This window comes from Leifsonia sp. GW821-FHT13C09 (genome assembly GCF_058806435.1).
The window spans coordinates 165,980-221,852 of sequence record NZ_JBXAPS010000003.1 but is presented as its reverse complement, the minus strand read 5'-3'; the positions used below and the strand labels follow the sequence as shown (position 1 = coordinate 221,852).

49 protein-coding genes, 2 tRNA genes and 1 pseudogene (1 of these 52 only partly in view) are annotated in these 55,873 nt (G+C 71.9%); 37 read left to right on the top strand and 15 right to left on the bottom strand.

Going from position 1 to position 55,873, the window contains the following annotated elements:
- The 4 genes in view from metG to AC1ROW_RS12460 are tightly spaced (at most 45 nt apart) and all read left to right on the top strand, a layout consistent with a single transcriptional unit that may run on beyond the window.
- A protein-coding gene (gene metG / locus AC1ROW_RS12475) for a methionine--tRNA ligase (protein WP_493019225.1) crosses the window boundary here: on the top strand, positions 1-1,489 show its 3' portion. 101 nt of this gene lie to the left of the window's left edge; the window shows 1,489 of its 1,590 coding nt (coding positions 102-1,590); the start codon falls outside the window, past its left edge; its stop codon occupies positions 1,487-1,489.
- Positions 1,486-2,415: a TatD family hydrolase gene (locus AC1ROW_RS12470; RefSeq protein ID WP_493019224.1), complete on the top strand. Its 930-nt coding sequence runs from the start codon at positions 1,486-1,488 to the stop codon at positions 2,413-2,415. The genes metG and AC1ROW_RS12470 overlap by 4 nt, the downstream gene beginning before the upstream one ends.
- Positions 2,412-3,257 carry a 16S rRNA (adenine(1518)-N(6)/adenine(1519)-N(6))-dimethyltransferase RsmA gene (rsmA, locus tag AC1ROW_RS12465; RefSeq protein ID WP_493019223.1) on the top strand — a complete coding sequence of 282 codons (846 nt, stop codon included), beginning with the start codon at positions 2,412-2,414 and terminating at the stop codon, positions 3,255-3,257. The genes AC1ROW_RS12470 and rsmA overlap by 4 nt, the downstream gene beginning before the upstream one ends.
- 45 nt (positions 3,258-3,302) lie before the next feature.
- Entirely contained in the window at positions 3,303-4,247 is a 945-nt protein-coding gene (locus AC1ROW_RS12460; RefSeq protein WP_493019222.1) for a 4-(cytidine 5'-diphospho)-2-C-methyl-D-erythritol kinase, read from the top strand.
- A gap of 289 nt (positions 4,248-4,536) precedes the next feature.
- Here AC1ROW_RS12460 and AC1ROW_RS12455 read toward each other — a convergent pair whose 3' ends face one another.
- Complete coding sequence (locus AC1ROW_RS12455) at positions 4,537-7,401, bottom strand: helix-turn-helix transcriptional regulator (protein ID WP_493019221.1); 2,865 nt, start codon at positions 7,399-7,401, stop codon at positions 4,537-4,539.
- Positions 7,402-7,553: 152 nt separating this feature from the next.
- On the opposite strand from AC1ROW_RS12455, the gene AC1ROW_RS12450 reads away from it, so the two are divergent.
- A complete protein-coding gene (locus AC1ROW_RS12450) occupies positions 7,554-9,344 on the top strand; it encodes an ABC-F family ATP-binding cassette domain-containing protein (RefSeq protein ID WP_493019220.1) in 1,791 nt (596 codons plus the stop codon).
- A gap of 166 nt (positions 9,345-9,510) precedes the next feature.
- Here the strand turns inward: AC1ROW_RS12450 and AC1ROW_RS12445 are convergent, their stop codons facing one another.
- Positions 9,511-10,080, bottom strand: a complete 570-nt coding sequence (locus tag AC1ROW_RS12445) for a GNAT family N-acetyltransferase (protein ID WP_493019219.1) — start codon at positions 10,078-10,080, stop codon at positions 9,511-9,513.
- Positions 10,081-10,136: 56 nt separating this feature from the next.
- Here AC1ROW_RS12445 and AC1ROW_RS12440 point away from each other — a divergent pair, with 56 nt between their 5' ends.
- Positions 10,137-11,762: an acyl-CoA dehydrogenase family protein gene (locus AC1ROW_RS12440; RefSeq protein ID WP_493019218.1), complete on the top strand. Its 1,626-nt coding sequence runs from the start codon at positions 10,137-10,139 to the stop codon at positions 11,760-11,762.
- Positions 11,763-11,766: 4 nt separating this feature from the next.
- Here the strand turns inward: AC1ROW_RS12440 and AC1ROW_RS12435 are convergent, their stop codons facing one another.
- Positions 11,767-14,439 (bottom strand): CDP-glycerol glycerophosphotransferase family protein, encoded by a 2,673-nt coding sequence (locus AC1ROW_RS12435; protein WP_493019217.1) that lies wholly within the window; start codon positions 14,437-14,439, stop codon positions 11,767-11,769.
- A gap of 73 nt (positions 14,440-14,512) precedes the next feature.
- The gene (locus AC1ROW_RS12430; protein WP_493019216.1) at positions 14,513-15,043 is read right to left on the bottom strand and encodes a MarR family winged helix-turn-helix transcriptional regulator; all 531 of its coding nucleotides are present in this window, start codon (positions 15,041-15,043) and stop codon (positions 14,513-14,515) included.
- An 81-nt stretch (positions 15,044-15,124) separates the two neighbouring features.
- On the opposite strand from AC1ROW_RS12430, the gene AC1ROW_RS12425 reads away from it, so the two are divergent.
- The 3 genes from AC1ROW_RS12425 (at position 15,125) to AC1ROW_RS12415 (ending at position 17,685) form a co-directional block, all read left to right on the top strand.
- Positions 15,125-15,199: transfer RNA gene (locus tag AC1ROW_RS12425), tRNA-Gln, on the top strand.
- A gap of 65 nt (positions 15,200-15,264) precedes the next feature.
- A complete protein-coding gene (glmU, locus tag AC1ROW_RS12420; protein WP_493019215.1) occupies positions 15,265-16,707 on the top strand; it encodes a bifunctional UDP-N-acetylglucosamine diphosphorylase/glucosamine-1-phosphate N-acetyltransferase GlmU in 1,443 nt (480 codons plus the stop codon).
- Positions 16,708-17,685 carry a ribose-phosphate diphosphokinase gene (locus AC1ROW_RS12415; protein WP_493019214.1) on the top strand — a complete coding sequence of 326 codons (978 nt, stop codon included), beginning with the start codon at positions 16,708-16,710 and terminating at the stop codon, positions 17,683-17,685.
- Positions 17,686-17,713: 28 nt separating this feature from the next.
- On the opposite strand, the gene AC1ROW_RS12410 is transcribed toward AC1ROW_RS12415, so the two are convergent.
- The 4 genes from AC1ROW_RS12410 to AC1ROW_RS12395 all read right to left on the bottom strand — a co-directional run bounded on the left by AC1ROW_RS12410 (position 17,714) and on the right by AC1ROW_RS12395 (position 22,193).
- Positions 17,714-18,061, bottom strand: coding sequence for a hypothetical protein (locus AC1ROW_RS12410; protein WP_493019213.1), 348 nt, complete (start codon positions 18,059-18,061; stop codon positions 17,714-17,716).
- A 93-nt stretch (positions 18,062-18,154) separates the two neighbouring features.
- Positions 18,155-19,615 (bottom strand): NADP-dependent phosphogluconate dehydrogenase, encoded by a 1,461-nt coding sequence (gene gnd, locus AC1ROW_RS12405; RefSeq protein ID WP_493019212.1) that lies wholly within the window; start codon positions 19,613-19,615, stop codon positions 18,155-18,157.
- Between the two features lie 77 nt (positions 19,616-19,692).
- Positions 19,693-21,108, bottom strand: a complete 1,416-nt coding sequence (uxaC, locus tag AC1ROW_RS12400) for a glucuronate isomerase (protein ID WP_493019211.1) — start codon at positions 21,106-21,108, stop codon at positions 19,693-19,695.
- Positions 21,105-22,193: a LacI family DNA-binding transcriptional regulator gene (locus AC1ROW_RS12395; RefSeq protein ID WP_493019210.1), complete on the bottom strand. Its 1,089-nt coding sequence runs from the start codon at positions 22,191-22,193 to the stop codon at positions 21,105-21,107. Before AC1ROW_RS12395 ends, uxaC begins: the two co-directional genes overlap by 4 nt.
- A 146-nt stretch (positions 22,194-22,339) precedes the next feature.
- Between AC1ROW_RS12395 and AC1ROW_RS12390 the strand changes: the two genes are divergently transcribed.
- From AC1ROW_RS12390 to pth, 11 genes are all read left to right on the top strand, one after another.
- Positions 22,340-23,701 (top strand): ABC transporter substrate-binding protein, encoded by a 1,362-nt coding sequence (locus AC1ROW_RS12390; RefSeq protein ID WP_493019209.1) that lies wholly within the window; start codon positions 22,340-22,342, stop codon positions 23,699-23,701.
- A 13-nt stretch (positions 23,702-23,714) separates the two neighbouring features.
- A complete protein-coding gene (locus AC1ROW_RS12385; protein WP_493019208.1) occupies positions 23,715-24,704 on the top strand; it encodes a carbohydrate ABC transporter permease in 990 nt (329 codons plus the stop codon).
- Entirely contained in the window at positions 24,701-25,615 is a 915-nt protein-coding gene (locus tag AC1ROW_RS12380; RefSeq protein ID WP_493019207.1) for a carbohydrate ABC transporter permease, read from the top strand. The genes AC1ROW_RS12385 and AC1ROW_RS12380 overlap by 4 nt, the downstream gene beginning before the upstream one ends.
- 32 nt (positions 25,616-25,647) lie before the next feature.
- The gene (locus tag AC1ROW_RS12375; RefSeq protein WP_493019206.1) at positions 25,648-26,499 is read left to right on the top strand and encodes a sugar phosphate isomerase/epimerase family protein; all 852 of its coding nucleotides are present in this window, start codon (positions 25,648-25,650) and stop codon (positions 26,497-26,499) included.
- Positions 26,496-27,638 (top strand): Gfo/Idh/MocA family protein, encoded by a 1,143-nt coding sequence (locus AC1ROW_RS12370; protein WP_493019205.1) that lies wholly within the window; start codon positions 26,496-26,498, stop codon positions 27,636-27,638. Before AC1ROW_RS12375 ends, AC1ROW_RS12370 begins: the two co-directional genes overlap by 4 nt.
- Positions 27,635-28,498, top strand: coding sequence for a sugar phosphate isomerase/epimerase family protein (locus tag AC1ROW_RS12365; RefSeq protein ID WP_493019204.1), 864 nt, complete (start codon positions 27,635-27,637; stop codon positions 28,496-28,498). The genes AC1ROW_RS12370 and AC1ROW_RS12365 overlap by 4 nt, the downstream gene beginning before the upstream one ends.
- Complete coding sequence (locus AC1ROW_RS12360; protein WP_493019203.1) at positions 28,495-29,808, top strand: mannitol dehydrogenase family protein; 1,314 nt, start codon at positions 28,495-28,497, stop codon at positions 29,806-29,808. Before AC1ROW_RS12365 ends, AC1ROW_RS12360 begins: the two co-directional genes overlap by 4 nt.
- Positions 29,805-31,055 (top strand): D-mannonate dehydratase ManD, encoded by a 1,251-nt coding sequence (gene manD, locus AC1ROW_RS12355; RefSeq protein ID WP_493019202.1) that lies wholly within the window; start codon positions 29,805-29,807, stop codon positions 31,053-31,055. The genes AC1ROW_RS12360 and manD overlap by 4 nt, the downstream gene beginning before the upstream one ends.
- Before the next feature lie 40 nt (positions 31,056-31,095).
- Positions 31,096-31,596: a gluconokinase gene (locus AC1ROW_RS12350; protein WP_493019201.1), complete on the top strand. Its 501-nt coding sequence runs from the start codon at positions 31,096-31,098 to the stop codon at positions 31,594-31,596.
- A 169-nt stretch (positions 31,597-31,765) separates the two neighbouring features.
- Positions 31,766-32,398 (top strand): 50S ribosomal protein L25/general stress protein Ctc, encoded by a 633-nt coding sequence (locus AC1ROW_RS12345; RefSeq protein WP_493019200.1) that lies wholly within the window; start codon positions 31,766-31,768, stop codon positions 32,396-32,398.
- Between the two features lie 9 nt (positions 32,399-32,407).
- Complete coding sequence (gene pth / locus AC1ROW_RS12340; protein WP_493019199.1) at positions 32,408-33,007, top strand: aminoacyl-tRNA hydrolase; 600 nt, start codon at positions 32,408-32,410, stop codon at positions 33,005-33,007.
- A gap of 19 nt (positions 33,008-33,026) precedes the next feature.
- On the opposite strand, the gene AC1ROW_RS12335 is transcribed toward pth, so the two are convergent.
- Positions 33,027-33,464: a hypothetical protein gene (locus AC1ROW_RS12335; RefSeq protein ID WP_493019198.1), complete on the bottom strand. Its 438-nt coding sequence runs from the start codon at positions 33,462-33,464 to the stop codon at positions 33,027-33,029.
- Positions 33,465-33,558: 94 nt separating this feature from the next.
- Between AC1ROW_RS12335 and AC1ROW_RS12330 the strand changes: the two genes are divergently transcribed.
- From AC1ROW_RS12330 to AC1ROW_RS12310, 5 genes are all read left to right on the top strand, one after another.
- Complete coding sequence (locus AC1ROW_RS12330) at positions 33,559-34,263, top strand: alpha/beta fold hydrolase (RefSeq protein WP_493019197.1); 705 nt, start codon at positions 33,559-33,561, stop codon at positions 34,261-34,263.
- A gap of 63 nt (positions 34,264-34,326) precedes the next feature.
- Positions 34,327-35,001, top strand: coding sequence for a 4'-phosphopantetheinyl transferase family protein (locus tag AC1ROW_RS12325; protein WP_493019196.1), 675 nt, complete (start codon positions 34,327-34,329; stop codon positions 34,999-35,001).
- 10 nt (positions 35,002-35,011) lie between these two features.
- Positions 35,012-38,647 carry a transcription-repair coupling factor gene (mfd, locus tag AC1ROW_RS12320; RefSeq protein ID WP_493019195.1) on the top strand — a complete coding sequence of 1,212 codons (3,636 nt, stop codon included), beginning with the start codon at positions 35,012-35,014 and terminating at the stop codon, positions 38,645-38,647.
- 339 nt (positions 38,648-38,986) lie between these two features.
- Positions 38,987-39,460 (top strand): GntR family transcriptional regulator, encoded by a 474-nt coding sequence (locus AC1ROW_RS12315; protein ID WP_493019194.1) that lies wholly within the window; start codon positions 38,987-38,989, stop codon positions 39,458-39,460.
- The gene (locus AC1ROW_RS12310) at positions 39,457-40,602 is read left to right on the top strand and encodes a DUF1648 domain-containing protein (RefSeq protein WP_493019193.1); all 1,146 of its coding nucleotides are present in this window, start codon (positions 39,457-39,459) and stop codon (positions 40,600-40,602) included. Before AC1ROW_RS12315 ends, AC1ROW_RS12310 begins: the two co-directional genes overlap by 4 nt.
- Positions 40,603-40,773: 171 nt before the next feature.
- On the opposite strand, the gene AC1ROW_RS12305 is transcribed toward AC1ROW_RS12310, so the two are convergent.
- Positions 40,774-41,964: a Na+/H+ antiporter NhaA gene (locus tag AC1ROW_RS12305; RefSeq protein WP_493019192.1), complete on the bottom strand. Its 1,191-nt coding sequence runs from the start codon at positions 41,962-41,964 to the stop codon at positions 40,774-40,776.
- Between the two features lie 148 nt (positions 41,965-42,112).
- Between AC1ROW_RS12305 and AC1ROW_RS12300 the strand changes: the two genes are divergently transcribed.
- The 6 genes from AC1ROW_RS12300 (at position 42,113) to hisS (ending at position 48,574) form a co-directional block, all read left to right on the top strand.
- A complete protein-coding gene (locus tag AC1ROW_RS12300; protein WP_493019191.1) occupies positions 42,113-42,772 on the top strand; it encodes a nucleoside triphosphate pyrophosphohydrolase in 660 nt (219 codons plus the stop codon).
- A gap of 73 nt (positions 42,773-42,845) precedes the next feature.
- Positions 42,846-43,916, top strand: a complete 1,071-nt coding sequence (locus AC1ROW_RS12295; protein ID WP_493019190.1) for an iron-siderophore ABC transporter substrate-binding protein — start codon at positions 42,846-42,848, stop codon at positions 43,914-43,916.
- 6 nt (positions 43,917-43,922) lie between these two features.
- A complete protein-coding gene (locus tag AC1ROW_RS12290; protein ID WP_493019189.1) occupies positions 43,923-44,984 on the top strand; it encodes a FecCD family ABC transporter permease in 1,062 nt (353 codons plus the stop codon).
- A complete protein-coding gene (locus AC1ROW_RS12285; RefSeq protein ID WP_493019188.1) occupies positions 44,981-46,039 on the top strand; it encodes a FecCD family ABC transporter permease in 1,059 nt (352 codons plus the stop codon). Before AC1ROW_RS12290 ends, AC1ROW_RS12285 begins: the two co-directional genes overlap by 4 nt.
- 32 nt (positions 46,040-46,071) lie before the next feature.
- A complete protein-coding gene (locus tag AC1ROW_RS12280) occupies positions 46,072-46,869 on the top strand; it encodes an ABC transporter ATP-binding protein (protein ID WP_493019187.1) in 798 nt (265 codons plus the stop codon).
- A 412-nt stretch (positions 46,870-47,281) separates the two neighbouring features.
- The gene (gene hisS / locus AC1ROW_RS12275) at positions 47,282-48,574 is read left to right on the top strand and encodes a histidine--tRNA ligase (RefSeq protein ID WP_493019186.1); all 1,293 of its coding nucleotides are present in this window, start codon (positions 47,282-47,284) and stop codon (positions 48,572-48,574) included.
- A 16-nt stretch (positions 48,575-48,590) separates the two neighbouring features.
- Here the strand turns inward: hisS and AC1ROW_RS12270 are convergent, their stop codons facing one another.
- A complete protein-coding gene (locus tag AC1ROW_RS12270; protein WP_493019457.1) occupies positions 48,591-48,752 on the bottom strand; it encodes a tyrosine-protein phosphatase in 162 nt (53 codons plus the stop codon).
- A 4-nt stretch (positions 48,753-48,756) separates the two neighbouring features.
- Positions 48,757-48,876 (bottom strand): annotated as a pseudogene (locus AC1ROW_RS12265) (tyrosine-protein phosphatase); the annotation flags it as partial.
- A 68-nt stretch (positions 48,877-48,944) separates the two neighbouring features.
- Here AC1ROW_RS12265 and eno point away from each other — a divergent pair.
- The 6 genes from eno to AC1ROW_RS12235 all read left to right on the top strand — a co-directional run bounded on the left by eno (position 48,945) and on the right by AC1ROW_RS12235 (position 54,487).
- Positions 48,945-50,225 (top strand): phosphopyruvate hydratase, encoded by a 1,281-nt coding sequence (gene eno / locus AC1ROW_RS12260; protein ID WP_493019185.1) that lies wholly within the window; start codon positions 48,945-48,947, stop codon positions 50,223-50,225.
- A 123-nt stretch (positions 50,226-50,348) separates the two neighbouring features.
- On the top strand, positions 50,349-50,606 hold the full coding sequence (locus AC1ROW_RS12255) for a hypothetical protein (protein WP_493019184.1): 258 nt from the start codon (positions 50,349-50,351) through the stop codon (positions 50,604-50,606).
- Between the two features lie 127 nt (positions 50,607-50,733).
- Positions 50,734-51,249 (top strand): FtsB family cell division protein, encoded by a 516-nt coding sequence (locus AC1ROW_RS12250; RefSeq protein WP_493019183.1) that lies wholly within the window; start codon positions 50,734-50,736, stop codon positions 51,247-51,249.
- Positions 51,250-51,263: 14 nt separating this feature from the next.
- A complete protein-coding gene (locus AC1ROW_RS12245) occupies positions 51,264-51,776 on the top strand; it encodes a DUF501 domain-containing protein (protein ID WP_493019182.1) in 513 nt (170 codons plus the stop codon).
- Complete coding sequence (locus AC1ROW_RS12240; protein ID WP_493019181.1) at positions 51,755-53,062, top strand: S8 family serine peptidase; 1,308 nt, start codon at positions 51,755-51,757, stop codon at positions 53,060-53,062. Before AC1ROW_RS12245 ends, AC1ROW_RS12240 begins: the two co-directional genes overlap by 22 nt.
- A 39-nt stretch (positions 53,063-53,101) precedes the next feature.
- A complete protein-coding gene (locus AC1ROW_RS12235; protein WP_493019180.1) occupies positions 53,102-54,487 on the top strand; it encodes an NAD(P)/FAD-dependent oxidoreductase in 1,386 nt (461 codons plus the stop codon).
- 78 nt (positions 54,488-54,565) lie between these two features.
- On the opposite strand, the gene AC1ROW_RS12230 is transcribed toward AC1ROW_RS12235, so the two are convergent.
- The 3 genes from AC1ROW_RS12230 to AC1ROW_RS12220 all read right to left on the bottom strand — a co-directional run bounded on the left by AC1ROW_RS12230 (position 54,566) and on the right by AC1ROW_RS12220 (position 55,776).
- On the bottom strand, positions 54,566-54,958 hold the full coding sequence (locus tag AC1ROW_RS12230) for a hypothetical protein (RefSeq protein WP_493019179.1): 393 nt from the start codon (positions 54,956-54,958) through the stop codon (positions 54,566-54,568).
- A 133-nt stretch (positions 54,959-55,091) separates the two neighbouring features.
- On the bottom strand, positions 55,092-55,676 hold the full coding sequence (locus tag AC1ROW_RS12225; protein WP_493019178.1) for an IMPACT family protein: 585 nt from the start codon (positions 55,674-55,676) through the stop codon (positions 55,092-55,094).
- Between the two features lie 26 nt (positions 55,677-55,702).
- A tRNA-Leu gene (locus AC1ROW_RS12220) sits at positions 55,703-55,776 on the bottom strand.
- Positions 55,777-55,873 lie beyond the last annotated feature (97 nt).

The following is a 55,873-nucleotide window of genomic DNA, read 5'->3' as shown; positions in this document are numbered from 1 at the left end:
CGCGCGCTGGCACCGTCAGGCCGGCGACGACACCTGGCTGCTGACCGGGACCGACGAGCACGGTCAGAAGATCCTGCGCACCGCGACCGCCAACGGCACCACCCCGAAGGAGTGGGCCGACCGGCTGGTGACGAACGAGTGGCTGCCGCTGCTGAAGACCGTCGACATCGCCAACGACGACTTCATCCGCACCACCGACGCGCGGCACGAGGAGAACGTGCAGAAGTTCCTGCAGAAGCTGTACGACGACGGCTTCATCTACGCGGGCGAGTACGAGGCGCTGTACTGCGTCGGCTGCGAGGAGTTCAAGCCGCAGAGCGAGATCGTCGACGGCACCGGGGAGTACGAGGGGCAGAAGGTCTGCGCCATCCACTCCAAGCCGCTGGAGCTGCTGCAGGAGAAGAACTACTTCTTCCGGATGAGCGATTTCGCCGACCGGCTGCTCGCGCTCTACGAGGAGCGGCCGGAGTTCGTGCAGCCGGAGTCGGCGCGCAACGAGGTCGTCTCCTTCGTGCGCCAGGGGCTGAGCGACCTCTCCATCTCGCGGTCCAGCTTCGACTGGGGCATCAAGGTGCCGTGGGACGAGTCGCACGTCGTGTACGTGTGGTTCGACGCGCTGCTCAACTACGTGACCGCGGTCGGCTACGGCCAGGACGAGGAGACGTTCCAGCGCCGCTGGCCGGCGACGCACCTGGTCGGCAAGGACATCCTGCGCTTCCACGCCGTCATCTGGCCGGCGATGCTGATGGCCGCGGGACTCGAGGTGCCGCACCGGGTCTTCGGGCACGGCTGGCTGCTGGTCGGCGGCGAGAAGATGTCCAAGTCCAAGCTGACCGGCATCGCGCCGACGCAGATCACCGACACCTTCGGCTCCGATGCGTTCCGCTACTACTTCCTGCGCGCCATCAACTTCGGCCAGGACGGCTCGTTCAGCTGGGAGGACCTCGCGGCGCGCTACCAGGCCGAGCTCGCGAACGGCTTCGGCAACCTGGCGTCGCGCGTGATCGCGATGGTCACCCGCTACTTCGAGGGCGTCGTGCCGCCGGCGGGCGCGTGCGAGGAGGCCGACCGCCACGTGCAGCAGGTCGTCGCGAAGGCCACGGCCGACGCCGACGCCGCGATGAGCGCGTTCGCGATCCACGACGCGCTCGCCGCGGTGTGGACGATCGTGGACGAGCTCAACGGCTACATCACGATCCAGGAGCCGTGGTCGCTGGCGAAGGACGACGCCAAGCGCGAGCGCCTGCAGACGGTGCTCTACACCGCGGCCGAGGGACTGCGCGCGCTCGCCGTGCTGCTGTCGCCGGTCATCCCGAAGGCGACGGCGAAGCTGTGGACGGCGCTCGGCGTGACCGCGGAGCTCGGCCCGCTGGACGCGCAGCCGCTGCGCACCGCGGGCGACTGGGGTCAGCTGCCTGCCGGCACCGAGGTGAACGGGCTCGAGGCGCTGTTCCCGCGCATCGAGGCGGACGTGGTGCAGGGGGCATGACCGACCCCGCGTTCATCCGGCAGCGACACGTCACCGACGGTCGCGACCTCGCGTACCCGCCGCTGCCGGAAGCGCTCGTCGTGCCCGTCTACGACAACCACACCCATCTGGAGATCGCCGACGGCCACGAACCGCTCGACTACCGCGAGCAGCTCGACCGGGCCTCCAGCGTGGGCGTGCGCGGCGTCGTCCAGGTCGGAAACGACGTCGAGACCTCGCGCTGGTCGGCGGAGACCGCGGCGGTCGAGCCGCGCATGCTGGCCGCGGTCGCCCTGCACCCCAACGACGCTCCCGACTACGCCGAGCGCGGCGAGCTGGACGACGCCCTCGCGGTCATCGCGGAACTGGCCGGGCGGCCGCGGGTGCGGGCCGTCGGCGAGACCGGGCTCGACTTCTTCCGCACCGAGGCCGGCCCGCGCCGCGACGCGCAGTTCGCGTCCTTCGAGGCGCACATCGAGATCGCGAAGCAGAACGGCATTGCCCTGCAGATCCACGACCGGGACGCGCACGCCGCCGTCGTCGCGACGCTGAAACGCGTCGGCGCGCCGGAGCGCACCGTCTTCCACTGCTTCTCCGGCGACGTGGAGCTGGCCGAGATCTGCGCCGATAACGGCTGGTACCTGTCCTTCGCGGGCAACGTCACCTTCAAGAACGCGCCGAACCTGCGCGCCGCGCTGCGGGCCGCGCCGCGTCACCTGATCATGGTCGAGACCGACGCGCCATTCCTCACACCAGCGCCGTTCCGCGGCCGGCCGAACGCGCCGTACCTGATCCCGCACACGCTGCGGGCGATGGCCGAGTACCTGGAGACCGACGCCTCCACTCTCGCCGCACAGATCAACTCCAACACCGAGCTCGTCTACGGCCGGTGGGACAGCGAGCCGGTCGGGCCGCCGCCGTCGGGCCCGATCGGGACCATCGCGTGAGCGAGCTGCGCCTGCTCGGGCCGGCCGAGATCCGCGACCTCGCGGAACTCCTCGACGTCACCCCGACCAAGAAGCTCGGCCAGAACTTCGTGATCGACGCGAACACCGTCCGCCGCATCGTCCGGGTCGCGGAGGTGGGGGCGGGTGACATCGTGGTGGAAGTCGGACCCGGCCTCGGCTCACTCACCCTGGGGCTCCTGGAGGCGAAGGCGCGCGTCGTCGCTGTGGAGATCGACGGCCGGCTCGCCGCACAGCTCCCGGTCACGGTCGAACAGCTCGCGCCCGCCGCTGCCGGCCGGCTGACCGTCGTCCACCAGGACGCGCTCACGGTGACGGAGTTGCCCGAGCAGCCCGCGCGCCTGGTCGCCAACCTCCCGTACAACGTCTCGGTGCCGGTGCTGCTGCACTTCCTGGAGACCTTCCCGACCCTCCGCTCCGGCGTGGTGATGGTGCAGGCGGAGGTCGGCCACCGCATCGCCGCCGGTCCCGGCTCCAAGGTCTACGGCGCGCCCAGCGTGAAGGCCGCCTGGTACGGCGACTGGCGCACAGCCGGCAACGTCAGCCGGCAGATCTTCTGGCCGGTCCCCAACGTGGATTCGGTGCTCGTCGCCTTCGACCGCCGCGCCGAGCCGCGGGGCGACGAGGACCTCCGCCGCCGCACGTTCAAGCTGGTCGACGCGGCCTTCCAGCAGCGCAGGAAGACACTCCGGCAGTCGCTCTCCGTCGTCTTCGGTGACCCCACCTCCGCCGCCACCGCGCTCGAAGCGGCCGGAATCAGCCCGTCGCTGCGGGGCGAGCAGCTCCAGCTCGACGACTTCGTGAGACTCGCCGCCTCCGCCTGATCCGCGTGGTCCTCGCAGCGGCCCCGCGGTGTGTAGGTTTGAGGCATGGTCGAGGCTGGTACGGGGTGGGACGTGGATGCCGTGCACGTGCGGGCGCCGGGCAAGATCAACGTGTTCATGCGCGTCGGAGCCGTCCGCGACGACGGATACCACGACGTCGCGACCGCCTACCAGGCCGTCTCGCTCTACGAGGACGTGCGCGCGTACCGGGCCGATGACTTCTCGGTCAGCTTCTCAGGCACCGTCGACACGAGCGGTCTCGCGACCGACGGCACGAACCTGGCCATCAAGGCCGCCAAGCTGCTGGCGAAGAAGACCGGCTACACGGGCGGCGTCCGGCTGGAGATCGAGAAGCACGTCCCGATCGCGGGAGGCATGGGCGGAGGCTCGGCCGACGCCGCCGCGACCCTGGTCGCCTGCGACGCGCTCTGGGGCACCGAGCTCGGCCGTGAGGAGCTGCTGGCGCTCGCCGCCCGGCTCGGCGCGGACGTCCCGTTCGCGCTGATCGGCGGCACGGCGATCGGCACCGGCCGCGGCGACCGGCTCAGTCCGGCGCTGGCGACCGGGCAGTTCCAATGGGTGCTGGCGCTGCCGGAGGGCGAGCTCAGCACCCCCGCGGTGTACAGCGAACTCGACCGGCACCGGCAGCGGCACATCGGCGAGATCGCGCCCGCCGAGCGCAGCCCGACCGTCGACGCGGAGATCCTGCAGGCGCTGCGCGCGGGCGACCCGGCGATGCTGGCCGAAGCGCTCACCAACGACCTGCAGGCGCCGGCCATCCACCTGGCGCCGAGCATCGCGGAAGTGCTGGAGCTCGGCGAGCTGAACGGCGCGCTTGCGGGCATCGTGTCGGGCTCGGGTCCGACCGTGGCGTTCCTGGTGGCGGACCTCGACAACGCGCTCGACCTGCAGATCGCGCTGAGCGCCTCCCGGATCCGCGCCGTGCGGGCGACGGGTCCGGTGCACGGGGCCCGCGTCATCGGCGACTGAGAACGCACGGGCGCCGGCCGCGCGGGCGCCTGGCCGCCGAGTACCCCCGGGAGCCGGGCCGTGTCGGGCCACATCCCGGCGCTCCAGGTGTACTCGGCGCTGGTGAGGCGCGCAGGCGCGCGTTCGCCGCGGCGCCTGAGCCCGAGGATGCCCGATCCGCATCGCACGTCGGGTTGAGACGATCCGTCAGTTCTGAGTCGTATCCGTGCGGGTGCGGGTCGGGCATCCCGGGTGAGAACAACGTTAGCGAGCAGGCCGCGTGTCCTCATAGTGGGGGACCGGAAAACCGTCAACTCTTGACGGGTCGGTCGTTCCTGGCGGCCCGGCGGCGGGGAAGGGCGAGCGTGCGCAGCTCGCGGCGGGAACGCATCCCGAGCTTGGCGAGGATGTTGCGCACGTGGAAGTTCACGGTCGTGACGGAGACGTACAGCCGCTCCGCGATCTCCTTGTTGGTCATGCCCGCAGCGAGCGCGTGGGCGACCTGGCGCTCGCGCGTCGTGAGCGACGCCAGCGGGTCGGCGCCGGCAGCGGCCTCGCGGTCGCCGTCGGCCGGGCCGCTCTCGGCGGAGCGCACCGCGTCGAGGTGCTGGGCGGCCCGCGCGAGGTAGCTGCTGGCGCCCAGGCGGCGGAACGTCGCGGCGGCGGATTCGAGGAGAGCCGCGGCCTCGCGGGAGTCCGCGTCGCCGTCCGCAGCGAGGAGCCGGCCGGCGTCGAGCGACGCGACCGCGTCGGGAAGGGCGAAGCGGGACTCCTGCGCGGCCTCCCGGTACGCCGTCGCCGCCTCGGCGATCCGGCCCTCGGCCTCCAGCACCCGGCCCTCCAGCCAGCGCAGCGAGCCGTAGTAGGGCCGCCAGAGCCCGGGTGCGGCGCAGCGCTCGTAGGCGGCACGCGCCTCGGCCGCGCGACCGAGCGTCGCGAGCGCGTCGACGCGGTAGGTGAGCCAGCCGAGGGTGGAGGCCCGGGTCGCCGCGGCCTCGGCGTCGAGGGTCGCCTGGAGCTGCTCCTGGGGCCGGCCGAGCGCGCGGGCGAGCTCCGCGCGGGCGAGGAACGGCAGGTCGCCGTCGTAGGAGCCGGTGAACCGCGGGTCGGCGCGCGCGGCGGAGCGCAGCCGTTCGCCCACCGAGTCGGCTTCGCCGCGCCCGGCGCGCACCAGCGCGGAGGTCCAGAGCGCGATCGGCCAGCAGGAGAGGTCGGTCTCGTCCAGGGCGAGCGCCACGGCGGTGTCGGCCAGGGTGACGGACTCTTCCCACTCCCCGACGAGGAAAAGGATGTGCGCGTAGATCGTGCGCACGAAGCCGGCGGTCCAGCTCGCCGGGAACCGGCGCACGAGCGCGTTCGCGCGGGCCAGGTCGGCCCGGGCGCGGTCGACGTCGCCGCCGAGGATGAACACCCGGGAGCGGGCGACGAGCGCGTCCACCGCTGCGGGCGACTCGTGGCGCGCCAGCAGCGCGTCCAGCTCGGCCGTGAGCGGTGCGAACAGGTCGGGACGGCGCGCGTGCGCGGCCGAGTTGAGCGCCCAGCCGAGCAGCCGGACCAGGTGCTCGTCGGGCTCCGCGAGCCAGCGCAGCGCCGGGTCGGCGACCTCCTCCGGGCGCGGGCACTCCGCGATGTGCGCGCGCCCGGTCTCCAGGTGGTCGAGGACGCCCGCGAAGTCGCCCATCGCCATCAACACCTTCGGGATCGCCTCGGCGACGTGGGTGCGGATCGCCCGCTCGTCCGGGGTGCTCGCCGGGGCGGCCTCCAGCTTCAGCGCCAGTTCCAGGGCGCCCGGCACGTCCCGGGAGAGGGTGCGCAGCTCCAGCAGCACCGCGTCGCGCGCGGGCGACGGCGCCAGGTCCTCGATCGCAGGGCGCAACTCCAGGATCTGCTCGTGCAGCCGGAACCGCATCGCCAACAGCCCGAGCTCGATCAGCGCTCGCTCCAGCTCTCCGTCGGTGGCCAGGTGCGTCGCCGAGCGCGCGTAGCTCATCGCCTGCTCGGCGTGCCCCTGGTCGGCGGCGGCCAGCGCGGCGGTGAGCAGCTCGTCCACCAGCAGCGGGTCGGCGGTGTCGGCGGCCTCCACCCGGTGGCGGAGGGCACGGTGGCCGTCGAGCACCTCCGCGGCGACCCGGTGGATGGCGACCCGGCGCTCCACGCTCAGCTCGGCGGCGAGCGTGTCGGCGAGCAGCGCGTGCGCCGGCTCCACCCAGAGCACGCCGTCGCGGGCGCGGCCGAGGACGAGCCCGCGCGTGACCGCGCCGGGCAGATCGAGCCGCGCGTCGAGGCGGGCGGCGATGCTGCCGACGACCGGGGCGGGCAGCGGGTCGCGCAGCACCGCGACGAACTCGGCGGCGGTCCGCACGGACGGGTCCGCGCCCTCCAGCGCCGCCGAGACGGCGGACGCGAGCGGCATGATCGCGGTGTCCGGAAGATCCCAGCCGGCCGGATGCAGCGCCTGCTCGAACGTGTCGCGGAGCCGGCCGAGCAGCACGCTCAGCAGCAGCGGGGAGCCCTGGGTGGCCTCCGTGAGGCGGGTCGCCGTGCGGCGGGAGATGGGGTGGCCGAGAAGGTGCTCGGCGAGCGCCTGCGTGTCGGAGACGGTGAGCGGGGTCAGATCGATGCGGGCGTGGTTGACGGAGGTCGCCGCGAGGTCGTCGAACAGGGCGGTCACGCTGTTCGGCTGCGGGCGCGAGGCCGCTGTGAACAGGAAGCCGCGGTCGGACAGCCGCCGCACCACGAACCGCAGCGCCCGCGCCGAGGGCTCGTCGACCCACTGCGCGTCGTCGACGATGAGGCACACCGGCCCGGTCAGGCGGTCGATCGAGTCGAGGAGGAGCCTTCCCACGGTGAGGGCGTCGTCCTCCGGCGCGGGGGGCCGGATGGCCTCGCCGGCTCCGCCGCTCGGGCCGCGCAGCGCGGTCAGTCCGCGCACCAGGGTCTCGACGGTGGCGTAGGCGAGGTCGGACTCGAACGAGTCGGCGCTCACCCGCAGCACGGTCCAGTCGTCCAACCGGTCGGCGATGTCGGCCAGCAGGGAGGTCTTGCCCAGCCCGGCCTCGCCGGTGACGAGCACGGCGCCGCCGCGGTCGACCGCACGGTGGGCGACCAGGAGGATGGTCTCCCTGGCCCGGTCGCGTCCGAAGAGTGGGCGCACGGTCGCCAGCTCGTCGGTCACGGTCAGCCCCCATCGACCGCGCGGGTCGGGAACGCGCGATCCGGTGCGTCGATCATCCCACACCGGGCCGTACGGTCGGTTTCCCCCAAGGAGGGGGAGCGGAGCCGGCGCGCAGGGCGTCGCGTGCTCGCGACGGTAGGCTGGAGGACCGTATGGCTCATCTCCTCGGCGCCGAGTCGCTGCACCTCGAATACCCGACACGGGTCGTCTTCGACTCGGTGACGCTGGGCGTCTCCGAGGGCGACCGCATCGGTGTCGTCGGCCGCAACGGCGACGGCAAGTCCACCCTCCTCTCGCTGCTCGCCGGGCGCCTCGAACCCGACTCCGGGCGGGTCACCCGGCGCCGCGACGTGACGGTCGGGATGCTCGATCAGCGCGACGAGCTGCCCGACGCGCTGACGGTCGGTCGCGCCATCGTCGGCGACCGCGACGAGCACACCTGGGCGGGCGACCCGAAGGTGCGGGACGTGCTGGCCGGGCTCGTCTCCGACGTTCCCTGGGACGCGACGATCGGCGAGCTCTCGGGAGGCCAGCGCCGCCGCGTGGCGCTCGCCGCCCTCCTCGTGCACGATCACGACGTCCTCTTCCTGGACGAGCCGACCAACCACCTCGACATCGAGGGCGTCGCCTGGCTGGCCGCGCACCTGCAGCGGCGCTGGCCGGCCGCCTCGGGCGCGCTCGTCGTCGTGACGCACGACCGCTGGTTCCTGGACGAGGTGTCGACCGCGACCTGGGAGGTCCACGACGGCATCGTGGAGCCGTTCGAGGGCGGCTACGCGGCGTACATCCTGCAGCGCGTCGAGCGCGACCGGATGGCGGCGGTCGCGGAGACCAAGCGGCAGAACCTGATGCGCAAGGAGCTGGCCTGGCTGCGCCGTGGGGCGCCGGCGCGCACCTCCAAGCCGAAGTTCCGGATGGACGCGGCGGCGACGCTGATCGCCGACGAGCCGGCGCCGCGCGACGCCGTGGAGCTGACGAAACTCGCCACCGCGCGCCTGGGCAAGGACGTGGTCGACCTCATCGACGTCACGGTCGAGTTCCCGCCCAAGACCGTGCTGCGCGACGTGGAGTGGCGGATCGCCCCGGGCGAGCGCACCGGCATCCTCGGGATCAATGGCGCGGGCAAGTCCACGCTGCTCGGCCTCGTCGCCGGGACCGTCGAGCCGACCGCCGGCCGGGTCAAGCGCGGCAAGACGGTGAAGATCGCGACGCTCACCCAGCAGCTGGACGAGCTGGAGGCTGTGCGCGACCTCCGGGTGAGCGCGGTCGTCGCCGACAAGCGCACGACCTACCTGGCGGGCGGCAAGGAGGTCTCGCCCGGCCAGATGCTGGAGCGCCTCGGCTTCACCAACGCGCAGCTGTCCACGCCGGTGAAAGACCTCTCCGGCGGGCAGAAGCGGCGCCTCCAGCTGCTGCTGATCCTGCTGGACGAGCCGAACGTTCTCATCCTGGACGAGCCGACCAACGACCTCGACACCGACATGCTCGCCGCGATGGAGGACCTCCTCGACGGCTGGCCGGGCACCCTGCTGGTGGTCTCGCACGACCGGTACCTGGTCGAGCGGGTGACCGACCAGCAGTACGCGGTGCTGGACGGGGCGTTCCGGCACCTGCCCGGCGGGGTGGACGAGTACCTGCGGCTGCGGCGGGAGCGGAGCGCGGCCCCGCCTCCGTCTGTTCCTTCGGCCCCCACCTCGGTCGCTTCGACCCCGGCCCTGTCCGGCGCGGCCCTGCGCGCGGCCGAGAAGGAGCTCGCCTCCATCGACCGCCGCCTCACCAAGCTGGCCGCCCAGGTCGCCGAGCACCACGAGTCGATCGCCCGCCACGATCAGAGCGACTACGTCGGCCTCGGCCGCCTCACCGAGGAGCTGCGCACCCTGGAGGGCGAGATCGCCGATCAGGAGACCCGCTGGCTGGAGCTGAGCGAGCAGCTCGAGGGCTGACCCGAGTCGGCAACGGAGGACATCCACTCCGACACGCCGCACCACGTCGGCCAACGGAGGACATCCCGGCCCACCGGGCCCCGATCTCCTCCGTTGCCCACGGCGCCTCGGTCCCACCTGTCGCGAACGGAGGAGATCCGGGGCTGGGACAAGTGAAAGTCCTCCGTTAGCTGCGTTCCGGCGGCGTGTCGGCCCCGATCTCCTTCGTTGCCAGCGCCTCGAACAGCGACATCCGCACGTTGTAGTACGCGTCGGTCGGGCCGAGCGGGCGCATCCCGATCCGCTCGCAGACGCGCTGCGAGGCGGCGTTGTCGGGGTAGGTGACCGCGACCACCCGCGGCAGGTCCGCGAGCGCCGCCACGAGGAGGGCGCGCGCCGCCTCGGCCGCGTAGCCGTGGCCCCAGTGGTCCGGGTGGAAGTGCCAGCCGATCTCGGTGTCGCCGGATGGGCGCAGCGGCTCGGGCCCGGAGGCCGGGATCGGTTGCAGCATCACCGTGCCGACCGGGGTCCCGTCCGCGAGTTCGACGACCCGGAACACCCGCAGGTCGTCCTCCAGAGCACGCAGCCGCGCGATGCGTCGCTCGGCCTCCACCGGCTCCGTCAGGACGGCGGGGGTGCGGCCGAGGAACCGCGCAACCTCCCACCGCGAGTACAGGTCGAAGGCGAAGCCGGCGTCGTCGTCGCGCCAGGGCCGCAGGACGAGGCGGTCGGTGGTGAGGGTGGTGGGGAGGCGCACCGGTTCAGCGTAATCGGGACCGCCCCGCGCCGTCCGCCCCGGATTAGACTCGCCGCATGCCGACGCACACCGTTGTGACTCAGCACGCCGATCCCGTCCTCAACCAGGCGCCGCCCCGCGTCGACCTGGACGAGTTCGCCGCGAACCTCCCGCTGCGGGAGGCCGTCGAGCGCTACGACGCCGACTGGGCGGTCGCCGACCTCGGGGCGGTCGGGCGGCTGGTCGGCTCGGCCGGGTTCCAGGCCGACGCCGAGCGGGCGAACGTGCGGGAGCCGCAGCTGCGGGCCTTCGACCGATGGGGCGCCCGCATCGACGAGGTCGACTACGACGAGAGCTACCACCGGGTGATCCGGCAGGCGGTCGCCGCCGGAGCGCACACCTCCGCCTGGGCGGAACCGCGCGCGGGTGCGAGCGTCGCCCGCGCCGCGACCTTCCTGCTGTTCGCGCAGGTCGAGCCGGGACACGCCTGCCCGATCTCGATGTCGCACGCGGCCGTCCCGGCGCTCGCCGCCTCCCCGGAGCTCGCGGCCGAGTGGGTGCCCCGGCTGCTTTCGCGCGACTACGACGGCCGCCTCGAGGCCGGTAAATCCTCCGCGCTGTTCGGGATGGCGATGACCGAGAAACAGGGCGGTTCTGACGTGCGCGCCAACACCACCCGCGCGCTCGCCGACGGCGACGGCCGCTGGCTGCTGACCGGCCACAAGTGGTTCTGCTCGGCGCCGATGTCGGACGCGTTCCTGGTGCTCGCGCAGAGCGCGGGAGGTCTGAGCTGCTTCGTCGTGCCGCGCGTGCTGGAGGACGGCACGCGCAACGTGTTCCTGATCCAGCGGTTGAAGGACAAGCTCGGCAACCGTTCGAACGCCTCCAGCGAGGTCGAGTTCGCGGACACGGTCGGCTACCTCCTCGGCGAGGAGGGCCGCGGCGTGCGCACCATCCTGGAGATGGTGAACCGCACCCGGCTCGACTGCGTGCTCGGCAGCGCCGCGGGGATGCGGCAGGCCGTCGCGGAGGCGGCCTGGCACGTCCGGCACCGCGCGGCGTTCGGCCGCCGCCTTGTCGAGCAGCCCGCGATGACGGCGGTGCTGGCCGACCTGGCGCTGGAGTCGGAGGCGGCGACGGCGGTCGGTCTACGGCTGGCCCGCGCGCACGACGACGACGCCCCGGAGGCCGAGGTCGCGTTCCGTCGGCTGGCCACCGCGGTGAGCAAATACTGGGTCTGCAAGCGCGGTCCCGGCCACGCCTACGAGGCGATGGAGTGTTTGGGCGGGAACGGCTACACGGAGGCGTTCCCGCTGGCCCGGCGCTATCGGGAGCAGCCGGTGATGGCGATCTGGGAAGGCTCGGGCAACGTCATCGCACTGGACGTGCTGCGCGCCCTCCGCCGCGAGCCGGCGAGCGTGGCGGCGTTCGACGCGGAGCTCGCGGCGGCACGAGGCGTGCACGCGGTGTTCGACGCGCACCACGACCGCCTGCGCCGCGCGGTGGCGGAGGCGGACGAGTCGACGGCACGCACCCTGGTGGCTGCGCTCGCGGTCGCGTTGCAGGCGTCGCTGCTCATCCGGCACGCGCCGCCGGCGGTCGCCGACGCCTTCGTGGCGGCGCGGCTCGGGCCCGATCGCGGGTCGCTCTACGGGGAGCTGCCGACCGGAGTGGACACTGCGGCGATCGTCGCGCGGGCCTGAGCGGCTACTCGGCCACCGCCTCGGACGCCACCGCCTCGGACGCCACCGCCTCCGAAGCCACCGCTGCGGAACCCGCGGCCGTGGCAGTCGTCGCCTCGGCCGACGCGCCGGTCTCCGGCGCCGGCGCATCCAGCGGCACCGCCGACGGCGCGGCCGCCGCCACCTCCGCGGCCGCGGCCACGACCGGCTCGGCCCCGATCGCCCGGTAGAACTCGCCCACAGCCTTCCGGTTGTAGGCCGCCCAGTCGAACCGGCGGGCCGGGACCTCGCCGCGCAGGAATGCGCGCATCCCGTCGGCGACGCCGTCGACCGACTGCGGGACGACCAGACCGGTGCCTGCTGGGAGGGCGTTCTTCGCCGACGCGAACTCGACGGTCACGATCGGGAGGTCCAGGACGAGCGCCTCCAGGATGACCATCGGCTGGCCCTCGTAGTCGCTCGACAGCACGAAGCAGTCCGCCTTCGCCATGATCGCGTGCGGGTTGCGCTGCATCCCGGTCAGGAAGACCGAGCCCTCCAGCCCGAGCGTGGTGACGACCGCCTCCAGGTGCTCCTGCAGCGGGCCCGCGCCGACGATGACCAGCCGGGTCTTCGGGTCGTCGGCGTGCACCTGCGCGAAGGCGCGGATGAGCCGTTCCTGGTTCTTCTCCGGCGACAGGCGTCCCACGTTGACGAACGTGGTGACGTCGTTGGCGGGAGCGAGCAGCACCTCGGCCCAGTCGGGCACGCTGCCGATCTCCTCGTCGAAGGCCGCCTGGCGGAGGTCGCCCTCCGCGTTCTGGAGGATGTGCTCGGCGTCCACCGTGTTGAGCGCGGACAGGAATTTCTCCGGCGGCGCGAACTCCGCCAGCGACGCCCGGTTCACGTCCGACAGCGTGGGGGAGACCGACACCAGGTGGTCGTACTGCGCGTACAGGGTGAAGAGCTGGGTGAGGGAGTGCAGCATCCGCTTCTCGCCGTTGACCTCGCGGTGCGCGTCGGAGGCCAGGTCGTTGTGCAGCCAGATCGAGCGCTGCGCCTCCGGCGAGTGCAGCAGGAGGATCGCCCAGAACGGCCCGTAGCCGGAGAAGTCGACCACGTAGTCGAAGCGGCTGTCGCCGAAGCAGCGGTACCACTCGTCGTCCCAGAGCCGGTTCTGCGCCGCGGTGTCGGCGTGCTGGGCGGTGCGGCCGCGCCGGAATTCGAGGTGCCGGGCGAGGTGCCGCAGCTTCGCCCCGTTCATCCCGCCGACGCGCGGGAACTGGCGGACGGCCGGGTGGATCTGGCGCTGCTTGCCGATCGACTCCGGAGAGTTGCTCTGGGCGAAGAACGCCGACACGTCGTAGCGCTCGTGGTCGAGGTTGTTGAGCAGGTTGAGCGCGGAGGTCGTGATCCCGTTCGGGCGCATGCCGCCCAGGTAGAGCAGGATCTTCTCGCGGCCGTCGTCGTCCAGCGAGGTGCGCAGCCGGTAGTCGTCGCGCACGCCCCGGAACACGATGTCGACGACGCGCTCGGCGGCCGAGCCGTCGTCGTAGGGAGTGAACCGGCGCTGCATGTCGAGGTAGCGCTCTCGTGCCTCGGCAGGCACCTGGTCGCCGTCCTCGGTCACCGCCGCGAGGGCGTCGCCGAGTTCGCCGGCGGACATCAGCACGGGGCCGGGCCACTCGTCCGGCTCGAAGTAGAGGCCGCGGGTGCCGGCGTAGTCCGCCAGGTCCGGCGTGAAGAACAGGATCGGGCGTCCGGTGCGGAGGAAGTCGAAGAAGATGCTGGAGTAGTCCGACACCAGGATGTCGGTGGCGCCGAGCACGAGGTTGGTCGGGATCTCGTTGGGCACGAGCATCCGGGCCAGCTCCGGCCGGCCGGCGGCGAGCGCGTGCACGCTCTGGTGGGTCTTCACGAGCACGGCGTACCGGCTGGTGTCGATGCGCTCCTCCACCTGGGCGATGTGGGCGAGCATCGCATCCAGGTCGTCCTCGGGACGGCCGAAGACCTGCCCCTTCCAGGTCGGGGCGTACAGGATGACCTTGCGGTCGCCGAGCGGGATGCCGGACGCGATCAGCCGCCGCCGGACGTCCTCGCGCTGGGCGTCGTCCAGGAACTGCCGGTCGACGCGCGGGTAGCCCTCCTCGATGACGGTGCCGCGGTAGATGCCGTCGAGCTTGTACCCGGTGCGGTACATCTGGTCGATCATGAACTCGTTGGCCGCCAGGAGGTAGTCGGCCTGGACGAAGTTGCGGACGATGTTCGCCGTCGCGAGCGCGCCGCCGTCGATGTCGTAGCCCATCCGCTTGAGCGGGGTGCCGTGCCAGGTGTTGAGGTAGACCTGCCCGGGCCGCTTGGAGAAGTCGTACGGGAAGGTGGCGTTGTTGACCAGGTACTGGCTGGTCGCGAGCGCGCGGTAGTAGGCGGCCGACCCGTAGCGGACGAAGGTGACGCGCGGGTCGTCGGCGAACTCCTCCACCGCCGCGCGGTACTGGTGGAGATCGGACAGGGCCCAGATGTGGGTGAGGTGCTTCAGGTCCGGCGCGGCCAGGAGGGTGCGGAACAGCGCCTCCGGATTGTCGAGCATCCCGTTGCCCGAGAACGACTCGTAGAAGACGGAGCCGAGGACGAGCGGCTGCCGGCGCCAGTGCGCGTGGATCTCGAAGCGTGCTGCGCGCTTCACTCGCGAGGGGAGGCGCTTCAGGGAAAGTCTCATCGCCGACGAGTTTATGAGAGCGGGATCGTAGACACCTGAGAGGACGCGCAGGCCTGCGCCGGGCGCGCGGGGCTCAGGCGCCGGCGTCGAAGCCGAGGCTGAGCTTGCGCAGCAGTCCGGCCAGCCGCTCCTGCTCGACCGGGGAGAGCGCCTCCAGGAGGTCGGCTTCCGCGTCCACCAGGCGGGTGATCGCGGCGTCGACGCGGGCCAGGCCCTGCGTCGTCATCTGGACCAGGATGCCGCGGCCGTCGTTGGGGTCGGTGCGGCGCTCGACCAGCCCGCGGGCGACGAGGCGGTCGATCCGGTTGGTCATCGTGCCCGACGACACCAGGGTCTGCTGCAGGAGCGACTTGGGGCTGAGCTGGAACGGCGAACCCGCCCGGCGCAGCGCCGACAGCACGTCGAACTCCCACGAGTCGAGGTCGGAGCGGTCGAACGCACCACGGCGCGCGCGGTCGAGGTGCCGGGAGAGCCGGTCGACGCGGGAGAGCACCTGAAGCGGCGAGAAGTCGAGGTCGGGGCGCTCGCGCAGCCAGGCGCCGACGATGCGGTCGACCTCGTCGCGTGCGCCGCCGCGCGCGCCCGGGTCCTGTGCCTCCGCCATCCCTCCATGCTATTGGGCCAGGCGCTCCGCTCGGCGGCAGCGCCGGCCGGGTCTGGCAGACTGTGTGTGCGCGTTGCGCGGTCCGCCTTGGTGTAATGGCAGCACGACAGCCTTTGGAGCTGTTAGGTCTAGGTTCGAGTCCTGGAGGCGGAGCCACCCGCGGCCCGACCGTTCGACCGTTCGACACGACATCCGCCCGACCACCTCGCATCCGGAGCATCATGACCGATCAGAATCTCGCCATCGTCGTTCTCGCGGCCGGCCAGGGCACGCGGATGAAGTCCGCCACGCCCAAGCTGCTGCACCCGCTCGGCGGCATCCCGATCGTCGGCCACGTGCTGGCGACCGCTCGCGAGCTCGACGCCGCCCGCGTGATCGCGGTCGTGCGGCACGAGCGCGACCGGCTCGCCGAGGTGATCGAGGCGGACCTGCCGGAGGCGGTCATCGTCGACCAGGACGAGGTCCCCGGCACCGGCCGCGCGGTCGAGCAGGCCGTCGCGGTGCTGCCCGAGGGCTTCGCGGGCGATGTGCTCGTGGTCAACGGCGACGTCCCGCTGCTCGACGCCGCGACGCTGCGCGAGCTGGTCGCCGCGCACCGCGCGGGCGGCGCGGCAGCGACCATCCTGTCGTCCTTCCCGGCCGACGCCACCGGCTACGGCCGCATCGTGCGCACCCCGGAGGGCCACCTCGACCGGATCGTGGAGCACAAGGACGCCACCGAGGCCGAGCGCGCGATCGGCGAGATCAACGCCGGCATCTACGTGTTCGGCGCCGCGGCCCTGCGCGACATGCTCGCCAACGTGACCACCGACAACGCCCAGGGCGAGAAGTACCTCACCGACGTCATCGGGCTGCTGCGGGAGGCCGGCTTCGACGTCGACGCCCTCCCGGTGTCCGAGTCCTGGCTCGTGGAGGGCATCAACGACCGCGCCCAGCTCAGTGAGGCCGCGGCGCGCCTGAACGCGCTGGTCGTGCGCACGTGGCAGCTCGCCGGCGTCACCGTGCAGGACCCGGCGACCACCTGGATCGACGTGAAGGTCGTCCTCGAGCCCGACGTCACGATCCTCCCCGGCACCCAGCTGCGCGGCGCGACGGTCGTCCGCACCGGCTCCGAGATCGGCCCGGACACCACATTGGTCGACACCGAGGTCGGCGCCGGCGCGACCGTCAAGCGCACCGACGCCACCCTCGCCGTGATCGGCGACGGGGCGACGGTCGGCCCGTTCTCCTACCTCCGCCCGGGCACCGTCCTCGGCGCGAACGGCAAGATCGGCACCTTCTCCGAGACCAAGAACGCGGTCATCGGCGCCGGCACCAAGCTCGCCCACTTCAACTACGTCGGCGACGCCGAGGTGGGGGAGAAGGGCAACCTCGGCGCGGGCGTCATCACCGCCAACTACGACGGCGTGAACAAGCACCGCACGGTCATCGGCTCGCACGTGCGGATCAGCACGAACACGGTGCTCGTCGCGCCCGTTAGGATGGGTGACGGAGCGTACACCGGAGCCGGGACGGTCGTCCGGAAGGACGTTCCACCTGGGGCGCTCGCCATCACCGTCGCGCCGCAGCGCAACATCGAAGGCTGGGTCGCCCAGAAGCGGCCGGGCACCGAAGCCGCGCGCGCCGCCGAACAGAGCGGGGCGACGGAAGAGAGCGGAGAGTAAGTGTCAGGGATCACTGCCACCGGCCAGAAACGACTCGTTCTGATCTCGGGGCGTGCGCATCCCGAGCTCGCCGAGCAGATCGCCGAGTGCCTCGGCAGCGAACTGGTGCCGACCGACTCCCGCACCTTCGCGAACGGCGAGATCTACGCCCGGTTCGACGAGAGCGTCCGCGGCTCTGACGCCTTCGTGATCCAGTCTCACACCTCCCCGATCAACGAGTGGCTCATGGAGCAGCTCATCATGGTGGACGCGCTGAAGCGCGCCTCGGCCAAGCGCATCACGGTCGTCGCGCCGTTCTACCCGTACGCCCGCCAGGACAAGAAGGGCCGCGGCCGCGAGCCGATCTCGGCCCGCCTGGTCGCCGACCTGTTCAAGGCCGCCGGGGCCGACCGCATCATGTCGGTCGACCTGCACGCCGCCCAGATCCAGGGCTTCTTCGACGGCCCGGTCGACCACCTCTTCGCCATGCCGGTGCTCCTGGAGCACATGCAGCGCGAGCTCGACGCGTCGACGCTGACCGTCGTCTCGCCCGACATGGGCCGCGTGCGCGTCGCCGACATCTGGAGCGACAAGCTCGGTGCGCCCCTGGCGATCATCCACAAGCGCCGCGACCCGCTGGTCCCCAACCAGGTCTCGGTGCACGAGATCGTCGGCGACGTGAAGGGCCGGGTCTGCCTGCTGGTGGACGACCTGATCGACACCGGCCGCACGATCGTGAAGGCCGCGGAGGCGCTGAAGGCCGCGGGCGCGATCGGGGTCGTCGTGGCCGCGACGCACGCCGTGTTCAGCGACCCGGCCGTGGAGCTGCTGCAGTCGGAGGCGATCGACTCGGTCGTCGTCACCGACACGCTGCCGCTGCCGGCGCACAAGCGCTGGGAGGGCCTCACCGTGTTGCCGATCGCGCCGCTGCTGGCGAACGCGATCCGCGAGGTCTTCACCGACGGCTCGGTGACCTCGATGTTCGACGGCGCCGCCTGACCCCCGCCGCCTGACCCCGCCGGAACCCCTACCGGAGGCTGTGCGGCGCCGACGGGATGAGTCCCAGCGGTGCGACGAAGGTCGTGTCGCCCTCGGTGTTCAGGGCGTAGCACTGCCAGCCCGGGCCGGCGGGCGCGAACAGCTCGAAGCGGGCTGAAGAGCTCACCGAGTCCGGTTCGTAGTGCCGGGCGTAGACCTGGCACGTGTAGTCCGCGGTGTCGGTCTGGATGCTGATCGTCAGCATGATCCCGGGCAGCAGGAGCGCGGTGAGCGCGACGACCACGAACACGCGCGTCGCGATGGTCCGCTTCCGCCCGCGCAGCGGACGGTCCGACGGGTCGTACTCCGTCAGCTCCGGGTGATCCTCGAACGTCACGCCTACGAGTCTGCCTCCCTCGCGGGGCAGGAGTACAGGAAGTGCTCCGAATCGTGATGATTCGGAGCACTTCCTCACGCGGCGAAAAGGGCTTTAGTGCGAGGAGCCCTCGGTCTCGATCTCGGTGCGGTCGCCCGACCACACCGTGTGGAAGGTGCCCTCCTTGTCGACGCGCTTGTAGGTGTGCGCGCCGAAGAAGTCGCGCTGACCCTGCACGAGCGCGGCGGGGAGGCGCTTGGACGCGAGCGAGTCGTAGTACGACAGGGCCGAGCCGAAGCCGGGCACCGGCACGCCGGAGAGCGCGGCGGTGGCGACGATGCGACGCCAGGCGGCCTCTCCCTCGCGGACGGCGTCGGCGAAGTACGGCGCCTCCAGCAGCGTGGTGATGTCCGGGTTCTCGTCGTAGGCGTCGGCGATCCGGTTGAGGAACTGGGCGCGGATGATGCAGCCGCCGCGCCAGATCTTGGCGATCTCGTCCTTGTGGATGTCCCAGCCGTACTTCTCGGCGCCCGCGACGATCGCGTCGAAGCCTTGGGCGTAGGCGACCACCTTGGAGGCGTAGAGCGCCTTCGAGACGTCGTCCGCGAAGGCCTTCACGTCCTCCGCCTTCTGCACCTCCGGACGGGACTGGATGGTCGCCTGCACGGCGGCGCGCTGCGCGGGCTTGGAGGAGACCGCGCGGGCGAAGACGGCCTCCGCGATGCCGCCCACCGGGATGCCCAGGTCGAGTGCGTTCTGCACGGTCCAGACGCCGGTGCCCTTGGAGCCGGCCTGGTCGAGGACGATGTCCACGAACGGCTTGCCGGTCTCGGCGTCCACCTGGCGCAGCACCTCTGCGGTGATCTCGATCAGGTACGACTCCAGGTAGCCGTTGTTCCACTCGGCGAACACGTCCGCGATCTCGGCAGGCGAAAGGCCGCCGACCGTGCGCAGCAGGTCGTCTGCCTCGGCGATGAGCTGCATGTCGGCGTACTCGATGCCGTTGTGGATCATCTTCACGAAGTGGCCGGCGCCGTCCGTGCCGACGTGGGTCACGCACGGCTCGCCCTCGGCGACCGCGGCGATGGAGGCCAGGATCGGGCCGAGGGTCTTGTACGACTCCTCCGAGCCGCCCGGCATGATCGAGGGGCCGTGGAGGGCGCCCTCCTCGCCGCCGGAGATGCCGGCGCCGACGAAGTGGATGCCGGTCGGCGCGATGCGCTTCTCGCGCTCGATGGTGTCGTGGAAGTTCGCGTTGCCGCCGTCGACGATGATGTCGCCCGGCTCGAACCGCTCGACCAGCTGGTCGATGACGGCGTCGGTGCCGCGGCCGGCCTGGACCATGATGATCGCGGTGCGCGGCTTGGAGAGCGAGGCGACGAAGTCGTCGATCTGCTCGGCGGACACGAAGCCGGCCTCCGGGTGGGCGTTCACCAGCTCCTCGGTGCGTGCGTAGGTCCGGTTGAAGACGGCGACGGTGTTGCCCTCGCGCGAGGCGAGGTTGCGGGCCAGGTTCGACCCCATCACAGCCAGACCGACGACTCCGATGTTGGCCGTTGCGTGGTTCTCGGGCACGGAGGACTCCTTCGTTGAGACGGTTTGCGTCCAGCGTAGCCGTCCGGCGCAGCTGGGATCGTTGTGTGACGTCCCGCTCAGCCGAGGCGGAACGTCGTGCGGGGGATGTCGTCGACCAGCCGGTGCGCGAGGCCGAACGCGTCCTCCTCGGCCAGCTGGTGCGTGACGACGAGGGAGGCCAGGAACGAGGCGTCCACCCGGCGCGACATGTCGTGCCGCGCCGGGATCGAGCAGAACGCCCGGGTGTCGTCGATGAAGCCGCTGGTCTTGGTGAAGCCCGCGCTGTCGGTGATCGCCCGGCGGTAGCGGAGGATCGCAGCCGGGGTGTCCAGGAACCACCACGGCGCGCCCGCGTACACCGACGGGTAGAAGCCGGCGAGCGGCGCGATCTCGCGCGAGAACGTCGTCTCATCCACGGTGAACAGCACCAGCCGGAAGGTCGGGTTCGTGCCGAAGTCGCGCAGGATCGGCGTGAGCGGCTCGGTGAACGAGCCGACCGCGGGGAGGTCGTGCCCGGTGTCCGGCCCGTAGGCCTCGAAGGTCGGCCGGTGGTGGTTGCGGTGCACGCCGGGGTGCAGCTGCATGACCAGGCCGTCGTCGGCCGCCATCTCGGCCAGCCGGTAGAGCATATTGCGGCGGTAGGCCACGGTCTCGGCGGCGGTGACCGAGCCGTCGAGCGCGGCGCGGTGGATGCGGGAGGCCTCCGCCGTCTCCAGCGGCTCGCTGCCGGTGTCGATGACGCCGGTGTCCGTCGCGGTGCCGCCGGCGGCGGCGAACGCGGCGCGGCGGACCCGCAGCGCCTCCAGCAGCCCCGCGTAGCTCGACGTGTCGACGTCGGCGCGGGCCCCCAGGCGGTCGAGCCGGCCGGCCCAGCCCGGCTCGTCGGGGTGCATGTACCGGTCGGCGCGGAAGGTCGGGACGACCCGGCCTGTGAAGGTGGGGTCGGCGGCGAGGCGCGCGTGCGCCTCGAGGTCGTCGGCCGGGTCGTCGGTGGTCGCGAGCACGGCGATCCGGAACCGGTCGAACAGCGCGCGCGGCCGGAGCTCCGGCGACGCGAGGGTGGCGACCAGCTGGTCGTAGAGCGCGTCCGCGTTCTGCGCCGACGGCTGCTCGTTCAGCCCGAACACCTCGCTGAACTCCGACTCGAACCAGAATCGGACGGGCGTCCCCAGGAAGACGTCCCAGTGCTCGCAGAGCGTCCGCCAGATCGATCGGCCCGAGGCGGCGGAGGGCACGCCGTCGCGCGCGAGCCCGAGGTCGGAGAGCGGCACGCCCACCGCGTGCAGCATCCGCGTCACGTAGTGGTCGGGCGTGATCAGCAGCGCCGCCGGGTCCGGGAACGGCTCGTCGTCGGCCAGCGTCGCCGCCGGCACGTGACCGTGCGGGGAGTAGATGGGCGCGTCGGCGACGGCGGCGTGCAGCCGGCGGGCCAGGTCGCGCTCGGCGGGGTCGGCGGGGAACAGCCGGTCGGGGTGCGGGGCGAGCGCGGTCATCCGCGTCCTTTCGTCGAGGTGGCCTGGGTCGTCGATGTGTCCGGTGCGATCGAGGGGCGCGCGGGCGCGGGCCCCGTGGATGCCCGGACGGTGAGATGCGTGGGGAGCGTCGTCGCCTGCCGGCTGACCGGAGCGGCGCTCTCGTCCAGCCGGGCGAGCAGCATGGCGACCGCGGTGCGCCCGGCCTGCTCGATCGGAGCAGTCAGGGTGGTCAGCGGCGGGTTGCAGAAGTCGGCTCCGAAGATGTCGTCGCAGCCGACCAGCGAGACGTCCCCGGGCACGTCGACCCCGCGCTCGCGGAAGCGGGCCAGCATCCCGATCGCCAGGAGGTCGTTGAACGCGATGCAGGCCGTCGCTCCCGCGTGGAGCACAGCGTCGGCCGCGGCCGCGCCCGCGTACTGGCGCGGGGCGAACGGCCCGACCCGGAGCGCCTCCACGTCGTAGCGCTCCGCCGCACGGACGAGCGCACGCCAGCGGCGCTCGTTCGACCAGGAGGTCTCCGGACCGGAGGCGTAGACGATCGAGCGGTGGCCGAGCGACGCCAGGTGCCCGACCGCCTGTTCGACACCGTTGGGAGTGTCGATGAAGACGTTGGCGACCCCGCGGGTCTGCCGGTTGATCGCCACGATCGGCACCTCCGCCGCCAGCGCCGTCAGCCGCCGGTCGGTCAGTCGGGAGGCGGCGAGGATCGCGCCGTCGAACGACGGCCGCAGCTTGTGCAGCATCCCGTCCTCGAGCTCGTCGGACTCCTCGGTGTCGACCAGCAGCTGGGTGTAGCCGGCGGCCTTGAGCTGCTGTTGCGTGCCCCGGATGATGCCGAAGTAGAACGGGTTCGTGACGTCCGAGACCAGAACGGCGATGCTCCGGGTCCGGCCGCTGGTGAGCGCCCGGGCCTGCGAGTTCGGGATGTAGTTCAGCTCCCGGGCGGCGCGCTCGATGCGCTCGCGCGTGATCGCGTTGACGCGGCCCGGATTGGCTAGGGCACGGGAGGCCGTCGAGGTGGCGACGCCGCTGGCGGCGGCCACGTCGGCGAGGGTGGCCGGGCGGTCCACACCGTCGGGATACCCGCGAAGCTGAGGGCTCATGCGCCCATCACAGCACACAATGGCAAATATTGGCAATCGGTTGCAGCCGTGTTGCCGGGATGCCTAGGCTCGGCGGCAGTCCCGCGGTGCGCACCTCGTCCGGGGGACTTGATCCACCGGATCCCATCCTCAAAGGAGAGTCACGTATGAGATCACGTTTCGCGCTCGGCGCGATCGCCGGGCTGGCCGCCATCGGCCTGGCCCTGACCGGCTGCTCGTCCTCCGGCGGCGGCTCGAACCCCAGTTCCACGACCATCGACGGCAAGGGGCGCACCCTGTCCGTCTACGTCGGAGCGAGCGGGCTCTACCCGCAGCAGCAGAAGGAGTGGTTCGCGGAGCTGCAGGCCCAGTTCAAGAAGGAGACCGGGGCCGACCTGGCCTTCGACACCTTCGCCAGCTCCAACGACGAGCTCACCAAGATCCAGACCTCGGTGGTCTCCGGGCAGGGCCCGGACGTCTACGCGCTCGGCACGACCTTCACCCCGACCGCCTACGCCACCGGCGCGTTCGTCAAGCTCAGCGACGACGACTGGAAGAAGGTCGGCGGCCGCGACCGCTTCGTGCCCGCCTCGCTCGGCATGTCCGGGCCGGATGCCAAGAACCAGGTCGGCGTGCCGCTCGCGCAGCGCCCGTTCGTGATGGCGTACAACAAGGACCTCCTGAAGGCCGCCGGCATCGACAAGCCCGCCACTACCTGGGACGACTTCGCCAGCCAGGCCAAGAAGCTCACCACCGGGGACACCTACGGCGTCGCGGTCGGCTACGCCGACAACTACGACCCGTGGAAGTTCGTCTGGGCGATGTCGACGCAGGCGGGCAACCCGATCCTCGACCTGAAGTCCAGCAAGGCGCGGATCGACGACCCCATCACCGAGAAGGCCTACCAGACCTACTTCGGCTGGCTCACCCAGCAGAAGGCGGTCGACCCGGCGGCGGTCGGCTGGAAGAACCCGCAGGCGGTCGCGGCGTTCGCCGCGGGCAAGGCGGCGTACCTGCCGATGGTGTCGGCCAGCTCGATCGAAGCGCTGGACAAGTCCGCCGTGGCCGGCAAGTACGCCTATGCGCTGATGCCGACCGTGGCGCCGGGCAAGACGTCCAACCCGTCCAGCGGCAAGCCCGCGGCGAGCATCGTCTCCGGTGACAACATCGTGGTCGCCAAGTACTCGAAGAACCAGGACCTGGCCTTCGCCTACATCAACATGGTCACCCGCGCCGACATGCAGACCAAGGAGTTCTCGCTCCTCGGCGACCTGCCGTCGAACGCTCAGGCGGCGGCCGACCTGCAGAAGTCGAAGCCGATCATCGCCCCGATCGTCGACGCGATCAGCAAGTCGGTGGCGACGCCGTTCAGCGGCGCCTGGGGAGACACCCAGCTCGCCCTGACCAACGTGGTCGTGCAGTCGATCCCCGGCCTGTCGAAGGGCTCGGTCAGCAGCTCCGAGCTGTCGCAGCTCCTGAAGACCGCGCAGTCGAGCGCCCAGGGCTCGCTGGACAAGGCCAAGAAGTAGCGGACCGATCGTCATGTCCACCGAAACCGCGGCTCCCGCCGCGACCGCCCGCCCGTCCGCGGAGGCCACCCCTCCGCGGACGGGCGGGGCGCCCCGCCGTGGCCGCCGGACCGTGCAGCAGCGCAACCGGCCGCTCTGGCTGCTCCTTCCCGGGGGCATCCTCATGCTGCTGGTCATCATCGTCCCCTTCGTGTTCGCACTCGTCATCTCGACGCTCGACCTGGACATGTACACGCTGCGCGACTGGGTCTCCGCACCGTTCATCGGGCTCGGGAACTACATCGAGGCGCTGACCTCGTCCTCGCTGCTGCAGTCGATCTGGATCAGCGTCTCGTTCGCCGTCATCGCGGCCGTCGTGACCCTGCCGATCGGCGTGGCGGCGGCCCTGGCGACGCAGAACGCCTTCCGCGGCCGTGCGCTGGTGCGCTCGCTGTTCCTCGTGCCGTACGTGCTGCCCGGCTTCGTCGTCGGCACCTTCTGGCACACCATGCTGCAGCCGCACGGGATCGTGGACACCGTCCTCGGCAACCTCGGCATCCACACCGGGCTGTGGCTCAACGGCCCGCTCAGCTACTGGACGCTCGTGCTGGTGCAGATCTGGTCGTCGTGGCCGTTCTTCTACCTGCTGGTCCTGGCCGGCCTGCAATCGATCGAGAACGAGGTCCACGAGGCCGCCGCCATCGACGGCGCCGGCTGGTGGGCGAAGCTGCGCTACGTCATCCTGCCGGCCCTGCGCGGGCCGATCGCGCTCGCGCTGATCATCTCGCTGCTGCACAACATCAACGGCTTCACGTTGCCGTTCGTGCTCTTCGGTGTTCCGGCGCCGCAGGCGGTCAACGTGCTGCCGGTGCTGACCTACGTGACCAGCTTCCAGAGCTTCCGCTTCGGGCTGAGCGCGGCGATGGCGGTGTTCTCGCTGATCCTGATCGCGATCCCGCTGTTCATCTACCTGCGCGCCGTCCGGCTCGACACCGGCGACGACCGGAAGGAGAAGACGGTATGACCATTTCGGCCCCCACCACCACCGCCCCCACTGCTCGCGCCGCGCGCTGCAACGGCACCGGCGACGTCTACCGGCTGCTGCCGCGCCCGCTGCAGGCCGCCATCATCGCCGTCCTGCTCTGCGTCGCGCTGCTGCCCATCCTGTACGTGCTGCTGTCATCGGTGAACTCCGACATCGGCGTCGCCAGCGGCGAGTTCTTCCCGAGCTCGCTGAACTTCGACAACTACGTCAAGGTGTGGTCGACGGTCGCGCTCGGCAACGGCCTGATGAACAGCGTCATCGTCGCCGGCGGCGTCGCGATCGTGTGCGCCTTCCTCTCGGTGGCGACCGCGTACGTGCTCGTGCGCTTCGCGTTCCGCGGCCGGCTGACGTTCCTGCGCGGCCTGCTCGGGCTCCAGTCGATCCCGGGGACGCTCATGCTGCTGCCGGTGTTCGTGCTGTTCTCGTCGGCGTCCAGCGCGCTCGGCGCGCCGATCATCGGCACCCGGTGGTCGCTGTTCGTCACCTACCTGACGTTCGCGCTGCCGTTCTCGACCTGGGTCATGGTGACCTACCTGCGCGGGCTGCCGCGCGAACTGGAGGAGGCGGCCCGCATCGACGGTGCCTCGTCGTGGCGGATCCTGACCACGATCGTCCTGCCGCTCAGCTGGCCGGGCGTGGTCGTGGCGGGCATCTTCGCGTTCCTGCTCGGCTGGAACGACGTGCTGTTCGCCTCGGTGATGACGAACCCCGATACCCGGACGGCGGCCGTCGCGCTCCAGGTGTTCACCGTCGCGCAGGAGGGTGGAGCCTTGCCCCTGTACGGGCAGATGATGGCGGCGTCGCTGATCTGCGCCGTCCCGGTCGTGGCCCTCTACCTGGTGTTCCAGCGCTACCTGGTGGGCGGGCTGACGGCCGGGGGAGTCAAATGAAGATGACGAAGACACGAGTGAAGTGAGAGAGAGTGACTGACACAATCCGACCCACCTGGGCGCTGTCCGGCTTCGGCGACGAGATCGATCCCGACCCGGCCGTCCAGATCGCGGTCCTGCAGGCGCTGGGCGCCAACCACATCGAGGTGCGCAGCGCGTGGGGCGTCAACATCGTCGACCTCGACGACGAGCAGCTCGACCGGCTCGCGGGCATCCTCGCCGAGCGCGGGATGCGCGTCTCCGCGATCGCCTCGCCGATCGGCAAGGTCGACGTCGCCCTCCCCGTCGAGCACGAGGTCGAGCGGCTGGGGCGGGCGATCGCCGCGGCCAAGCGCCTGGACGCCCGCTACATCCGGCTGTTCTCCTTCTACCGAGCCGAGGGCGTGCCCGTGGAGGACATCCGCGACGCCGTGCTGACCCGCATGCGCGCCCTCGCCGACGCGGCCGAGGCCGCCGGCGTCGTGCTGCTGCACGAGAACGAGAAGGACATCTACGGCGACACCCCCGAGCGCTGCCTCGACATCGTGGAGTCGGTCGGCTCTCCGGCGCTGAAGCTCGCCTGGGACAGCGCCAACTTCGTCCAGGTCGGCGTGGCCGCGCCGTTCGACGACGGCTACGCGCTGCTGCGCCCGCACCTGGAGTACCTGCAGGTGAAGGACGCGCTGGCCGCGACCTCCGAGGTCACGCCGGCGGGGGAGGGCGACGGCCAGCTGCTGGAGACCCTCACCGCGCTGCGGGACGACGGCTACACCGGCTTCGCCTCCCTCGAACCCCACCTCACCGACGTCAACGCCCTCGGCGGCTTCTCGGGACCGGCGGCGTTCGGCGTCGCCGGCCGCGCCCTCCGCCGCCTCACCGACCAGATCGGAGTCACCCTCGCATGAGCACCGGAACACCCTCGAACGTCACCCCCCTCCGCGTGGCCATCGTCGGCTGCGGCATCATCGGCCTCAACCACGCCCGCGCGATCCTGCGCCATCCCGGCCTGCGCCTGGCGGCACTCGTCGACGCGGTCCCGGCCGCGGCGACCGCGCTGGCCGACCAGCTGGTCTCCGAGCACGGCGCCGACCGTATCCCGGAGTTCGCGTCGCTGACCGCGGCGCTCGCCGGAACCGACCTCGACGTGGTCGTCATCTGCACCCCGAGCGGCCTCCACGTCGTGTTCGCCGAGGAGGCGCTCGCCGCCGGCAAGCACGTCGTGATCGAGAAGCCGCTCGACGTCTCGCTGCCCCGCGCCCGCGAGATCCTGGAGCTGTCCCGCCGCGCGGAGCAGAACGGGCTCGTCGTGTCGGTCATCAGCCAGCACCGGTTCGACCCGGCCTCGCGCGTCGTCGCGGACGCGGCCCACTCCGGCGCGTTCGGCCGCCTGACCAGCGGGCTCGCCTCCGTGGCGTGGTGGCGCAGCCAGGAGTACTACGACTCCGGTCAGTGGCGCGGCACCTGGGAGCTCGACGGCGGGGGAGCGGTGATGAACCAGGGCGTCCACACCGTCGACCTGCTGGTCTGGTTCCTCGGCCGGCCGGTCGAGATCGACGCCCGCACCGCGCTCCTCGCCCACGAGCGGGTGGAGGTCGAGGATATCGCCGTGGCGACCATCCGCTTCGAGTCCGGCGCCCTCGCGGTGCTGCATGCGACGACCGCCGCCTACCCCGGACTGTCGGTGCGCCTGCAGGTGCACGGCGACCGCGGCTCCGCGATCATCGACGACGACCAGCTCGAGTACTTCGGCACGGCCGACACCGACGGCAACCGCGCCGCCGACCTCGTTCCGGCGAGCGAGCTGCGCGGCGGCGAGCGCGGCCCGGACCCGTTCGTGGTCGGGCACCTCCGGCAGTACGAGGACATCGTGGCCGCCATCCACGAGCACCGCGCGCCCGGGGTCACGGTGGCGGACGCGTTCCTCTCGCTCGCGGTCGTCCGGGCTGTGTACCTGTCGGCCACCCTCGGCCGCCCTGTGCTGCTCGACGATGTGCTCGACGGCTCGCTCGACGACGTCGTGGTCTCGACGGGGGTGAACGCATGAAGTTCTCCGTGTTCACCGCCTCCACGCCGGACTGGACGCCCGAGGAGGCCGCGCGCACCGTCGCGGCCCAGGGCTGGGACGGCATCGAGTGGCGCGTGGTCGACCAGCAGCCGGCGGACGAGCCGGGCTTCTGGGCGGGCAACCGCTCCACCTGGCCGTTGACCGAGCTGGAGGAGTCCCTCCCGGAGATCGCCCGGCTGACCCGGGAGGCCGGGCTGGAGTTCTCGGGCATCGGCGGTTACGCCGGCTGCGGCGACCACGCGAACGTCGACCGGATGCTCGCCGCGACCGCCGAGCTCGGCGCGCGCCAGGTGCGCGTCACGATGCCGCGATCCGACCTGGGCGACTACCGCGAGCTGTTCGCCGCCGCCCGTGCCGACATGGAGCGTGCGGCCTCCGTCGCCGCGTCGCTGGGTGTCAAAGCGCTGGTGGAGCTGCACCACGAGACCATCACGCCTTCGGCCTCAGCCGCGCTCCGGCTGCTCGACGGGCTCGACCCGGAGGCGGTCGGCGTCATCCACGACCTCGGCAACCTGCTGATCGAGGGCCAGGAGCGCACGCTCTCCGCCCTCCAGCTGCTCGGCCCGTACCTCGCGCACGTGCACGTGAAGAACGTCGTGTGGCTGCCGGGCGAGCCGGAAGCCGACGGGACGGTGCGCTGGCGGCACGACTGGGCGCCGCTGCGCGAGGGTGTGGGAGACGTCGACGCCTACTTCCGCGCCCTGCACGAGTTCGGCTATGACGGGTGGGTGACCTGCGAGGACTTCTCCACCGCGGTTCCGCTCGAGGAGCGCACCCGCGACAACCTGGCCTACCTCCGGGACGTGGAGGCGCGCACGCGCGACGCGGTGCCCGCATGACCGAGGCTCCCTCCGTCGCCTCGGCCCGTGAGGTGCGCCACCCCGTGCGGGTGGCGCACCTCGGGCTGGGTGCGTTCCACCGCGCGCACCAGGCCTGGTACACGCAGCGGGCAAACGAGGCGACCGACGGCGACGGCTGGGGGATCGCGGCTTTCACCGGCCGCAGCCCCGACGCCGCGCGCGTGCTCGCCGCGCAGGACGCGGTCTACACCCTCATCGAGCGCGGGCCGGACGGCGACAGCGCGTCGATCGTGGAGGCGCTCAGCAGCGTTCACGACGGCGCCGACGCCGAGGCCTGGCGGCGCGTGCTCGCCGACCCGGCGGTGGGCGTGCTGACGCTCACCGTCACGGAGGCCGGCTACCGGCCGGGGTCGAGCGCTCCGGCGCGGGTCCTCGACGGCCTGCGGGCGCGGTTCGAGGCGGGCGCGGGCGGCATAGCCGTGGTGAGCTGCGACAACCTCCCGGACAACGGCGCCGTGATCCGCGACGCCGTGCTCGCGTTGGTGGAACCCGGCTCGGAGCTGGACGCCTGGATCCGCGCCGACGTCTCCTTCGTGTCCTCGATGGTCGACCGCATCACACCGGCGACCACCGACGCCGACCGGGAGGCCGCCCTCCGGCTCACCGGGCTGGCGGACGCCGCGCCGGTGGTCACCGAGCCGTTCGCGGAGTGGGTGCTGGCGGGCGACTTCCCCGCGGGACGTCCGGAGTGGGAGGCGGCGGGCGCGCAGTTCGTGGCCGACATCGCCCCGTACGAACGCCGCAAGCTCTGGCTCCTCAACGCCGGGCACTCCCTTCTCGCTTACCACGGCCTGTCGGCGGGCCACCGGACAGTCGCCGAGGCCATCGCCGACCCCGCACTGTCGGCCGAGCTCGAACGGCTCTGGAGCGAGCAGCGCACCGAGCTGCCCTTCGACGCCGCCGCGGTGGACGCCGCGCTCGCCGCGCTGCGCTCGCGCTTCGGCAACGCTCGGATCGAGCACCGGCTGGCGCAGATCGCGTCGGACGGCTCCCAGAAGCTCGGCCCGCGCATCGTGGACCCGCTGCGGGCCCGCCTCGCCTCCGGGCGCGCGCCCGGCGTCGCCCAGCTGGGTGTGCTCGCGGCCTGGAGCCGCCACCTCGCCGGCCCCGACGTCCGGGACGCGGGCGCGGAGTCCGTGATCGCCGCCCTGCGGGACGCACGGACCCCTCGCGACCGCGCCGCGGCCGTACTTGCCGCGCTCGCCCCCGACCTCACCGAACTGACCGAGCCGCTCGCCGAGCGCATCGCCGCGAGCGATCCAGCCACGCACCAAGGAGCACACCTATGAGAATCACCGCAGCAGAGGTCCTGGTCTCCAGCCCGGGCCGCAACTTCGTGACGTTGCGGATCACCACGGAGGACGGGTACACCGGTCTCGGCGACGCGACGCTGAACGGGCGCGAGCTCGCGGTCGCGGCGTACCTGAGCGAGCACGTCGTCCCGCTGCTGATCGGCCGCGACGCGCACGCGATCGAGGACACCTGGCAGTACCTGTACCGCGGCGCCTACTGGCGGCGCGGGCCGGTGACGATGGCCTCCATCGCCGCGGTCGACACCGCCCTCTGGGACATCAAGGCCAAGGTCGCGGGCCTGCCGCTCTACCAGCTGCTGGGCGGCCGCAGCCGGAACGGCCTCCTCGTCTACGGCCACGCCTCCGGCGCCGAGCTGCCCGAGCTGTTCGACTCGATCAACGAGCACCTGGAGGAGGGCTACCGGGCCATCCGCGTGCAGACCGGCATCCCCGGCCTCACCTCGGTCTACGGTGTCGCCTCCAGCAAGAACGCGGCAGAGGGCACCGCGCTCGGCACCGACGAACGCTACGACTACGAGCCGGCACGACGCAGCGCGGTCCCGGTGGAGGAGCAGTGGGACACCCGTGCCTACCTGCGGCACGCGCCCGCGGTGTTCGAGGCGGTGCGCAACGAGTTCGGTCCGGAGCTGCCGCTGCTGCACGACGCGCACCACCGGCTGACGCCGATCCAGGCCGCCAAGCTGGGCAAGTCGCTGGAGCCCTACGACCTGTTCTGGCTCGAGGACGTCACCCCCGCCGAGAACCAGGCGGCGCTGCGCCGGGTGCGCGAGCACACCACGACCCCGCTGGCGATCGGCGAGGTGTTCAACACGATCTGGGACTACCGCGAGCTGTTCGAGGAGCAGCTGATCGACTACGTCCGCTCCCCCGTCACCCACGCCGGTGGCATCTCCGGGCTGCGGCGGATCTTCGACTACGCCGCCGTGTACCAGATCAAGTCGGGCGTGCACGGCCCGACCGACGTCTCCCCGGTCGGCCTCGCCGCCGCCATCCACCTCGGCATCGCGATCCCGAACTTCGGCATCCAGGAGTACATGCGGCACAGCCCGGCCACCCACGAGGTGTTCCGGACGACCTACACGTTCGAGGAGGGCATGCTGAAGCCAGGCGAGCAGCCCGGCATCGGCGTCGACTACGACGACGTCGTCGCCCAGTCCTTCCCCTACGAGGCCGCCTACCTCCCCGTGAACCGTCTGCTCGACGGTTCCATGCACGACTGGTGACCGCCGCCGCAGGAGAATGGGAGCGGGACGGAGGAGAGGCATGGCAGTCAGGGTCGTGGTGATGGGCGTGTCCGGGTCGGGGAAGTCGACCGTGGGCGCGCTCGTCGCCGAGGCGCTCGGGGCCGGGTTCGTGGACGGCGACGACCTGCATCCGGCGGCGAACGTGGCGAAGATGCGGGCGGGCATCCCGCTCACCGACGAGGACCGCGAGCCCTGGCTGCGCGCGGTCGGGCGCACGCTCGCCGAGGCCGGTCCGGCCGGGATGGTCGTCGCGTGCTCGGCGCTGAAGCACTCCTACCGCGACCTGATCCGGTCGGAGGCGCCCGGCACGTTCTTCGCCGAGCTCGACGGCACTCGCGCGCTGCTCGCGGAGCGGATGATCCGGCCGGGCCACTTCATGCCGGCCTCGCTGCTCGACTCCCAGCTCGCGACGCTGGAGCCGCTCCAGCCGGGCGAGGAGGGCGCCCGGCTCGACGTCGCCGAGACGCCGGAGAACCTGGTCGCCGCCATCGTGGAGGACGTGCGCTCCGTCGTCCGGTAGTATGGGGGACTGAACTTCGGCGAGGGATGCGTACGCATCCGTAATCGACGCGGTGGAGCAGGCTACGCAGTCTTTCCTCGCGCACCTCGATGCGCTCGAGTCGAACACCCCCCCATACTGCGAGCCCTCCGGCTCGCCTGACAGCCGGCCCCGCCGGTGAGGAGACATCATGGCTGACGAGTCCAACAAGGTCGTCGCGGAGGTCCGCGACAGCTTCGGCAAGGGCGCTGCCCGCAAGATCCGCGCCGCGGGCAAGATCCCCGCGGTCATCTACGGCCACGGCACCGAGCCCGTGCACATCACCGTCCCGGCGCACCAGGTCGGCCTCCTGCTCCGCAAGGCCAACGCGGTGCTCGACCTCGACATCGACGGCACGAGCCAGCTCACCCTGGTGAAGGACGTCCAGAAGGACCCGGTGCTGCAGATCATCGAGCACCTCGACCTCCTCATCGTCCGCCGTGGCGAGAAGGTCGTCGTCGAGGTCCCCGTGCACGTCGAGGGCGAGCCGTTCTCCGGCACCATCGCGGTGCTCGACATCCCGACCATCAAGCTCGAGGTCGAGGCCACCCACATCCCGGAGCGCATCGTCATCGACGTGACCGACGCCGAGGAGGGCACCCAGTACCACGCCAAGGACTTCGCCCTCCCGGCGGGCGCCGTGCTCGCCGAGGACGAGGACCTGCTGATCCTCAGCGTCATCGTCCCGGCCGCCGTGCGCGCCGAGGGCGAGGAGGAAGAGGGCGCGGAGGCCGAGGCCGCCGAGGGGGCTGCCGAGGAGGCCGCCGCCGAGTCCGCGGAGTAATCACCGCCGATGGCCAGTCCTCTCTCTTCAGAGGGCCCCTGGCTCGTGGTCGGGCTCGGTAACCCCGGGCCCGGCTACGCGGCCACGCGTCACAACGTGGGGCAGATGGTGCTGGACGAGCTCGCGTCGCGCGGCCGTCTGACCTTCAAGACCCACAAGACGAACGCCACGGTCGCCGAGGGGCGCCTCGCCCCCGGCGGGCCGCGGTTCATCCTGGCCAAGCCGAACACGTTCATGAACGTGTCCGGCGGCCCGGTGGCGCAGCTGCTGCGCTTCTACTCGCTCGACCCGTCGCACCTGATCGTGGTGCAGGACGAGCTCGACATCCCGTTCGACACCCTCAAGCTGAAGTTCGGCGGGGGCCACGGCGGCCACAACGGCGTGCGCGACGTGATCGCCGCCATCGGCACCGGCGACTTCACCCGGGTGCGCGTCGGCGTCGGCCGGCCTCCCGGCTCGCGCGCCGCGGCGGACCACGTGCTCGCCGGCTTCAGCGCGGAGGAGCGCAAGAACCTCCCGATCCTGGTCTCCGACGCGGCGGACGCGGTCGAGAAGATCGCCGCCGACGGCCTCACCGCCGCGCAGAACCACTTCCACACCGAACGCTGAGCGCCCGGCTTCCTCCGCGTCAGGCGTGGGGGACGGATGCCGCCAGCGTTGCGCTGTAGACGACGAACGACAGGACGGGCGCTGCGCTCGCGACGGCGATCCCGACGACGCCGAACGCGCGCCCGCGCTTGGTCGAGACCGCCACGATCCCCAGCACGAGCGCGAGGATGCCGAGTGCCGTCCCGAAGATCATCTGCGCCGTCATCACGATCCCGGCGGGCCCGAACGCGGCCAGCTGCGCGGACGAGAGGTGCGACGTGGGCGCGGAGGAGTTCGCCAGCCCGTGCGTCAGCGCCCCCATGCTCATCCCGACGTAGGTCGAGGCGACCACCGACAGCACGAAGACGCCGAGCGCGATCCCCATCGAGACGGCGCCGAGCGTCCGCGGGCGTGGCGCGGCGGGCGGCGCGCCGTAGTAGACGGGAGGTCCGTAGACCGGCTGCGGCTGAAAGCTCATTTTGTCCCCCTCTCCGGCGACTCACGCCGGACGTTCAGCCAGAGTGTGGCTGGTGTGGGGCGTCGCCCCAGGCCGACGCCGTACCGTCCTGATCATGAAGTTGTACACGCGCGAGTGGGGCGCAGGAGACCGCTACGCGGTCCTCGTCCACGGCGTCATGTCGGACTCGCGCAATTGGCGTCGCGTCGGCCCCGTGCTCGCCGAGCGCGGCTATCACGTGATCGCGGTCGACCTGCGCGGCCACGGCCACAGCCCGCGTGCCGACGAGTACACCGCCGAGCTGATGGCGGAGGACATCGTCGACACGGTGCCGTACGCGCCGGAGCTCGTGATGGGCCACTCGCTGGGCGGCCTCACGGTGAGCCTCGCCGTCGACCGGCTGCATCCGGAGCGCGCCGTCTACGTCGACCCCGCGTTCTCCTGCCCGGCCGCCAACTGGTTCCAGCTGATGCTCGCGCCGGCCTTCCTGAAGACGCTGGCCCGCCAGTCCGCCGCGCGCATCGCCAAGCGGAACCCGCGCTGGGACCCCGCAGACGTCGCGATCGAGGTCGAGACCTTCAAATCGTTCGACCGCGCGGCCATCCCCGCCGTGCTCGCGCCGAGCGTCATGCGCGCTCCGGAGCACATGGCGGTGCCGTCGCTGGTGATGCTGGCCGACAACTCCTACCTGGTGAAGCCGCAGATCGCCGAGCGCCTGCGCGACACGGGCTTTGAGGTGCGCGTGGTGACGGGGAGCGGCCACGTCATCAACCGCGACGACCACGACGGGTTCATGGAGGCCCTCGAAGGCTGGATCTGAGCGGGCTGGAGCTGAACCCGCTGGAGCTGAACCTGCCGGACCTGACGCGGCTAGCCTGAGCGGATGGAGCTGAGTACGGTCGTCGTCGCGCCGACACGGCGCGTGCTCGCCGTCCTGCCGCGGGCGCCGCTCGGCACCGCTGCGGAGACCCGCCTGCGAAGGCTGCGGTCGGCGGCGGACCGCGACGACGTCACGGCCGCGCGCCTGCTCGCCGCGCACGTCCTCGGCGCCTCGGTGGGCGGGGAGGTCTCCCCGGCGGCGCTGCGGCAGCGCTGCGAGGTCTGCGGCGGCGAGCACGGCCTTCCGCTGCCGGTGGCGGGGCTGCATGTGAGCTGGTCGCATGCGCACGGCTGGGTGGCAGCCGGAGCGTCGGGGTCCCGGCTCGGCGTCGACGTCGAGGCGGACGGCGAGGTGAATCTCGCCGACGCGCTGGCGCCCGCGGAGCGGTCGCTCGTGAGCGCCGCCTCCGACTCCGCGCGAGCCTTCCGGCTGGCATGGACCGCGAAGGAGGCGTGCGTGAAGGCGGGTGTCGCACGGCTGGACGGCTTCTCCGAGCTGGACGTGCTCGCGGCCCCCGACACGCTGCGCCCGTCGCACGGCGGCCTCCTGCTGAGTCGTCTGCTCCTGCCCGGCGCGGTCGCGTCCGCCGCGACCGCCGAGCCCGCGCGCTGGGCGACTCTCGGCGACGACGGAGAGCTCGTCCCGGTCTCCGACCGGGCTGTCGGCGGCCGCGCGTAGACTTTGGCGAGTGATACTGCAGGGCTTGATCGCGGCGCTTCAGCGCGCCTCCACGTTCGCCGACGCTCTGGCCTATGCGGGTCGTGACGCCGATTTCTCGCTCACGGACGGCCTCCGGGTACCGCTGCTCGCCGGCCTGGTCGGCAAGCGCGCCGCGGCCGGCTCCTCGGAGGCGGTGCTCGTCATCACCGCGACCGGCCGCGAGTCCGAGTCGGTGCGCGCCGCGCTGCCGTGCGTGCTCCCCGACGCCGAGATCGTCGAGTTCCCGGCCTGGGAGACGCTGCCGCACGAGCGCCTGAGCCCCAGCCCCGAGATCGTCGGCAAGCGGCTCCTCGCCCTGCGCCGGCTCGCCGACTGGGCGGCCGCCCGGGAGGCGGGGGAGGCCTCGCACCCGTTCGTGCTCGTCGCCTCGGTGCGCGCCGCCCTGCAGCCGCTGGCCGACAACCTCACCGACTACGCCACCATCGAGCTGACCGCGGGAGGCCGCGGCTTCGACCTGGGCGGGCTGTCCCTCCAGCTGGTCGACCTCGCGTACGCGCGCGTCGACATGGTCACCCGCCGCGGCGAGTTCGCCGTGCGCGGCGGCATCCTCGATGTCTTCCCGCCCACGGCCGAGCACCCGTACCGCGTCGACTTCTTCGGCGACGAGGTCGAGCAGATCCGCGCCTTCTCGGTGGCCGACCAGCGGTCGCTGCCCGAGCCGATCCCCGCCGTGACGCTCCCGCCGAGCCGTGAGCTGCTGCTCAGCGAGCCGGTGCGGCAGCGCGCCCGCGAGATGGAGCACGAGTTCCCGAGCCTGTCCGCGATGCTCGCCAAGATCGGCGAGGGCATCCCGGTGGAGGGCATGGAGTCTCTCGCTCCCGCGCTCGTCGACCGGCTCGTTCCGCTCACGCACTACCTTCCCGAAGGTGCGGCCGTCGCGGTGCTGTCGCCCGAGCGCGTGGCCTCCCGCGCGGTCAGCCTCGCCGAGACGAACCGCGAGTTCCTGTCCGCCGCGTGGAGCGCCGCCACCGTGGGCGCCGCGGCCCCGATCGACCTCGCGGCCGGGGACTTCCTCACCCTCCAGAAGCTCAAGGACTCGGTGAAGTTCAGCCGGCCGGGCCAGGCCGCGCCCGACCATCCCTGGTGGACGTTCTCCGGCTTCCAGTCCGATCCCGCCGACGCTCCGGTCCTGGAGCGCGAGGTGGAGGAGTACCTCCAGGTGCGCGTCAACGCGGAGGCGGTGCCCAGCTTCGCGGGCAACGTCACCGGCGCCGTCGAGCACGTGGCCCAGCGGTTGCGGGCGGGCTGGCAGGTCGCGATCGTCGCCGAGGGTGCCGGCCTGGTCGAGCGGGCCGCGCAGGTGCTCTCGGAGGCCGAGCTGCCGGCGCGCCCGGTGGACTCCTTCCCGGAGGACCCCGAGCCCGGCGTCGCCTACCTGTTGCGCGCGAACGTCGAGCACGGTTTCGAGTTCCCGGAGGAGAAGCTCGCGCTGATCGGCGAGAGCGAGTTCTACGGCCGCTCGGTCGGCTACGAGTCCCGGCAGGTCAAGAAGCTCGCCACCCGGCGCAAGAACGTCGTCGACCCCCTCGCGCTGAAGCCCGGCGACTACGTCGTGCACGAGACGCACGGCATCGGCAAGTTCGTGGAGCTGACGCAGCGCGAGGTGTCCAGCGGCGGTCGCAACGCGGTGAAGTCCAAGCGCGAGTACCTGGTGCTGGAGTACGCGCCCTCCAAGCGCGGCTACCCGGGCGACAAGCTGTTCGTCCCGACCGACCAGCTCGACCTGCTCACCCGGTACGTCGGCGGCGAGGCGCCGCAGCTGTCCAAGATGGGCGGCAGCGACTGGTCGGCCGCCAAGGGCCGGGCGCGCAGGGCGGTGCGCGACATCGCCGTGGAGCTCGTCAAGCTGTACTCGGCGCGGATGGCCAGCAAGGGCCACGCGTTCGGGCCGGACACTCCGTGGCAGCGAGAGCTCGAGGAGGCGTTCCCGTTCGCGGAGACGCACGACCAGCTGCAGACCATCGACGAAGTGAAGGCCGACATGGAGCGGCCCATCCCGATGGACCGCCTGATCTCGGGCGACGTCGGCTTCGGCAAGACCGAGATCGCGGTCCGCGCCGCGTTCAAGGCGGTGCAGGACGGCAAGCAGGTCGCCATGCTCGTGCCGACCACGCTGCTGGTCAAGCAGCACGCCGAGACGTTCCAGGAGCGCTTCGCCGGGTTCCCGATCCATCTGCGCCAGCTCAGCCGGTTCCAGACCGACAAGGAAGCCCGCGAGACGCTGCGCGGCCTCGCCGACGGCACCGTGGACGTCGTGATCGGCACGCACCGCATCCTCGCCGACGGCGTCACCTTCAAGGACCTGGGACTGGTGATCATCGACGAGGAGCAGCGCTTCGGCGTCGAGCACAAGGACCAGCTGAAGAAGCTCAAGACCAACGTGGACATCCTCGCGATGAGCGCGACGCCCATCCCGCGTACGCTGGAGATGGCGGTGACCGGCATCCGCGAGATGTCCACCCTCGCCACGCCGCCGGAGGACCGGCACCCGATCCTCACCTTCGTCGGGCCCTACTCGGAGCGGCAGGTCGCGGCGGCGATCCGGCGCGAACTGCTGCGCGAGGGCCAGGTGTTCTTCGTGCACAACCGGGTCGGCTCCATCTCGGCGACCGCCGCGAAGCTGGCCGAGCTGGTGCCGGAGGCCCGCATCGCCGTCGCGCACGGCCGGATGAACGAGCACGCCCTGGAGCAGGTCGTGGTCGACTTCTGGGAGCGCAAGTTCGACGTGCTGGTGTCGACCACGATCATCGAGACCGGCCTCGACATCTCCAACGCCAACACGATCATCATCGACCGGGCGGACAAGTACGGGCTCAGCCAGCTGCACCAGCTCCGCGGTCGGGTCGGCCGTGGCCGGGAGCGGGCGTACGCGTACTTCCTCTGGGACGAGGACAAGCCGCTCAGCGAGACCGCGCACGACCGGCTGTCCACGATCGCCGCGAACAACGACCTCGGCAGCGGAATGCAGGTCGCGCTCAAAGACCTGGAGATCCGCGGCGCCGGCAACCTGCTCGGCGGCGAGCAGTCAGGCCACATCGCCGGCGTCGGCTTCGACCTGTACCTCCGGATGATCGGGGAGGCCGTGTCCACCTTCCGCGGCGAGGTCGCCGAAGGCCAGACCGAGCTGCGCCTGGAGCTGCCGGTCGACGCGCACATCCCCGAGGAGTACGTCGACAGCGAGCGGCTGCGGCTGGAGGCCTACCAGAAGCTGTCCACCGCCAGCGCGCCCGCCGCGAAGGACGGCCAGATCGACCTGGTGCTGGAGGAGTTGACCGACCGCTACGGCGAGCCCCCGCAGCCGGTGGTGAACCTGATCGCGGTGTCGCGCCTGCGCCGGGCCGCCCAGAAGGCCGGGCTGGGGGAGGTCGTGGCGATGGGCTCCAACCTCCGGCTGGCGCCCGCGCAGCTCCCGGACTCCCTGCAGGTGCGCCTGCAGCGGATGTACCCGGGGTCGAAGTACCACGCTGCGCCCAAGGTCGCGACGGTTCCGCTGCCGCGGGTCAACGGCGAGGCCCTCGACGACGCCGGGCTGATCGAGTGGGTGGGGACGCTGCTCGGCGCGCTGTTCCCGGCCCCCGAGCCGGCCTCCGAACCCGCTGCCTGAGCGGCCGGGCCGGGCCTTGCGGCGTCACGTCCTCCTGGTCCTCCCGTGACTTCGGAGCCCCGGCCCGCGAATCCGTCCCGCCGGTCCTACCTCTTCCGTAACTCCGGAGATCCCGCCCCTTCGGCCCGCGATCTCCGGAGTTACGGTCGATTTCCGGGCTTTCAGGGGCGGTTCTCCGGAGTTGCCGACGGCGTCGGCAACTCCGGAGCCTTCCCCCGCCACGCCGCGCGGTAGTCCGTTACTCCGGAGATCCGGGCGCGATCGAGCTGCTGTTCCGGACCTACGGTCGACTCGCGGTGGCGGGGTGCTGTATCGGCTGTACTATAAGTACCGATACAGATGGGAGGGCGTCGCGTGCGCATCGAGCTCGATCCGACGGCGGAGACGCCGCTCTACCAGCAGCTCCACGACCGCGTGATCGACGCCGTCGCGCGCGGGGAGCTGCGGGAGGGGGACGCCCTTGTCTCCGTGCGGCAGCTCGCCGTGCGGTTCGGGATCAACGCCGCCACCGTGGTCAAGGCGTACGACGCGCTCCGCGCCGAGGGCATCGTGCGCACCAGCCGGCGCTCCGGGTCGGTGATCGCGCGCGACGCCACCAGCGGGCCGCCGGACGAGCGGTTCCTCGCGGACTGGTCGGCGCGGTTGAGCGCCCTGATCGCGGAGGGCATCGCCCACGGCGTGGAGCGGTCCGAGCTGGAGTCGCGCACGTCCGCCATCGCCTGGCTGTTCGACCAGGCCCGCGAGCAGCACCGCGGCGAAGATCGCCCTCCCGCCGGCCCTGCCGCCGGCGACCAGAAAGGAAACACCCCATGACCGCCGTCCTGTTGAGCACCTTCGCCGTGACGACGCTGACCGCCGCGATCCTCCTGATGCTGCCCGCGATGAGCCGCGCCACCCTGCCGCTCGGCGTGCTGGTGCCGCGCAGCCGGGTGGCCGATCCGGTCGTGGCCGGGGCCATTCGGCGCTTCCGCGTCGTCGTCGCGGGTTCGTACGTCGTCGCGCTCGTGGCGGCCGCGCTCGCGATCCCGGTCGGTCCCGCCGCGCCCGCGCTGGCGGCGACGCTGATCCTGCTGGTCGGCTCGATCGCCGGCTACGTGCTGACGCGACGCAGCATCCAGGCGGCCAAGCGCGCGGGCGGCTGGCTGGACGATGTGCCGGTGCGGATCTCCGGGAGTGTCACGCCGGACTCGGGCGCCCGCTCGCGCCCGGCGTTCGGCTGGTACGCGGCCGCGCTGGTGCTGCTGCTCGCGGCGGCGGCAGTGGGCATCGCGCTGTACGACGGCCTCCCGTCCTCCATCGCGGTGCACTGGGACTCGAGCGGGCAGCCGAACCGCTTCGCGGAGAAGACGGTGTTCTCGGTGTTCGGCCCGCTCCTGATCGCGTTCGGTGTGCTGGCGCTGATGGTCGGGATCGCCTTCATGGTCCGGGCGGTCCCGTGGCGGCGCGGCGGGGGAGAGGCGCCGGAGGCCGCCGAGCGGATCGCCGCGCTGCAGGCCGAGCTGACGCAGTCGCTGCTCGGGTGGCTGGCGTTCGTCGTGTCCGCCGCCATCGCCGTTCTGTCCGTGATCGGCTGGCTGCACGACGGGTCGGACCAGCCGAGCGCCGGGATCGGCATCGTCACGGTGGCTCTGCTCGTGGTGATCTTCGTGGTGATCGGCGTCTACGCCGTGCGCCTGGTCAGCGGGACGCGCGCCGCCCGCGCGGCCGTCCCCGTCGGAGGGGGCGCCGCGACCGCCGCCGGCGCCGGCCGCGACGCCATCGACCCGCGCGACGACGACCGGCACTGGAAGGGCGGCCTCATCTACGTCAACTCCGCCGACCCTACCCTCTTCGTCCCGAAGCGGTTCGGGGTGGGCGTGACGATCAACCTCGGCCACCCGGGAGGACTGGCGATCGGGATCGTCACCCTGCTGCTCCTGGTGGCCGCCATCACTCTCCCGGCGCTGTTGCGCTGACGCGGCGCCGCACATTCGTGCCGAATGTCGCGATTCGCGCCCGTATTCGCGCGATTCGTCACGAATGTCGCGGACTGCGTCCATCGCGATTCGTGCCGAATCGCGCGAATGGCGCGACGATTGCCGACATTCGTGCCGAATGTCGGCCGCGTCATCGCAGCGTGCGATTCGTCACGAATCGCGCGCTTCGGGGGCGCTTTCGCGCGATTCGGCGCGAATCGGGTGAGGGTGCTGCCGGCGGTTGCGCCGGGCGAGCGTGGTCACGAGGATGCCCGCGAGCACGATCGACACCGCCGAGCCCAGCAGCACCGCGAGGGTGCCCTCCGCCCGCACGGTGGCCGAGCCCGCGAAGGCCAGCTCGTTCATCAGCAGCGACACGGTGAAGCCGATGCCGCCGAGCGCCCCGACCGTCACCAGGCTCAGGAGCGGGATCCGTGAGCGCTCGGCCCTCGGCCGGGTGAACGACCCGAGCCAGCCGCCCAGCGTGATCCCGACCAGCTTGCCGACCGGGAGGGCGACCAGGATGCCCCAGAACGCCGGCGACAGCTCCCGGGGGGACACCGACGGGATGACGACGAGCGCGGCCGAGAACGCGAACAGCGGCAGGATCAGCCCGTTCGACCACGGCTCCAGCGCGTGCGCGGTGCGTCGCCCCGGCGCGCGCGACATGACGAGCCCGAGCGCCACGCCCGCGATCGTGGCGTGCACGCCGGAGTCGTAGACCAGCCACCAGGTCAGCACCGCCAGCAGCACCATCAGCACCCCGACAGGCCAGCGCAGCCTCCCGCGCAGCATGCGGCTGAGCAGGCCGAACGCGACGACGACCACCGCGGCGGCGCCGAGTTCCAGGAGGTTCGGGTTCGTGGTGAAGAACACGGCGATGATGAGGATGGCGACCAGGTCGTCCAGCACCGCCAGGGCCAGCAGGAACACCCGCAGCCGGTTCGGCAGCCCGCGCCCGAACACGGCGAGCACTCCGAGCGCGAAGGCGATGTCGGTCGCGGTCGGGATCGGCCAGCCGTCGGACAGTCCCGATCCCGTCGTCAGAGCCAGGTAGATCAGCGCCGGCACCGCGACGCCGCAGGCCGCCGCGATCGCCGGGTGGACGGCCTTCGCGAACGAGTTGAGCTCGCCGGCGACCAGTTCGTGCTTGAGCTCGACCGCCACGATGAAGAAGAACACCGCCAGCAGGCCGTCGCTGATCCAGTGCCCGGCGCTCAGGTCCACGAGCCCGCCGCCGAGGTGCGCGTGCTGGAGGTCCAGCAGGGCGGGGCCGACCGCCGTATTCGCCAGCAGGAGGCCGAGCGCGGCCGCGCCCAGCAGGAGCCCGGCGGCGGTGCGCTCGGAGCGGATGATGCTCATCGGTGGCCAATCTCGCGCCGACGCGCGGTACAGGGACGGAGGACGCAGAAACGAATTCGCCGACCAGACTTCCCGGCACACCAGTGCTTCAGTCTACCGGCCGCCTTCGGTGAGAGGATGAACCTGTCCCCGACGGGAGGAGCATCCCATGACCGACGCGGCGCCCACCAGACTCGACGAGCTCGTCGCCGTGATGGCGCAACTCCGCGCTCCCGGCGGCTGTCCGTGGGACGCCGCCCAGACGCACGAGTCGCTGGTGCAGTACCTCATCGAGGAGACCTACGAGCTGATCGAGGCCATCGAGACGGGGAACCGCGACGAGATGCTGGAGGAGCTCGGCGACGTGCTCTACCAGGTGCTGTTCCACGCCGACATCGCTGCGCACACCCCGGGTGAGGACTTCGACATCCAGGATGTCGCCGAGCAGATGACCCGCAAGATGGTCGGGCGGCACCCGCACGTCTTCGGCGGCGACCGCACGGCCGAGACGGCGGACGACGTCGTCGGGTTCTGGGACGACCTGAAGAAGGCGGAGAAGCCGGGCCGCACCAGCGTCCTGGACGGCATCCCGCAGGCCATGCCGTCGCTCGCGCTCGCCGACAAGCTGCTCGGCCGGGCGGAGAAGGTCGGGCTGATCGACCTGAGCGAGACCGGCGGCGTCCAGGTGGAGAGCGAGGACGAGCTGGGGCCGCTGCTGCTGGCCATCGTCGCGTCGGCGAAGGCGCAGGGGCTGGACGCCGAGCGCGCGCTGCGGTCGACCTTGCGCGAGCTGCAGGGCGAGATCCGCGAGCAGGAAGCATCGGTTTAGGTTAGGCTTACCTAACGTGCCACGTCGGCACGCTTCCCACCTTCGTGCCCTCGGCACCCTCGCGAGGAGAGTCATGCCTGTTTCCGCACGCCCCGGCGGCCGCCGGCCGCGCTCCGCCCGTTCCCGGCTGGCACTGGCTGTCGCCGCCGTCGCCTCGGCCTCCGCCCTCGTCCTCACCGGCTGCTCGGCCGGTGGACAGGCCGACGAGACCTCGTCGCCGGGCTCCGCGGGCGGCTTCCCGGTGACGCTCGACAGCGCGCTCGGAAAGGCCACCATCGACTCCGCGCCGAAGCGCGTCGCCACCTGGGGCTGGGGCGCGCAGGACATCGCGCTCGCCCTCGGCGTCGTCCCGGTCGCGATGCCGAAGTTCAGCTACGGCGGCGACGCGAAGGGCGTCCTCCCTTGGGACGCCGACCGGATCGCCGAACTGAAGGGCAGCACTCCGCAGCTGCTCGACGCAGACTCCGGCGATGTCCCGTTCGAGCAGTTCGTGAAGGCCAAGCCGGACGTCATCCTGGCGCCGTACTCCGGTCTCACGAAGACCGAGTTCGCCACGCTCAGCAAGATCGCGCCCGTGGTCGCCTACCCGCAGAAGCCGTGGGCGACGAGCTGGCGCGACCAGACCGCCATCGTCGGCAAGGCGCTCGGGATGACCTCCCAGGCCGACGCGCTCGTGAAGAAGACCGAGTCCTCCGTCACGGCGCTGGCCGAGAAGCGCCCGGTCCTGAAGGACAAGACGTTCTTCTACGCCGCCGCCAACCAGCCGGGCGTGCTCAACGTCTACCGCGCCGAGGACCCGCGCGTGCAATTGCTGAACGACCTCGGGATGACGAACTCGCCCAGCATCGCCTCCCTCGACTCCTCGAAGGGCGACGGCAGCTTCTTCTACCAGCTCAGCTACGAGAACCTCTCGAAGATCGACACCGACCTGCTCGTCATGTACTTCGACACGCAGTCCTCGCTGGACGCCTTCACGGCCGACCCGCTCGTCGCCGCCATGCCGGCCGTGAAGGAGGGCCGCTTCGCGCCGATCGTGGGCGAGTCGTTCGTCGCCGCCACCAGCGCGCCCAGCGTGCTCAGCATCCCGTGGATGCTCGACCGCTACGTGCCGCAACTCGCCGCCGCGGCCGAGAAGGTCGAGTAGCGCTCGATGCCCGCCGGTGTCGCCGCCGCGCCCGCCGGGCGTACGGGGGAGGTCCCCGCACACGTCCGGCGGCGTCGGCGTACCCTCCTGGGCTTCCTGATCGCGGTGGTCGTCCTCGTGGCGGTGTGCGTGCTCAGCCTCATGGTCGGCGCGCGGACCATCGCGCCGGCCGACGTCCTGCACGCGCTGGCGCACCCCTCGGCGAACGACCCCGACTCGCTGGTGGTGGTCGGCAGCCGCCTCCCGCGCACGCTGCTCGGCGTTGCCGCCGGGCTGGCGCTGGGGCTGGCCGGCGCCGTGATGCAGGGGCTGTCGCGGAACCCGCTCGCCGACCCCGGAATCCTCGGTGTGAACTTCGGCGCATCGCTGGCGGTCGTCGTGGCGACCGCGTTCCTCGGCGTCTCGACGGTCTCCGGCTCCGTCTGGTTCGCCTTCGCCGGTGCGGCGCTCGCGGCCGGACTGGTCTACGCCGTGTCCGCGGCGGGACGGGAGGGCGCGACGCCCGTCAAGCTCGCACTCGCGGGCGCCGCCGTCTCCGCCGCGCTCGGCTCGCTCATCACGGCGGTCATGCTGACCAGCCGGGTCTCGCTCGACCGGATGCGGTTCTGGCAGGTCGGATCGCTCGCCGGGCGCGGCTTCGACGTGCTGTGGCAGGTGCTGCCGACCCTCGTCGCCGGGGCGGTCCTCGCCCTGGCGCTCGGGAGGGTGCTCAACGGCCTCGCGCTGGGGGACGACATCGCGCGCGGGCTCGGCCAGCGGGTCGGCCTCGCGCGGGCGCTGTCGGCGGTCGCGATCGTGCTGCTCTGCGGCTCGGCGACGGCCGCGGTCGGCCCGATCGCGTTCGTCGGACTCGTCGTGCCGCACGTCGCCCGGTGGGTCGTCGGGGCGGACTACCGCCGGATCCTCGCCTTCTCGGCGGTCATCGCTCCGGCGCTGCTGATCGCGTGCGACGTGATCGGCCGGGTCGTCGCCCCGCCGGGGGAGCTTCAGGTCGGCGTCGTCCTGGCCTTCGTCGGGGCGCCGCTGTTCATCGCGCTCGTGCGCCGCAGGAAGGCGGTGGGGCTGTGAGCGCGCAGACCGCGGACACGGCCTCCCGCACCGCGTCGAGCGTCGCCGTCGACCGCCGGCGCCGACACGCCCGCGCCCTCCGGGCGTCCATCGTGCTCGCCGTGCTCGTCGCGCTGGTGTCGGCGGTGTCGCTGACGCTCGGGGATGCGGGGCTCGCCCCCTCCGACGTGCTCGCCGCCCTGGTCGGCCGCGCCGATCGGCTGACGTCGTTCGTCATCCTGGACCTCCGGCTGCCGCGCCTGCTCGCCGCCGTGCTGGTCGGCGGGTGCCTCGGCCTGTCCGGCGCGCTGTTCCAGTCGGTCGCGCGCAACCCGCTCGCGAGCCCCGACATCATCGGCATCACGACCAGCGCGAGCGCCACCGGCGCCATCGCCCTGGTCTGGTTCGGGATCGGCGGCCTGGCGCTCTCCGGCGTCGTCCTCGCGGGCACGCTGGTCGCCGCCGTGCTGATCTACCTGCTCGCCTGGCGCCACGGGGTGAGCGGCTACCGCTTCGTCCTGGTCGGGATCGGCGTCGGCGCGATCGCCGCCGGAATCGTCTCGTACGTGCTGACCCGCGCCGACCTGCGCGACGTCCAGCAGGCGTTGGTCTGGATCACGGGCAGCCTGAACAGCGTGGACAGCACGTCGCTCACCGTGCTGGCATTCGCCGCCGTCGTGCTCGTCCCGGGCGCGCTGCTAGTCGGGAGGCCGCTCGCCGCGCTCGGGCTCGGCGACGACCTCGCGGCCGGGATCGGCGTGCGGCCCGAGCGCACGCGCATCCTCAGCGTGAGCGTCGGGGTGGCGCTCGCCGCCGTCGCCGTGTCCGTCGCGGGACCGATCGCGTTCGTCGCGCTGCTGGCGGCCCCGGTCGCCCGCCGCCTCGTCGGCCACGGGTCGCTCGCGCTCCTTCCCGCGGCGTTCGTCGGCGCGCTCGTGCTCGTGCTGTCGGACATCGTCGCCCAGTTCGCCGTGCCGGGCGTCGTCTTCCCGGTCGGCGTCGTGACCGGGATCGTCGGGGCGCCCTACCTGCTTTGGCAGCTCACCAGGACCAACCGCAGCGGCCGGGGAGGCTGAGAGTGCCGAATATTGAGAGAGAGCGGGCCCGCATGACCGAGCAGACCCTGGCCGCGCACGACCTCACCCTCGCCTACGAGGGCCGGGTCGTGGTCGAGGGCCTCGACCTGGACATCCCGGCCGGCCGTGTGACCGCCATCGTCGGGCCGAACGCCTGCGGCAAGTCCACACTGCTGCGCGGGCTGTCCCGCCTGCTCGCGCCGGCCTCCGGGCGGGTGCTGCTCGACGGCGCGGACATCCGCACACTGTCGACCAGGGAAGTCGCCACCCGGCTCGGGCTGCTGCCGCAGACGCCGACCGCGCCCGACGGGATCACCGTGGCCGACCTCGTCTCGCGCGGTCGCTACCCCCACCAGGGCTGGTTCCGGCGCTGGACCGCGCAGGACGACGTGGCCGTGCAGGAGGCCATGGCCGCGACCGGCGTCGCCGAGCTGGCTGACCGCGCGATCGACGAGCTCTCCGGCGGCCAGCGCCAGCGGGTGTGGATCGCGATGGCGCTCGCCCAGCAGACCGGCATCCTCCTGCTGGACGAGCCCACGACGTTCCTCGACCTCAGCCACCAGCTCGACGTGCTCGACCTGCTGCTCGACCTGAACGCGGCGCGCGGGACGACGGTGGTCATGGTCCTGCACGACCTCAACCTCGCCGCGCGCTACGCCGACCACCTGGTGGCGATGCGGGCGGGGGCCGTCGTCGCCGCCGGCGATCCCGCGGAGGTCGTCACAGCCGATCTTGTCCGCGACGTCTTCGGCGTCGAGTCGGTCATCACGCCGGACCCGGTGGCGGGCACGCCGCTCGTCGTCCCGCTCGGCAGACACCACACGCTCTGAACGACGACCTGGCAGGACACGCCGCGTCGCGACGCGCGCACGCGGCGTGTCCTGCCAGGTCGTTCCGGGCGCGGGCCGGCAGCGCGCCCGCCGGGGGACCCGGGCCGCCGATCGGGTGACGGGCGCCGACCGGCGGCGCTTACACCCCGGTCCTGGGGCGGACGCGTTGTCGTGTGTCTGGCAACGCAGCCGAGGTGGTCGGACGACTGCGGCTCATGCCAGGTCCTCACTGGGACACCACCGCATCGCGCGGGGTCGGCACGACATCAGGGTGGCAACGCCAGCAGTCTACGACCGCCGCCGTCTCGCCCGCGATCCCCCGGGGCGGCATTGGCGAGGAGTTCTCCCCGGGCGGCGATGCGGTTCCTTCGGCGGGCGGCACTCCCAGCCCGCCATCTGGAAGAATCGTCGCATGGCTTCCCCGATCACCCCGCCCCGCGGCATGCGCGACTTCCTCCCCGCCGAGAAGGCCCGCCGCGAGCATGCGCTGGGCGTGATCCGGCGGAGCTTCGCCGCGCACGGCTTCGACGAGATCGAGACCCCGGTCGTCGAGGACGTCGCGCGTCTGCACTCGGGTCTCGGCGGCGACAACGAGAAGCTGGCCTTCAGCGTGCTGAAGCGCGGCCTCAGCGGCGACGACCTGCGCGCCGCGATCGAGTCGGGGGACGCCCTCGCGCTCTGCGACCTCGGCCTCCGCTTCGACCTCACCGTCCCGCTGGCCCGCTTCTACGCCACGCACCGGGCCGAGCTGCCTCCGGTGTTCCGCAGCATCCAGATCGCACCGGTCTGGCGGGCCGAACGGCCGCAGAAGGGCCGCTACCGCCAGTTCGTGCAGTGCGACATCGACATCATCGGGGAGGGCTCGCAGCTCGCGGAGGTGGAGCTCATCACCGCGACCGCCGCGGCGCTGGAGGCCCTGGGCCTGGCCGGCTGCACCATCCGGATCAACGACCGCCGTATCCTGAACGGCTTGCTGGAGTACTGCGGGTTCGCCGAGTCGCGCTGGCCGCAGGTGCTGATCTCGATCGACAAGCTCGACAAGATCGGCGCGGAGGGCGTGGTCGCCGAGCTGAGCGAGGGCGGCGCGGACTCCGCCGCGGTCCTCGGCGGCATCCTGGCCGGGCTGGAGCCGCACCTCGCCGACGGCGGCGTGGCGCTGACCGTCGAGGCGATCGCAGGCATCCTGCCCGAGGGCATGGACACCGACGCCATCGCCGACCTGGAGGCGCTCGCGCACGCCCTCGACACCCTCCCGGAGGGCGTCGCGCTGCGGTTCGACCCCACCCTGGTGCGCGGCATGGGCTACTACACCGGCACGATCTTCGAGATCGCGCACCCGGGCTCCGGCAGTTCGGTGGGCGGCGGCGGCCGTTACGACGGGATGATCGGCCGGTTCCTCGGCACCGACGTGCCCGCGTGCGGGTTCTCCATCGGCTTCGAGCGCGTGGTCGACCTCATCGAGGTGCCGGAGGACTCCGCGGCGGACACCGTGGTGCTCGTGCACGACCCGAGCGTCCCGCTCGACCGGCTGATGGCGATCAAGTCCGAGCTGATCGCCTCCGGCCGCCGGGTGCGGCTCGACCGGCGGGCGAAGAACCTGAAGGCCGTGCTGGATCGCGCGGCGGCGGCCGGGTACCGGTCGTTCGCGTTCGTCGGCCCGGAGACCGCGGACGCCGCCGCGCTGGAGTTCAAGCCGCTGGCGTAGCCGGCGGCGCTGGACGTCAGGCGGTGAGCTTGCCGCGGAGCTTCTCCAAGGTGTCCTTCGAGAGCCCGAGCCCCTTCGTCAGGTAGGCGTCGACCGAGCCGTACTCGTCCGCCACGGCGGAGTAGGCCGCGTCGAGGAACGACCGCTGGGTCCGCGATCCCCTGAGGGCAGCCGAAATGCTCGCTGGTCCACCCGGTGCGGTCCTTGCCCGCGGCGCAGTGGGTGATGACGGCGTCCGCCGCCGCATCCGAGGCGCCCGCGCGGGAGCAGTCGCGCCATTCACCGCAAGCATCGAGCCACACCGTTCCGGGCGTTTACGCGGCTTCACTAGACTGACCTCACACCCACGAAAACCATCAAGGAGACTGTTGTGGCTCAGATCGAAGCTGTAGGCGCTCGCGAGATTCTCGACTCCCGCGGCAACCCGACCGTCGAGGTCGAGGTGCTCCTGGAGGACGGCACGGTCAGCCGTGCCGCCGTCCCGTCCGGTGCGTCGACCGGCGCCTTCGAGGCCTACGAGCTTCGCGACGGCGACAAGGACCGCTACCTGGGCAAGGGCGTCGAGAAGGCCGTGGACGCCGTCCTGGACGAGATCGGCCCGGCGATCGAGGGCTTCGAGGCCAGCGACCAGCGCCTCGTGGACGAGGCCATGATCGAGCTCGACGGCACCGACAACAAGAAGCGCCTGGGCGCCAACGCGATCCTCGGCGTCAGCCTCGCCGTCGCCAAGGCCGCGGCCGACTCGGCCGACCTCCCGCTGTTCCGCTACGTCGGCGGCCCGAACGCGCACGTCCTCCCGGTCCCGATGATGAACATCATCAACGGCGGCGCGCACGCCGACACCGGCGTCGACATCCAGGAGTTCATGATCCTGCCGATCGGCGCCGAGACCTTCTCCGAGGGCCTGCGCTGGGGCGTGGAGACCTACCACTCGCTCAAGGCGCTGCTGAAGTCGAAGGGCCTCAACACCGGCCTCGGCGACGAGGGCGGCTTCGCCCCCAAGCTGGAGCACAACCGTGCCGCGCTCGACCTCATCTCCGAGGCCATCGAGAAGGCCGGCTACACGGTCGGCTCGCAGATCGCCCTCGGCCTCGACGTCGCGTCCACCGAGTTCTTCGAGAACGGCGTCTACCGTTTCGAGGGCCAGGACCGCACGGCCGCCCAGATGAGCGCCTACTACGCCGAGCTCGCCGCCAACTACCCGCTGGTCTCGATCGAGGACCCGCTCGCCGAGGACGACTGGGCGGGCTGGGCCCACCTGAACTCCGAGATCGGCTCGAAGCTGCAGCTCGTCGGCGACGACCTGTTCGTCACCAACCCGAAGCGCCTTGCCCAGGGCATCCAGGCGAAGGCAGCGAACAGCATCCTGGTCAAGGTCAACCAGATCGGCACTCTCACCGAGACGCTCGACGCGGTGTCGCTGGCCCAGCGCAGCGGCATGACCGCCGTGCTTTCGCACCGCTCCGGCGAGACCGAGGACACCACGATCGCCGACCTCGCCGTCGCCACCGACGCCGGCCAGATCAAGACCGGCGCGCCGGCCCGCTCCGAGCGCGTCGCCAAGTACAACCAGCTGCTCCGCATCGAGGAGGAGCTGGGCGACGCGGCCGTGTACGCCGGGCGCAGCGCGTTCCCGCGCTTCCAGGGCTGAGTCAGCTCCGCCACTCCCGTCGAGGGGCACGTTACGGCCGTTATTCCAGGCGAATATGGGCCGCGACGTGCCCCTCGGTTGCTTCAGGGGCGGCGGATGGAGGGTGTCTGCGAGAATCGGCTGGTGCGCACCGCCGCGGGGGTCCCGGCCGAGCTCGTCCCGCTCGGCGTGTTCCTGCTGCTCGCGGCGCTGTTCGTCGTGTTCGGCGGCTACCTGCTGCGGCGGCCCGAGCGGGCGGCGGCGCTGTTCGCCGACCGGGATGCGCGGCAGCGGTTCCGGCCGCGCGACGCCCGGGCGATCGGACTGGTGTTCACGCTCGGCGGTCTCGGGCTGGTCGCTGTCGGCGCCGTCCGGCTCGTCGTCATGCTGACGGCGCACTGAGACGCTGACAGGGGACTGAGCACCCGGCGACACCCCGTCCGCGCGGCCGCCGCTCAGCACCCATCGCCTACGATTGAGAGCGGGGACGCCCGGTCCTCCACGTCCGCCGACACCCGCAGGAGGGGCCATGCCCAAGCCGCGCACGCAGCGCGTCGCCGCCTCCTTCGAGCAGCCGACGGCGACCGGGCGATGGCTGCGCGGGCTGCACTTCTCGGCGTTCTCGCTGGTGATGATGGGGGCCGTCGTGCTCGCCGTCGTCATCCTGGCGCCGTCGCTGCAGGGCTACCTCGCGCAGCGGCAGCAGATCGCCGACCAGCAGAAGGCCGTCCAGGAGCTCTCCGCCCAGGTGGACGCGCTCAAGGAGCAGCGCGCCCGCTGGAACGACCCGAGCTACATCCGCGCCCAGGCCCGCGACCGGCTGTACTACGTCATGCCGGGGGAGACCAGCTACCTGGTCATCGACGACCGTCCGCCGGCGGCGAAGGGCGACACGACCCCGGTGAGCTCCAAGCTCCAGAAGACCCGCACCGACTGGGTCGGCTCCCTGTTCGGCTCGCTGATGGGCGCCGGACTCACCGACGCCACCCCCGCGCAGCTCGGCAGCACGCCGGCGCCCACCCCGACCCCCGCACCGAGCAAGTAAGCACAAGGCACGCCATGACCAGACCCCCATTCGACCCCGTCACCGACGCCGACATCGCCGCCGTCAGCGAGCAGCTCGGCCGCCCGGCGCGCAACGTCGTCGGCATCGCCGCGCGCTGCGTGTGCGGCCGTCCGACGGTCGTGTCCACCGCCCCGCGGCTGGATGACGGCACACCGTTCCCGACCTTCTACTACCTCTCCCACCCGGCCGCCACCGCCGCCATGTCGCAGCTCGAGGCCACCCAGGTGATGAACGAGTACAACGACCTCCTGGCCGAGGACGAGGAGGTGCGCGACCAGTACCGGGCGGCGCACGAGCAGTACCTCGCCGACCGGGAGTCCGTCGGCGTCGTCCCCGAGCTCGCCGGCGTCTCGGCGGGCGGGATGCCGACCCGCGTCAAGTGCCTGCACGCGCTCGCCGCCCACGCGCTCGCCGCCGGCCCGGGCGTCAACCCGATCGGCGACCTGGCGCTTGCGCGGGGCGGCTGGTCGCCCGAGGTGTGCGAGTGCCGCATCCAGGCCGGCTGACCCGGTTCCGCCGCACCCTGGCGGCGGGCGCGACGGCGCTCGCAGCTGCCCTCGTCGTCGGGATCGCGCCCGCGACCGCCGCGCACGCCGACCAGGTGCGCGACCTGGAGTACTGGCTGACCGAGTACGGCTTCACCCAGGCCTGGCAGACCACCCAGGGCGCGGGCGTGAAGGTCGCGGTGATCGACACCGGCGTGGACGGCACGGTCCCCGACCTGGCCGGAGCGGTGACCGGCGGGACGGACGTCTCCGGCGTCGGCGCGCCGAACGGCCAGAAGCCGCTCGGCGACGGAGACGCCGCCGACCACGGCACCTGGGTGGCCTCGCTGCTCGCCGGGCGCGGCACCGGGCCGACCTCGGGAGTGCTGGGCGCCGCGCCGCAGGCGAGCATCCTCAGCGCCTCCGTCGCCCTCGGCAAGGCGACAGGGAACGTCGACAACGACGACCAGATCGCGAAGGCGATGCGCTGGGCGGTCGACAGCGGGGCCTCCGTCATCAACATCTCCCTCACCAGGAACACCCTGGACTGGCCCACGAGTTGGGACGACGCCTTTCAGTACGCGTTCTCGCACGACGTGGTCGTGGTCGCGGCGGCCGGCAACCGGGGAAGCGGGACTACCGAAGTCGGGGCGCCCGCCACGATCCCCGGCGTCCTCACCGTCGCCGGCGTCGACCGGGCAGGGCAGGCCTCCTTCGACGCGTCCTCGCAGGGCATCACGATCGGCGTGTCCGCGCCGAGCGAGGAGCTGGTCGGCGCCAACCCGGGCGGAGGCTACGTGCAGTGGGCCGGCACCAGCGGCGCGGCGCCGCTCGTCGCCGGGGCGGTCGCGCTGGTCCGGGCCGCGCATCCCGAGCTGAAGGCGCCGGACGTCATCAACCGGATCATCCGCACCGCGCGCAAGCCGGCCGGCTCCCCGACGATCCCGAGCCCGGTCTACGGCTACGGGCTGCTCGACGCGGCGGCCGCGGTGACCGCGACCGTTCCGCACGTGAGCGCCAACCCGATGGGCGACCTGACCCAGTGGGTTCACATCCATCGTCGGGCCGACGCGCCCGCCGCACCCGGCGAGGCCGCCCCGAATCCGCCGAACGCGCAGGTGGCTCCGGCGCCCGCGAAGCTCAGCCCGGAACGGCCTGTAACATGGGAATCGTACTTCTGGCCGCGATGGAGCGTCCTCACCGCCTTCTGGCTGCCGTTCGGTCTGATCTCCGGTTTCGTCACACTCCTCGCCCTCGGCGGGGTCGGTGCGTGGCTGCATTTCAGGCGAGCGCGCAGCAGGGGGTAGATTAACACCCATACTTTCGTGTTGAGGAGACGCATTACTGTGCCCAAAATCCTGATCGTCGGCGGAGGATACGCCGGTTTCTATACCGCGTGGAAGCTCGAGAAGCAGCTCCGCTCGGGCGAGGCCGAGGTCACCATGGTCGACCCGCTGCCGTACATGACGTACCAGCCGTTCCTCCCCGAGGTGGCCGTCGGCTCCATCGAGCCCCGCCACGCGGTCGTCTCGCACCGCCGCCACCTCAAGACCACGAACATCGTGAGCGGCAAGGTCACCTACATCGACCACGCGAACAAGACGGCGACCATCGCGCCGGCCGCGGGCGAACCGTACGAGTTCGAGTACGACATCGTCGTGGTCACCGCGGGCGCCGTGTCGCGCACGTTCCCGATCCCGGGCGTCGCCGATCAGGCCGTCGGCCTCAAGACGATCGAGGAGGCCGTGTACATCCGCGACACCCTGCTCACCAACTTCGACAAGGCGGCGACCCTCCCGCCCGGCCCGGAGCGCGACCGTCTCCTGACCGTCACCGTCGTCGGCGGCGGCTTCGCGGGCATCGAGATCTTCGCCGAGCTGCGCTCCTTCGCCAGCGCGCTGCTCAAGAAGTACCCGGAGCTGAGCTTCGAGGACACGCACTTCCACCTGATCGAGGCCATGGGCCGGATCATGCCGGAGGTCTCCCTCCCGACCAGCCACTGGGTCATCAAGAACCTCGCGGAGCGAGGTGCGGAGATCCACCTGGAGACGCAGCTCACCAGCGCCGTCGACGGCCGCATCGAGCTGTCCACCGGCGAGAGCTTCGAGACCGACCTCATCGTCTGGACGGCCGGCGTCATGGCCAACCCGACCGTGGTCCGCCACACCGACCTCCCCATCGAGGAGCGCGGCCGGCTGCGCGTGCGCGCCGACCTGCGTGTGGGCACCGACGAGGAGATCATCGAAGGCGCCTGGGGCGCCGGCGACGTCTCGGCCGTCCCCGACCTGACCGGCGCGGGCGTCGGCGGCTACTGCGTGCCGAACGCCCAGCACGCCGTCCGCCAGGGCAAGCTGCTCGCAAAGAACATCATCGCGGACCTGCGCGGCGAGCTGCCGCGCCAGTACTACCACAAGAGCCTCGGCGCGGTCGCGGGCCTCGGCCTCGGCATCGGTGTGCTGCAGTCCGGCAAGATCGCCGTCAAGGGCGTTCTCGGCTGGTTCGCGCACCGCGGCTACCACGGCCTGGCGATGCCGAGCTGGGAGCGCAAGTGGCGCGTGCTCTGGGGCTGGTGGAACAACTTCTGGCTCGGCCGCGACATCGTGTCCCTGGAGGCCCTCCAGGCCCCGCGGGCCGCGTTCGAGGAATTCGCTGCCCGCCCGAAGCCGGCCGTCGAGGCGGCTCCGGAGGCGCCGAAGAAGGCTGTCGCGAAAGAGCCTGCTGCGGCCAAGTAGTCGTCGTGCGAGAAGGCCCGGTCCTGTGGGGCCGGGCCTCCTCGCGTCGGAGAGGGGAGGCGACACGCCGTCGCCCCCTCAACTGCCGTACTTGACCGAGATCCCGCCGAGAGTCCCGTCGTGGTTCAGGGAGCAGGCCGCGAGGTCGAAGATCGGTGTTCTACTGCCGTCGGCGTTCAGCGTCTCTCCGTTCTGTACGGTGAGCGTCACATCGAAACCGTCGGCCTTCGGGCCGAATTCCGCCTTCGTCAGCCCTCGACGATCGGGAGCTGCGGAGAAGTTGGCGGCGTAGGCGTTCCAGCACGTGTCGGTCGCCTCTGCGCTGGTTACGACCGGCGTGGTCCCACTCGGAGTCGCGAAAGAGACAGACGGCGTAGCCGATACCGCCCGTCCGGCCGACTCGGTCGCTGCGCAGCCGGACAATGCCAGGAGGGCGACGCCCGCCGCGATGACGGATGGATGAACACGCATTTCCGCAGTCTAGGGCCGCCAGGGCATGCCGCCCGCCACGCGGGAGAATCGCCTCGCCACGCCGGCCAACTTCCTTTCGAATGGCGTTCGGCAGGAAGTTCAGCTGTGTCTTCCTGCGATGGCGACGCTCCCGTCAGCCGAGGACGCGCACGCGGCCGTTGCTGAGATCGGCGACCGCGGTGACCGCCGTGTCCCGTGCCGCTTCCGGGACCCGAAGGGTCAGGAGCACGGTCTCCCCGTACTCCGCCTCCGGATCGGCGTAGCCCTCGCCCTCCGCCCAGCGCCGGACGCGCTCGGCGTCGGCGTAGTCGGCCTCCAGCCGGAGCTCAGCCTCAGGGACGCGCTCGACCTTCTCGGCGCCGGCGACGGCCGCCGCGATGGCGTCGGTGTACGCGCGCACCAGGCCGCCGGCGCCCAGCTTCACGCCGCCGAAGTAGCGGACCACCGCGCCGAGGACGCCGTCGAGGTCGTGGTGCCGCAGCACCTCCAGGATCGGGCGCCCGGCCGTGCCGGACGGCTCCCCGTCGTCCGACATCCCGGAGTGGCCGCCGGCGAGCAGCGCCCAGCAGACGTGCGAGGCCGCGGGATGCTCGGCGCGCAGCCGGGCGACGACGGCGAGCGCCTCCTCGCGGCCCTCGACCGGCGTGACCAGGGCGACGAAACGGCTGCGCCGCACCTCGAGCTCGGCGCTCGCCGGGGCGGCGAGGGTGTGGGTCATGGCATGGCCCGACGATCGATCACAGGTGCCCCCAGTGGGACTCGAACCCACACTCGGGCGATTTTAAGTCGCCTGCCTCTGCCGATTGGGCTATGGGGGCCAATTGGGCTACAGGGGCGATCCGTCCGGCGTCCGCTCGCGTCAGCGGTCGCGGTAGGGCGACTTCACCATCTGGACGATGGCGGCTAACGCGAGTG

Excerpts from the sequence above, each read along its gene's own strand:
- pth (WP_493019199.1), top strand. The coding sequence starts at position 32,408 with ATGGCCAGTCCTCTCTCTTCAGAGGGCCCCTGGCTCGTGGTCGGGCTC.
- AC1ROW_RS12315 (WP_493019194.1), top strand. The coding sequence starts at position 38,987 with ATGGGAGGGCGTCGCGTGCGCATCGAGCTCGATCCGACGGCGGAGACG.
- AC1ROW_RS12385 (WP_493019208.1), top strand. The coding sequence starts at position 23,715 with ATGTCCACCGAAACCGCGGCTCCCGCCGCGACCGCCCGCCCGTCCGCG.
- AC1ROW_RS12430 (WP_493019216.1), bottom strand. The coding sequence starts at position 15,043 with ATGGCGGAGGCACAGGACCCGGGCGCGCGCGGCGGCGCACGCGACGAG.
- AC1ROW_RS12305 (WP_493019192.1), bottom strand. The coding sequence starts at position 41,964 with ATGAGCATCATCCGCTCCGAGCGCACCGCCGCCGGGCTCCTGCTGGGC.
- AC1ROW_RS12380 (WP_493019207.1), top strand. The coding sequence starts at position 24,701 with ATGACCATTTCGGCCCCCACCACCACCGCCCCCACTGCTCGCGCCGCG.
- AC1ROW_RS12335 (WP_493019198.1), bottom strand. The coding sequence starts at position 33,464 with ATGAGCTTTCAGCCGCAGCCGGTCTACGGACCTCCCGTCTACTACGGC.
- AC1ROW_RS12325 (WP_493019196.1), top strand. The coding sequence starts at position 34,327 with ATGGAGCTGAGTACGGTCGTCGTCGCGCCGACACGGCGCGTGCTCGCC.
- AC1ROW_RS12300 (WP_493019191.1), top strand. The coding sequence starts at position 42,113 with ATGACCGACGCGGCGCCCACCAGACTCGACGAGCTCGTCGCCGTGATG.
- glmU (WP_493019215.1), top strand. The coding sequence starts at position 15,265 with ATGACCGATCAGAATCTCGCCATCGTCGTTCTCGCGGCCGGCCAGGGC.
- AC1ROW_RS12370 (WP_493019205.1), top strand. The coding sequence starts at position 26,496 with ATGAGCACCGGAACACCCTCGAACGTCACCCCCCTCCGCGTGGCCATC.
- AC1ROW_RS12360 (WP_493019203.1), top strand. The coding sequence starts at position 28,495 with ATGACCGAGGCTCCCTCCGTCGCCTCGGCCCGTGAGGTGCGCCACCCC.
- AC1ROW_RS12395 (WP_493019210.1), bottom strand. The coding sequence starts at position 22,193 with ATGAGCCCTCAGCTTCGCGGGTATCCCGACGGTGTGGACCGCCCGGCC.
- AC1ROW_RS12350 (WP_493019201.1), top strand. The coding sequence starts at position 31,096 with ATGGCAGTCAGGGTCGTGGTGATGGGCGTGTCCGGGTCGGGGAAGTCG.
- AC1ROW_RS12230 (WP_493019179.1), bottom strand. The coding sequence starts at position 54,958 with ATGCGTGTTCATCCATCCGTCATCGCGGCGGGCGTCGCCCTCCTGGCA.
- AC1ROW_RS12250 (WP_493019183.1), top strand. The coding sequence starts at position 50,734 with ATGCCCAAGCCGCGCACGCAGCGCGTCGCCGCCTCCTTCGAGCAGCCG.
- AC1ROW_RS12460 (WP_493019222.1), top strand. The coding sequence starts at position 3,303 with ATGGTCGAGGCTGGTACGGGGTGGGACGTGGATGCCGTGCACGTGCGG.
- AC1ROW_RS12310 (WP_493019193.1), top strand. The coding sequence starts at position 39,457 with ATGACCGCCGTCCTGTTGAGCACCTTCGCCGTGACGACGCTGACCGCC.
- AC1ROW_RS12225 (WP_493019178.1), bottom strand. The coding sequence starts at position 55,676 with ATGACCCACACCCTCGCCGCCCCGGCGAGCGCCGAGCTCGAGGTGCGG.
- manD (WP_493019202.1), top strand. The coding sequence starts at position 29,805 with ATGAGAATCACCGCAGCAGAGGTCCTGGTCTCCAGCCCGGGCCGCAAC.
- hisS (WP_493019186.1), top strand. The coding sequence starts at position 47,282 with ATGGCTTCCCCGATCACCCCGCCCCGCGGCATGCGCGACTTCCTCCCC.
- AC1ROW_RS12470 (WP_493019224.1), top strand. The coding sequence starts at position 1,486 with ATGACCGACCCCGCGTTCATCCGGCAGCGACACGTCACCGACGGTCGC.
- AC1ROW_RS12280 (WP_493019187.1), top strand. The coding sequence starts at position 46,072 with ATGACCGAGCAGACCCTGGCCGCGCACGACCTCACCCTCGCCTACGAG.
- AC1ROW_RS12365 (WP_493019204.1), top strand. The coding sequence starts at position 27,635 with ATGAAGTTCTCCGTGTTCACCGCCTCCACGCCGGACTGGACGCCCGAG.
- AC1ROW_RS12435 (WP_493019217.1), bottom strand. The coding sequence starts at position 14,439 with ATGAGACTTTCCCTGAAGCGCCTCCCCTCGCGAGTGAAGCGCGCAGCA.
- AC1ROW_RS12440 (WP_493019218.1), top strand. The coding sequence starts at position 10,137 with ATGCCGACGCACACCGTTGTGACTCAGCACGCCGATCCCGTCCTCAAC.
- AC1ROW_RS12290 (WP_493019189.1), top strand. The coding sequence starts at position 43,923 with ATGCCCGCCGGTGTCGCCGCCGCGCCCGCCGGGCGTACGGGGGAGGTC.
- AC1ROW_RS12390 (WP_493019209.1), top strand. The coding sequence starts at position 22,340 with ATGAGATCACGTTTCGCGCTCGGCGCGATCGCCGGGCTGGCCGCCATC.
- AC1ROW_RS12295 (WP_493019190.1), top strand. The coding sequence starts at position 42,846 with ATGCCTGTTTCCGCACGCCCCGGCGGCCGCCGGCCGCGCTCCGCCCGT.
- AC1ROW_RS12450 (WP_493019220.1), top strand. The coding sequence starts at position 7,554 with ATGGCTCATCTCCTCGGCGCCGAGTCGCTGCACCTCGAATACCCGACA.
- AC1ROW_RS12330 (WP_493019197.1), top strand. The coding sequence starts at position 33,559 with ATGAAGTTGTACACGCGCGAGTGGGGCGCAGGAGACCGCTACGCGGTC.
- AC1ROW_RS12345 (WP_493019200.1), top strand. The coding sequence starts at position 31,766 with ATGGCTGACGAGTCCAACAAGGTCGTCGCGGAGGTCCGCGACAGCTTC.
- AC1ROW_RS12245 (WP_493019182.1), top strand. The coding sequence starts at position 51,264 with ATGACCAGACCCCCATTCGACCCCGTCACCGACGCCGACATCGCCGCC.
- uxaC (WP_493019211.1), bottom strand. The coding sequence starts at position 21,108 with ATGACCGCGCTCGCCCCGCACCCCGACCGGCTGTTCCCCGCCGACCCC.